General features: G+C 65.4%; 50 protein-coding genes (2 of these 50 only partly in view). 31 read left to right on the plus strand and 19 right to left on the minus strand.

The window, feature by feature from the left end; genetic code table 11:
- The 7 genes from BHE01S_RS21095 to BHE01S_RS21125 form a co-directional block, all read right to left on the minus strand.
- On the minus strand, positions 1-614 hold the 5' portion of the coding sequence (locus BHE01S_RS21095) for a hypothetical protein (protein ID WP_157025549.1). It extends 319 nt beyond the left edge of the window; only the first 614 of its 933 coding nucleotides appear in the window; the start codon lies at positions 612-614; its stop codon lies off the left edge, out of view.
- Between the two features lie 135 nt (positions 615-749).
- Positions 750-1,130, minus strand: coding sequence for a potassium channel family protein (locus tag BHE01S_RS21100; protein WP_042267351.1), 381 nt, complete (start codon positions 1,128-1,130; stop codon positions 750-752).
- Positions 1,127-2,173 (minus strand): DUF2955 domain-containing protein, encoded by a 1,047-nt coding sequence (locus tag BHE01S_RS21105; RefSeq protein WP_042267353.1) that lies wholly within the window; start codon positions 2,171-2,173, stop codon positions 1,127-1,129. Before BHE01S_RS21105 ends, BHE01S_RS21100 begins: the two co-directional genes overlap by 4 nt.
- Positions 2,174-2,182: 9 nt before the next feature.
- Positions 2,183-3,301, minus strand: a complete 1,119-nt coding sequence (locus BHE01S_RS21110; RefSeq protein WP_042267354.1) for an HlyD family secretion protein — start codon at positions 3,299-3,301, stop codon at positions 2,183-2,185.
- Positions 3,298-4,875 (minus strand): TolC family protein, encoded by a 1,578-nt coding sequence (locus tag BHE01S_RS21115; protein ID WP_084069079.1) that lies wholly within the window; start codon positions 4,873-4,875, stop codon positions 3,298-3,300. Before BHE01S_RS21115 ends, BHE01S_RS21110 begins: the two co-directional genes overlap by 4 nt.
- Positions 4,876-4,891: 16 nt before the next feature.
- Complete coding sequence (locus BHE01S_RS21120; RefSeq protein WP_042267356.1) at positions 4,892-5,998, minus strand: AI-2E family transporter; 1,107 nt, start codon at positions 5,996-5,998, stop codon at positions 4,892-4,894.
- Between the two features lie 351 nt (positions 5,999-6,349).
- Positions 6,350-6,718 (minus strand): hypothetical protein, encoded by a 369-nt coding sequence (locus tag BHE01S_RS21125; protein WP_042267357.1) that lies wholly within the window; start codon positions 6,716-6,718, stop codon positions 6,350-6,352.
- A gap of 502 nt (positions 6,719-7,220) precedes the next feature.
- On the opposite strand from BHE01S_RS21125, the gene BHE01S_RS21130 reads away from it, so the two are divergent.
- The gene (locus BHE01S_RS21130; protein WP_245639811.1) at positions 7,221-7,949 is read left to right on the plus strand and encodes a type IV pili methyl-accepting chemotaxis transducer N-terminal domain-containing protein; all 729 of its coding nucleotides are present in this window, start codon (positions 7,221-7,223) and stop codon (positions 7,947-7,949) included.
- A 23-nt stretch (positions 7,950-7,972) separates the two neighbouring features.
- Entirely contained in the window at positions 7,973-9,370 is a 1,398-nt protein-coding gene (locus tag BHE01S_RS21135; RefSeq protein ID WP_042267360.1) for an MFS transporter, read from the plus strand.
- A gap of 65 nt (positions 9,371-9,435) precedes the next feature.
- Here BHE01S_RS21135 and cobA read toward each other — a convergent pair whose 3' ends face one another.
- Complete coding sequence (gene cobA / locus BHE01S_RS21140) at positions 9,436-10,245, minus strand: uroporphyrinogen-III C-methyltransferase (RefSeq protein WP_042267485.1); 810 nt, start codon at positions 10,243-10,245, stop codon at positions 9,436-9,438.
- A 677-nt stretch (positions 10,246-10,922) separates the two neighbouring features.
- Between cobA and nirB the strand changes: the two genes are divergently transcribed.
- The 3 genes from nirB (at position 10,923) to BHE01S_RS21155 (ending at position 18,185) form a co-directional block, all read left to right on the plus strand.
- Positions 10,923-13,514: a nitrite reductase large subunit NirB gene (gene nirB / locus BHE01S_RS21145; protein WP_042267486.1), complete on the plus strand. Its 2,592-nt coding sequence runs from the start codon at positions 10,923-10,925 to the stop codon at positions 13,512-13,514.
- Positions 13,515-13,544: 30 nt separating this feature from the next.
- Positions 13,545-13,904 (plus strand): nitrite reductase small subunit NirD, encoded by a 360-nt coding sequence (gene nirD / locus BHE01S_RS21150; RefSeq protein ID WP_042267361.1) that lies wholly within the window; start codon positions 13,545-13,547, stop codon positions 13,902-13,904.
- 84 nt (positions 13,905-13,988) lie between these two features.
- On the plus strand, positions 13,989-18,185 hold the full coding sequence (locus BHE01S_RS21155) for a bifunctional nitrate reductase/sulfite reductase flavoprotein subunit alpha (RefSeq protein WP_042267489.1): 4,197 nt from the start codon (positions 13,989-13,991) through the stop codon (positions 18,183-18,185).
- Here the strand turns inward: BHE01S_RS21155 and BHE01S_RS21160 are convergent.
- Positions 18,139-18,438, minus strand: a complete 300-nt coding sequence (locus BHE01S_RS21160) for a hypothetical protein (RefSeq protein WP_042267363.1) — start codon at positions 18,436-18,438, stop codon at positions 18,139-18,141. The genes BHE01S_RS21155 and BHE01S_RS21160 overlap by 47 nt on opposite strands.
- Positions 18,439-18,622: 184 nt before the next feature.
- Here BHE01S_RS21160 and cynR point away from each other — a divergent pair, with 184 nt between their 5' ends.
- On the plus strand, positions 18,623-19,519 hold the full coding sequence (gene cynR, locus BHE01S_RS21165; RefSeq protein WP_245639812.1) for a transcriptional regulator CynR: 897 nt from the start codon (positions 18,623-18,625) through the stop codon (positions 19,517-19,519).
- Positions 19,520-19,555: 36 nt separating this feature from the next.
- Here the strand turns inward: cynR and BHE01S_RS21170 are convergent, their stop codons facing one another.
- Positions 19,556-20,944: an alkaline phosphatase family protein gene (locus tag BHE01S_RS21170; RefSeq protein WP_042267364.1), complete on the minus strand. Its 1,389-nt coding sequence runs from the start codon at positions 20,942-20,944 to the stop codon at positions 19,556-19,558.
- Positions 20,945-21,223: 279 nt separating this feature from the next.
- Between BHE01S_RS21170 and ilvD the strand changes: the two genes are divergently transcribed.
- Positions 21,224-23,083, plus strand: coding sequence for a dihydroxy-acid dehydratase (gene ilvD / locus BHE01S_RS21175; protein WP_042267366.1), 1,860 nt, complete (start codon positions 21,224-21,226; stop codon positions 23,081-23,083).
- Between the two features lie 148 nt (positions 23,084-23,231).
- On the opposite strand, the gene BHE01S_RS21180 is transcribed toward ilvD, so the two are convergent.
- Positions 23,232-25,475, minus strand: coding sequence for an NADP-dependent isocitrate dehydrogenase (locus BHE01S_RS21180; protein ID WP_042267368.1), 2,244 nt, complete (start codon positions 25,473-25,475; stop codon positions 23,232-23,234).
- A 433-nt stretch (positions 25,476-25,908) separates the two neighbouring features.
- On the opposite strand from BHE01S_RS21180, the gene BHE01S_RS21185 reads away from it, so the two are divergent.
- A complete protein-coding gene (locus BHE01S_RS21185; protein ID WP_042267492.1) occupies positions 25,909-26,325 on the plus strand; it encodes a MarR family winged helix-turn-helix transcriptional regulator in 417 nt (138 codons plus the stop codon).
- A gap of 61 nt (positions 26,326-26,386) precedes the next feature.
- Positions 26,387-26,635 carry a hypothetical protein gene (locus BHE01S_RS21190; RefSeq protein WP_042267369.1) on the plus strand — a complete coding sequence of 83 codons (249 nt, stop codon included), beginning with the start codon at positions 26,387-26,389 and terminating at the stop codon, positions 26,633-26,635.
- A 24-nt stretch (positions 26,636-26,659) separates the two neighbouring features.
- Here the strand turns inward: BHE01S_RS21190 and BHE01S_RS21195 are convergent, their stop codons facing one another.
- Positions 26,660-27,484, minus strand: a complete 825-nt coding sequence (locus BHE01S_RS21195; protein ID WP_042267371.1) for an alpha/beta fold hydrolase — start codon at positions 27,482-27,484, stop codon at positions 26,660-26,662.
- Between the two features lie 355 nt (positions 27,485-27,839).
- On the opposite strand from BHE01S_RS21195, the gene BHE01S_RS21200 reads away from it, so the two are divergent.
- Positions 27,840-29,030 (plus strand): sugar transporter, encoded by a 1,191-nt coding sequence (locus BHE01S_RS21200; protein ID WP_042267373.1) that lies wholly within the window; start codon positions 27,840-27,842, stop codon positions 29,028-29,030.
- 49 nt (positions 29,031-29,079) lie between these two features.
- Here the strand turns inward: BHE01S_RS21200 and BHE01S_RS21205 are convergent, their stop codons facing one another.
- Both BHE01S_RS21205 and BHE01S_RS21210 read right to left on the minus strand, forming a co-directional pair.
- Entirely contained in the window at positions 29,080-30,507 is a 1,428-nt protein-coding gene (locus BHE01S_RS21205) for a sensor histidine kinase (protein ID WP_042267374.1), read from the minus strand.
- Positions 30,494-31,159 (minus strand): response regulator transcription factor, encoded by a 666-nt coding sequence (locus BHE01S_RS21210; RefSeq protein ID WP_042267376.1) that lies wholly within the window; start codon positions 31,157-31,159, stop codon positions 30,494-30,496. The genes BHE01S_RS21205 and BHE01S_RS21210 overlap by 14 nt, the downstream gene beginning before the upstream one ends.
- A gap of 159 nt (positions 31,160-31,318) precedes the next feature.
- Here BHE01S_RS21210 and BHE01S_RS21215 point away from each other — a divergent pair, with 159 nt between their 5' ends.
- Positions 31,319-32,362, plus strand: a complete 1,044-nt coding sequence (locus BHE01S_RS21215; RefSeq protein ID WP_042267378.1) for an ABC transporter substrate-binding protein — start codon at positions 31,319-31,321, stop codon at positions 32,360-32,362.
- A 106-nt stretch (positions 32,363-32,468) separates the two neighbouring features.
- Complete coding sequence (locus tag BHE01S_RS21220; protein ID WP_407669540.1) at positions 32,469-33,728, plus strand: MFS transporter; 1,260 nt, start codon at positions 32,469-32,471, stop codon at positions 33,726-33,728.
- Between the two features lie 100 nt (positions 33,729-33,828).
- On the opposite strand, the gene BHE01S_RS21225 is transcribed toward BHE01S_RS21220, so the two are convergent.
- Entirely contained in the window at positions 33,829-34,926 is a 1,098-nt protein-coding gene (locus BHE01S_RS21225; protein WP_157025539.1) for an NHL repeat-containing protein, read from the minus strand.
- 591 nt (positions 34,927-35,517) lie between these two features.
- Positions 35,518-36,216 (minus strand): glycine zipper 2TM domain-containing protein, encoded by a 699-nt coding sequence (locus tag BHE01S_RS37000; protein ID WP_084069081.1) that lies wholly within the window; start codon positions 36,214-36,216, stop codon positions 35,518-35,520.
- 410 nt (positions 36,217-36,626) lie between these two features.
- Here BHE01S_RS37000 and BHE01S_RS36125 point away from each other — a divergent pair, with 410 nt between their 5' ends.
- The 3 genes from BHE01S_RS36125 (at position 36,627) to BHE01S_RS21240 (ending at position 38,088) form a co-directional block, all read left to right on the plus strand.
- Positions 36,627-37,070 (plus strand): hypothetical protein, encoded by a 444-nt coding sequence (locus BHE01S_RS36125; protein ID WP_157025540.1) that lies wholly within the window; start codon positions 36,627-36,629, stop codon positions 37,068-37,070.
- A gap of 341 nt (positions 37,071-37,411) precedes the next feature.
- Positions 37,412-37,744: a superinfection immunity protein gene (locus BHE01S_RS21235; RefSeq protein WP_042267383.1), complete on the plus strand. Its 333-nt coding sequence runs from the start codon at positions 37,412-37,414 to the stop codon at positions 37,742-37,744.
- On the plus strand, positions 37,741-38,088 hold the full coding sequence (locus BHE01S_RS21240; protein ID WP_245639816.1) for a hypothetical protein: 348 nt from the start codon (positions 37,741-37,743) through the stop codon (positions 38,086-38,088). Before BHE01S_RS21235 ends, BHE01S_RS21240 begins: the two co-directional genes overlap by 4 nt.
- Positions 38,089-38,099: 11 nt before the next feature.
- Here BHE01S_RS21240 and BHE01S_RS21245 read toward each other — a convergent pair whose 3' ends face one another.
- Positions 38,100-38,474 carry a hypothetical protein gene (locus BHE01S_RS21245; RefSeq protein WP_245639813.1) on the minus strand — a complete coding sequence of 125 codons (375 nt, stop codon included), beginning with the start codon at positions 38,472-38,474 and terminating at the stop codon, positions 38,100-38,102.
- 131 nt (positions 38,475-38,605) lie between these two features.
- Here BHE01S_RS21245 and BHE01S_RS21250 point away from each other — a divergent pair, with 131 nt between their 5' ends.
- Positions 38,606-39,571 carry an IclR family transcriptional regulator gene (locus BHE01S_RS21250; protein ID WP_042267386.1) on the plus strand — a complete coding sequence of 322 codons (966 nt, stop codon included), beginning with the start codon at positions 38,606-38,608 and terminating at the stop codon, positions 39,569-39,571.
- A gap of 23 nt (positions 39,572-39,594) precedes the next feature.
- Here BHE01S_RS21250 and BHE01S_RS21255 read toward each other — a convergent pair whose 3' ends face one another.
- The gene (locus tag BHE01S_RS21255) at positions 39,595-40,668 is read right to left on the minus strand and encodes a porin (RefSeq protein WP_042267388.1); all 1,074 of its coding nucleotides are present in this window, start codon (positions 40,666-40,668) and stop codon (positions 39,595-39,597) included.
- Between the two features lie 462 nt (positions 40,669-41,130).
- Between BHE01S_RS21255 and BHE01S_RS21260 the strand changes: the two genes are divergently transcribed.
- From BHE01S_RS21260 to BHE01S_RS21325, 14 genes are all read left to right on the plus strand, one after another.
- Complete coding sequence (locus BHE01S_RS21260) at positions 41,131-41,445, plus strand: non-heme iron oxygenase ferredoxin subunit (protein ID WP_042267389.1); 315 nt, start codon at positions 41,131-41,133, stop codon at positions 41,443-41,445.
- A gap of 1 nt (position 41,446) precedes the next feature.
- Positions 41,447-41,758 carry a recombinase-like helix-turn-helix domain-containing protein gene (locus BHE01S_RS21265; protein ID WP_042267391.1) on the plus strand — a complete coding sequence of 104 codons (312 nt, stop codon included), beginning with the start codon at positions 41,447-41,449 and terminating at the stop codon, positions 41,756-41,758.
- Positions 41,759-41,793: 35 nt separating this feature from the next.
- A complete protein-coding gene (locus tag BHE01S_RS21270) occupies positions 41,794-42,879 on the plus strand; it encodes an aromatic ring-hydroxylating dioxygenase subunit alpha (RefSeq protein WP_042267393.1) in 1,086 nt (361 codons plus the stop codon).
- The gene (locus BHE01S_RS21275; RefSeq protein WP_042267500.1) at positions 42,872-43,648 is read left to right on the plus strand and encodes an SDR family oxidoreductase; all 777 of its coding nucleotides are present in this window, start codon (positions 42,872-42,874) and stop codon (positions 43,646-43,648) included. Before BHE01S_RS21270 ends, BHE01S_RS21275 begins: the two co-directional genes overlap by 8 nt.
- A gap of 45 nt (positions 43,649-43,693) precedes the next feature.
- Positions 43,694-44,230, plus strand: a complete 537-nt coding sequence (locus tag BHE01S_RS21280; protein WP_042267501.1) for a cupin domain-containing protein — start codon at positions 43,694-43,696, stop codon at positions 44,228-44,230.
- A gap of 30 nt (positions 44,231-44,260) precedes the next feature.
- Positions 44,261-45,163 (plus strand): alpha/beta fold hydrolase, encoded by a 903-nt coding sequence (locus tag BHE01S_RS21285; RefSeq protein WP_042267394.1) that lies wholly within the window; start codon positions 44,261-44,263, stop codon positions 45,161-45,163.
- Entirely contained in the window at positions 45,160-46,026 is an 867-nt protein-coding gene (locus BHE01S_RS21290; RefSeq protein ID WP_042267395.1) for an IclR family transcriptional regulator, read from the plus strand. The genes BHE01S_RS21285 and BHE01S_RS21290 overlap by 4 nt, the downstream gene beginning before the upstream one ends.
- Positions 46,023-46,838 (plus strand): SDR family oxidoreductase, encoded by an 816-nt coding sequence (locus BHE01S_RS21295; RefSeq protein WP_042267397.1) that lies wholly within the window; start codon positions 46,023-46,025, stop codon positions 46,836-46,838. Before BHE01S_RS21290 ends, BHE01S_RS21295 begins: the two co-directional genes overlap by 4 nt.
- Positions 46,831-48,489 (plus strand): thiamine pyrophosphate-binding protein, encoded by a 1,659-nt coding sequence (locus BHE01S_RS21300; protein ID WP_042267399.1) that lies wholly within the window; start codon positions 46,831-46,833, stop codon positions 48,487-48,489. Before BHE01S_RS21295 ends, BHE01S_RS21300 begins: the two co-directional genes overlap by 8 nt.
- Positions 48,482-49,318, plus strand: coding sequence for an aspartate dehydrogenase (locus tag BHE01S_RS21305; RefSeq protein WP_042267401.1), 837 nt, complete (start codon positions 48,482-48,484; stop codon positions 49,316-49,318). The genes BHE01S_RS21300 and BHE01S_RS21305 overlap by 8 nt, the downstream gene beginning before the upstream one ends.
- A 23-nt stretch (positions 49,319-49,341) precedes the next feature.
- On the plus strand, positions 49,342-50,835 hold the full coding sequence (locus BHE01S_RS21310; protein ID WP_042267403.1) for an aldehyde dehydrogenase: 1,494 nt from the start codon (positions 49,342-49,344) through the stop codon (positions 50,833-50,835).
- A 75-nt stretch (positions 50,836-50,910) separates the two neighbouring features.
- Positions 50,911-51,873: a VOC family protein gene (locus BHE01S_RS21315; protein WP_042267405.1), complete on the plus strand. Its 963-nt coding sequence runs from the start codon at positions 50,911-50,913 to the stop codon at positions 51,871-51,873.
- Positions 51,870-53,111 (plus strand): NAD(P)/FAD-dependent oxidoreductase, encoded by a 1,242-nt coding sequence (locus BHE01S_RS21320; RefSeq protein ID WP_042267406.1) that lies wholly within the window; start codon positions 51,870-51,872, stop codon positions 53,109-53,111. The genes BHE01S_RS21315 and BHE01S_RS21320 overlap by 4 nt, the downstream gene beginning before the upstream one ends.
- A gap of 38 nt (positions 53,112-53,149) precedes the next feature.
- Positions 53,150-54,577, plus strand: a complete 1,428-nt coding sequence (locus BHE01S_RS21325) for an MFS transporter (RefSeq protein ID WP_042267408.1) — start codon at positions 53,150-53,152, stop codon at positions 54,575-54,577.
- Positions 54,578-54,802: 225 nt separating this feature from the next.
- Here BHE01S_RS21325 and BHE01S_RS21330 read toward each other — a convergent pair whose 3' ends face one another.
- Positions 54,803-55,693 carry a LysR family transcriptional regulator gene (locus BHE01S_RS21330; protein ID WP_174479523.1) on the minus strand — a complete coding sequence of 297 codons (891 nt, stop codon included), beginning with the start codon at positions 55,691-55,693 and terminating at the stop codon, positions 54,803-54,805.
- 77 nt (positions 55,694-55,770) lie between these two features.
- Between BHE01S_RS21330 and BHE01S_RS21335 the strand changes: the two genes are divergently transcribed.
- Positions 55,771-56,925, plus strand: the 5' portion of a protein-coding gene (locus BHE01S_RS21335; protein ID WP_042267411.1) for an aspartate aminotransferase family protein. It continues 147 nt past the right edge of the window; 1,155 of the gene's 1,302 nt are visible here — the first part of the coding sequence; it begins with the start codon at positions 55,771-55,773; its stop codon lies off the right edge, out of view.

A 56,925-nucleotide genomic window follows, 5' to 3' on the forward strand; every position in this document is an offset into this window, starting at 1 on the left:
CGCAGGTAGATATCGGTCGCGCGCAGTTCCGCATCGATTTCGTAGTTCTCGCGGTAGTGCTCATAGTCGAGCATGAGCGATCCGCCGTAGCCATACGCGTCCAGATAGCCGTTATTGAGGAACTGGAGATTGCTGTCCGTGACATGGTTGAACAACGTTTGTCCGATACGCAGATCGCTGGAAACACGTCCGATGGTGCCGTTTATGATCGGGCGAAACACGAGTTCGTTGGTGATGCGAAAATCCCAGCCAAGTCCCACAGTGCCGCTGAAGGTATTCCACCTCGTGGGCACCGCCCGCGTCTGTGCGCCGTCGGTCGCGATGAAGGTTGGGTCGTAGCGGCTGTACGCGATCGTGCCTTCCATGTACAGCGGAAACGTCCGGCTCAGCGTGAAGCCGCCACCTAGCTGCGTCTGCCCGAAGCCTGGGTTGCCGGTGGTGCCGTTGTTGATCGAAAGCGAGCTGGTGGTGACGTCCGGCACCGTGGTGTAGGTCATGATGGACAGCACGGCGTCTGCATGCTGCTTGATGTTGCCGCCTATCACGGTCTGGTTCGACAGTTGTCCCGGTACGTTCTGCGCGTGCGCTTGCCACGGCAGCACGGCTGCGAGCATCGCCGCGCCAGCCCTCACTAGCGCGATGCGAAGTTGCAGCCAACGGACGGTGATGGTGTTCGTCATGTTCGATCCTGCCGGGTCCCGATGCCCGATGGGGTCCGATTACACCTGCTTGTGTTCGCTTAGGCCTGCTCACGCCCGATTGCGCGCATGGCGTGAGGCCTCCTGCACGCCGCGCACGGCCGCTGCAACGATCAATCCGGTCAACACGACGCCGATGAGTCCGAGCAGCACCGCGTCGATGCGGCCGAACGCGGTGGTTGGCACCACATCGCCGTAGCCGATGGTCAGCGCCGTAATTGCGCAGAAGTACAAGGTCTCGCCCATCGGCGATGGGGTGCGGTTCAGCGTCTCCACGGCGCCGCCGAAATAGAACATGCCAATTGTCAGGATAACGAATATCAGTAGCAGGCCGCCCAGGAGCAGGCGCATATACCAGATGGTCCGGCCCGATTCCAGCAGGATTTCGCGTGCCTTCGGGGCAAGGTCCGCGCTGGTTGGTGCATTGTTCATGGCGTATCCCTCTCGAGCGCGGCCGCGCCGCGCCGCGCGAAGCGCTCGACTATCTGCAGCATCAGGCACGCGTAAGCGGTGACAGCGAGAAAGAGCGCCATGCGCACGGCGAACGCACGGTAGACGTCCTTGCCCGCCACGCTGTCCTGGACCGACTGACCCAGCAGGATGATCATGGTGACGAGACTGTTCAGCCAGAAGCCGGGCGAGTAACGCGTGGGGCGGATGCGATAAAGCTTGCGCGCCACGAGCAGGCCGAACAGCAGCATCCAGAGATAGAACATCCAGAGGTTCACAAAGAGCCTGAGCGCAAACCAGCACGCGACGGCGAGCAAGCCGCCGAGCGCTGTGGAGCCGAGCAGTTCTTGCGCCGCGCCGCGTGCCGACGTGGTGCAGCTTTGTCTGCCGAGGCTGACGGATTTCATGATGATCGGCATGTAGCTCGCGGGGTCGTTCATCGCCAGCAGCCAGGCGGGCATGACCACGAGCGCGGCCTGCAAGGCGATGCGCGACGCCGTCTCCTGCGGCACGACGCGCGCGGCGGGTTTGGCGCCTGCCGCCGCGGCGGGGGGCTCGGGAAACAGCGCGTGACTCAAAACCGAGACGAGCACGGCGAGCAGCAGTCCCTTGACGAGCGCACCGACCACGGTGGCGGCGAGTTGCTGATCGGCCACGCCTGCCGCGCTAATCATCGTGAGGCCCGCTGCGAGGAACGTCGACACCAGATTGTTGCCGCCGCGCAGGCCGGCGCGAAACGTGAGGAAGAGACAAAGGCCGACGAGCAGCACGCCCGCGAACGGGTAATAGCGCAGCACGGGGACCAGCAGCAGGCCGCTGCCCGTCGTGAGCGCAACGACCAGCGCGAGCGCGAGCGCCGCCTTGAGCGAAAGCGGCCGGGTTTGCGTCGCCAGCAGAAAGACGGCGAGTACCGGCGCGATCACGGGAATCGGAAAGTCGAGCGCAAAGCTGATGGCAAGCGTGAGCGCCGTGCCGGTGGCCACGCGTAGCGCTCGGCGGCCGGGAAGCGATGGACTCGTTTGCATGGGCGCCCCTCAGTAGAGGAAGGAGAGCCAGCTCATCGCGCGCAGGAACACGCGGCCGAGCGGATTGAGCGGGTTTCCTGCGCTCGGGAACGCCATCACTTCGGCCTGGCCGCCCACGCGCACGTTGCGCAGCCGTGCGCGCTCGTCGCTGTCGAACTCGACGATCACGGGAAAGCGCTGTGCGGGACGCAGCCAGTCGCGGCTATTCTGCACGGTGGGCAGGGTGCCGGGCGGCGTGCTCTGTCCCACGCTCACGCCATAGCCGATGCTGCGGATGCGTCCGGCGAACACTTCGCCCGGCAGCGCGTCCAGCGCGATGGCGACGGGCGTGCCGGCATGGAGGCGGCCCAGATTGTTCTCTGTCATGTCCGCGCTGACCCAGACGTCGTGAATGGCGATGAGCGTCATGACCGGGTTGCCCGCCGCCGCGAACTGGCCAACTTCGGTGCGCAGGTCGGTGATGACGCCGGCCGAGCGCGCGCGAATATGCGTGTTGGCGAGATCGAGTTCGGCCTTTTCGAGCGCGCCTGCCGCGCTGCGCAACTGCGCGTTCTCCGCTTCGTTGCCGCCTTGCTGTTCGCGCGCGCGTTCGACTTCGGCCCGGGCGGCTTCGACCTGGCTTTGCGCCTGCTCGTGCGTGGCGCGCGCCACTTCGAGCCGCCGCAGCGAGACCGTGCCTTCGTCTTCACGGTACAGCCGTTCGAGCCGGTCGCTGTCCTGGCGCGCCTTGACCTCGTTGGCGAGCGCCGCGCGCAACGAGGCTTGCGCCGAATCGATCCCGGCGGTGCTCGCGCCGATCTGCCGGCGCGTCGACTCGAGGTCGGCGCGCGCGCGGTCGGCGGCAATGCGGTATTGCTCGCTGTCGATTTCGAACAGCACGTCGCCGGCGTTGACCTCCTGGTTGTTGTGCACGAGCACGCGCGTCACGCGTCCCGACACTTCCGCCGCAACGGGGACGACGTAGGCCGCAATGCGCGCCTGCTGCGTATAAGGTGTGAAGCGATCGGCAAGCAGGTACCAGATCAGGCTGATGACGATCAGGATGACGATCCACTTGAGCGCCCTGCCGGAAGAGTCGGAAGCCGGCGGCGCCTGGGGCGGGCTCGAAGGTTCGGACGCGCTGCTCATCGTGTCGGCCCTTCCGGTTGATAGCCGGGACCCTGCGCGGCAGAGGGCGATGCCGGTTCGTCGAGCAGGTCGCCCCAGTCAGTGCGTCGCTGCATCTGGGCGCGGGTAGCGGGGTCGATGAGCGGCTGATCCAGATTCCAGCCCCCGTCCACGGCCTTGTACAGCGCAATCAGGCTGCTCACGGCATTGCCGCGATTGACGACGAAAGCGTCCTGCTGAGCGGAGAGTGCGCGCTGCGCGTCGAGCACGCGCTGAAAGTCCGAGTACCCCTCGCGGTAGATCGTATTGGCGAGCGTGAGCGAGCGCTGCGCCGCGCCTTGCGCGTCGTGCAGGATCGTGTCGCGCTGCAGCGCCGCGTTCAGCGCCGTTGCGGCGTCGTCGGCCTCGCGCGCCGCGTCGCGCACGGTGTTCTGATACGCAACGATCAACTGCTGCAGGCGCGCGTCCTGCACGCGCACGTTGTTCGTGATGCGGCCGTGATCGAACAGGTTCCATGTGATGCTCGGGCCGCCTACCACGGCGAGCGTGCTCGGCGCGCCGGTGAGCGAGCTGGCGCTCCAGACGAGCGAGCCGACCAGCGAAACGGATGGGTACAGATCGGCCTTCGCCACCCCGATCAGCGCCGACTGCGCGGCCATCTGCTGCTCCGCGGCGCGTACGTCTGGCCGGCGCAGCAACAGCTTCGCGGGCACATCCTGAAGCACGGCGCGGTCGATGAGCGGGACGACGCCTGCCTTGGCCGGCTGCACGTCGAGCTCCGGCAGCGGGCCGGGCGGGCGCCCAAGCAGCACGCCAAGCGCGTGACGCGCTACTGCGATCTGGCTTTCGAACATGGGAATGCTGCTCAGCGTGCCGAGATACTGTGTTTTCGCTTGCTGGAGATCGAGCTCGTCGGTTTCGCCGCTTTTGAAGAGCTTTTGCGTGATCTCGTAGCTGCGCTTTTGCAGCTGCGCGTTTTCGCGCGCAATGCGCAGGCGCGCTTCGGTCGTGCGTAGCGTGAAGTAGGTGTCGGCGACCTGCGCGTGAACGAGCACGAGCGCGTCCTCGCGGTTGGCCTGGGCGGCGAAGAACGAGGCGTCGGCCGATTCGATTGCGCGGCTGAAGCGTCCCCAGAAGTCCAGTTCCCAGCCGATGCTCAAGCCAAGACCATACTGAACGTACGCGCCCGAACGCGGGTCGAAACCGTCGTGGCGCTTGCGCGCCGAGGCCAGCACGTCGGCGTTGGCCTGCTGCACCTGCGGGTAACGCCCAGCGAGCGCGATGCCGAGCTGGGCGCGCGCCTCGATCACGCGCAATGCGGCAATCTTCAGGTCGCCGTTGTTCGTGTCGGCCGCGGCAATCAGCTGTTCGAGATTTTCGTCTCCGAATACGCGCCACCATTGGCGCGCGTCGGCTTGCTCGTTGGCCTGCGCCGCGATCGACGTGACCTGCTCGATCGACGCGCTGCTCCAGTGCTCGCTCCAGCTTTCGCGTTGCGGCTGAAAGTCGGGGCCCACGCGCATGCAGGCGCCCAGCAGCGTGCTCAGGCAGCAGGCGCCGAGCGGGAGCCAGTATGGGCGCTCGCAGAGGATCACTGGGCAGCCTCGCGGCTCAAGCCTGCTGTTCCTCTCGTGCGCGTTCCGGTTGCGGCTGGTCTTTCACCCAGCGCCAGAATAGTTGATAGCCGACGGCGAGCATCACCGGGCCGATGAAAAGGCCGATCACGCCGCCCGTGACCATACCGCCGATCGCGCCGATCAGCACGACGGGCATGGGCACCGCGACGCCGCGGCCAAGCAGCAGCGGCTTGAGTACGTTGTCGGCGAGACCGGCAACGAACTCGTAGACGGAGAAGACGATGGTCGCCGTGCTCACGCCCTGCGTCATGATCACGAAGATGATGACGGGCACGGTGATGAGCGTGGCGGGCAGCTGCATGATGCCGATCAGCAGCACGGCCAGCGCGAGCAGGCCTGCGCCGGGAATGCCCATCACGATGAAGCCCACGCCGATCAACACCATCTGGATGAACGCGATGCCCACCACGCCCTGGGCGACGGCGCGAATCGTGGCGGTGCAAAGGTCGGCGATTTGCGGGCCGTTTTCCGGGCCGGAAACGCGCGAAGCGATCTGCACCGCGCTGCGATGGCCCGTCTCGCCGTGCGCCATGAGAATGCCCGCAACAATCAGGGATACGAAGAAAATCAGCAGTGCGGCGCCGAGTCCGGTGATCGTGCCGAGCAGCGCGAGGCCGGCCGCCTTCAGTTGCGGCGCGAAGCGCTGCACGAGGCCGGTGATGTCGGTCGACGCCTGCATCCAGAAGTCGTACACGCGCTGACCGACGACTGGCCAGTGAGCGATCGAGTCGGCGGGAGGCGGGATATGAAACGTGCCGCCCTTCGCGACGCTCATGGCATGCTCGATCGAATCGGCCACGGCTACACCAAGCAGCCAGGTGGGCGCGAGGATCACGCCGAACGCCGCGAGAATGATGAGCGTGGCGATGAGCCCATCCTTGTGAGGGAAGCGGCGCTGCAGTTTCATTTGCAGCGGATAAAGCGTGACTGCGAGAATCACGGACCAGACCATGAGGTCGAGGAACGGGGCGAAGATGCGAAAGCAAAACATCGCCAGGACGGCAATGAGCGCGGCGCGGATCAGGACATCCAGCAAATCCCGGGACTGCGCCTTCGGCGTTGATGTAGTGGGCAGCAGCATCGTCTGTGTCTCCTCGCTGACCGGCGCGCGCAACTCAGCCGCGCCCCGGCTCCTATCGCGTTCTGACGAGGACCGCCAGAACCCCAGGTAGTACGAGAAACTGTCCGCCGACGCTACGCTCCTTCCTGGCAAGACCCCGTGACAGGGAGCAGGACGCTACGATGTTTGCAGTCGCCTGCGAGTTGTGCGGAGCGCATCGTCGAATTGAGTCTATTACACGTGCTGAAAAGGGACAACGAACGTGCGGCCCGTTTTGGGTCCGCGCGGAATCGGGTTAACCATGCGCTGAAAATGGCGTCGTGCGCGGGCTGCAAGTTCGATTCTGATTCTTGTTTGCAGGCCTCAATGCCCTCAATGCCCCGGACCACTCGAAGGCTCGCAGCTGAGAATGAGTCGATCGCCGTTGCCCGCACCGGGAGCCAGTGCAGCATTGTGGAATTCATGGCCGCCGCAGCGCCACTCGGCGAGATAGTCGTTGCGGCAGCCGCCCGACTGCGCGGCGATCATCGAAACCGGATAGCTGCAGGTTAGCAAACCGTCACAGTGCGCGGCGAGATCGCGTGTGACATTGCCGTGCGGTGCGCCGCAGTTGCTGCCGTAGGTGCCGGAGACGATAGCGATCGTCGCCTCATTCGCGGCGCTCGCCGTAGACGCGATGGCGAGGCCGCCAGGGCCGAAGGCGGCCCACGCGAGCGTGAGCGCGATTGTGGTTGGCTTCATGACACACCTCCCAGGCCGGCGTTGCAAGGTGCGCTGGCGCGGCCCACCCATCCATGTTTACAGCGTAGTGCGGCCGCGCCGAAGGGCAAGACGGTGCCCGGCGATGGTGCGGGGCTTCGCTGCAGTGCACCAGCAGCACACACCTGAGGCACACGATTGGTGGTGCACAGCCGGTCCAGGCCGCTTGGGCCGCGCGCGCTGCTCGACCCGCGAGACCCGCGCCGGCCGGGCGTTGCAAGGGGAGCGCGGCCCGCCCGCGGCCCGGGTGGCATACCTATTGCTTTGTCGCTACCGGGGCCAATGAAGGCTCCAACGAATGGCATCATCGTCCCGCCGTGCGCGGGATCAGTCGATCGTGCGGGGCAACGGCGTCCCGAAGTGGCACTCCACGGCACAGCGTGCGTGGGGGGTGCGCTTCGGGACGCTTTTTTTTTTGCGCGTCGCGCAAGCACCGTGGTTTGACCCACCTTTGGCGACGCGATTTGTACTACTAAAGATGAACATGCGGGAAACGATACCTGACATCTCTGCGGAAATCGTCGGCGAACTGATCAATCTGGCCGGGCGCCAGCGCATGCTCTCGCAGCGTGTGGTCCTGCATGCGCTGCTCGGCTTGCGCGGCGATGCGGCCGCCCTCGTCATCGCGCGCGATTGCCTCGACACGTTTGCGGCTTCGCACGCGCGGCTGGTCGAGGGGGACGATCATTTTCCCGGCGTGTTCTCGGCGGCGTTGCGCGAACTCTACTTCGGCGCACGCAAGGCCGACGAGCGCATTCGTGCGTTCATGAAGCTCGCCGCGCACGCGTGCGCGTGTCTCGAGCGCTCAGCCCATGCAGCGGCGGCCGATAGCGGTTGCGAGGCAGCGGTGACGGAACTCACCGCTGCCGCCACGCCGCTGCTCGAACTGCTGCAGGCGCTGACCCAGGCGTACCAGGACGAGCTGCGCAGCGTGGAAGCCGCGGCGGCGAAGCGCCAGGCCGGCATCGTCGACGAACTCGCCGCGATTACCCTGCGCGCGAACATCGTCGCGCTCAATGCACGGGTGGCTGCCGCCCGCGCCGGCCAGTTCGGCCGCGAGTTCGCCGTGATCACGGCGGAACTGGCGCACGTGATAGGCGAAATGGACAGGCTCGTGCAGGGCGTAGTCGGCAAGCCCGAAGCGCGCAGCAGCGCGCCCGAAAGACATTCTGGATTCCGAAACCAACGGATGCATGCCCGCGTGGCGGGTTGAGATCCACTACTGGAGAGCACCTCGTGAAAGACCTGGTAAGTTCGCTCAAGAGCGGTAACTGGCGCGCGCTGATCGCGTGTTTCCTGTATTTCGACACCGGCTTTACGGTGTGGGTGATGTTCGGCCCGCTCGCGCCGTTCATCCAGAAGGACATTGCGATGACGCCGGGCGAGCTGGGGCTGCTCGTGGCCGTGCCCGTGCTCGGCGCGGCGATTCTGCGCGTGACGCTCGGTAATCTCTATCAGGCCTACGACGGCCGCCGCGTCGCGCTGATGGGCATCGCACTTTCCGCCATTCCCGCCGCCGTGCTGTTGATGATGCCGGGCACGCCGTCCTATACATTGCTGCTCGTACTCGGCGTGCTGCTCGGCGTGGGCGGCGCGAGCTTCGCCGTGGCGCTGCCCATGGCGGGCAGCAACTATCCGCCGAAGGTGCAGGGCCTCGTGCTCGGCCTCGCCGCGGCCGGCAATATCGGCGCCGTGCTCGACGGCTTCCTCTTTCCGGGCCTCGCCAGCCACTATGGATGGGCGCGCGCCACGGGCGCGGCGCTGCCGCTGCTCGCGCTTACCGCAACGGCCGTGACCTTCTGGGCCCGCGATCTCGGCCAGAAGTCCGGGAGCGCGCCGCGGGCATTGCGGTCGTTCGGCATCACGCTTGCCGGCTTGATCGCGCTGGTGCTTGCCGTGCATGCAGGCGTGTTCGGCGCAGGCAAGACCGGCGTGCTGCTGCTGCCGGTGCTGGGCGCGCTGCTCGCCATTGCCGTGTTGCCGCGCCACTATCGCGCGGTGCTCACCGAAGGCGACACGTGGGTCGTGATGCTCGTGTACAGCATCACGTTTGGCGGCTTCGTGGGCATGTCGTCCTATATCTCGACGCTGCTTATTTCGCTCTACCAGGTGCCGAAGCTCGAAGCCGGCGTGGTGATGTCGCTGCTCGCGCTGACCGGCGCGATGCTGCGCCCGCTTGGCGGCCTGATTGCGGATCGCATTTCGGGCGTACGCGCACTCGTGGTGCTGCTTGCCGCGATCTCGGTATGTGATTTCGCGTTCGCGCTGTGGATGCCGCCATTCGCCGCCGGCATCGCGCTGCTCGCGTTCACCTATGTGTGCTTCGGTCTCGGCAACGGCGCGACGTTCCAGCTCGTCCCGCGCCGCTGGCAAGGCCGCACCGGGCTGATGTCGGGCATTATCGGCGCGGCGGGGGGGATCGGCGGCTTTTATCTGCCGGTCATCATGGGGATTGCCAAGGAGAGCACCGGCAGCTACCAGATGGGTTTCGCGACGTTCGGCGTGATCGCGGCGGCGGCATTCGGACTCGTGGTGCTGCATCGCGCACGCTGGCTCGAATGGGCGCTGCCCCACGAGCAGCCGGCGATGGCCCCGGCTGTCGTGCAGGGCGCTCAGGCGAGCGCAAGCAACTGAGACCGGCTAGCTAGCAGGACGCGGCCCGCGCGCGAGAGCGACGGGCCGCTCGGGCGTTCACGCGCTTACGCGCGGCGACGCAGGTCCTCGATACTCGCTTCGCCCGAATGCACGCCGAACGAGGCAGGCGAAATAGCGAATGAAGCCGTGGCGAACGAAGCCGCCTCGCCGATCGCGTTACCCACGAGAATGATGGCGGGGCTGCCAAGGCCCGCCGCGCGAGCGTGATCCGCGATCGTGTCGAGCGTGCCCGCGACGCGCCGCTCGTTCGCGCTGCCGGCCCACTGCACGACGGCGGCGGGCGTCGCCGTGGGGAGCGCGCCCACGAGCGTTGCGCACAGCGATTCGATCCGGCTCATGCCCATATAGATGGCAAGCGTCATGCCGGTTGCGGCGAGCGCCTGCCAGTCCGGTTCACTATGGTCGCGCAGATGCGCGGTCACGAAGATCACACCCTGGCAATGGTCGCGATGCGTGAGCGACACGCCGAGCCCCGCCGCCGCCGCGAACGCCGACGACACGCCGTTCACGATATCTACGCTCACGCCCGCATTGCGCAGGGCCGCGAGTTCTTCCCCTGCGCGGCCGAACAGCAGTGCGTCGCCGCCTTTCACACGCACCACGTGCAGGCCGCGGCGCGCGTAGCGCTGCATCAGTCGCTCGATGAAGGCCTGCGGCGTGGAGCGGCAGCCGCCTCGCTTGCCCACGCGGATCACCCGGGCCTGCGGCGCGAGCGTGACGATTTCCGGGTTCACGAGATCGTCGAGCAGCACGACGTCGGCGCTTGCGAGCACCTTCGCCGCCTTCAGGGTAAGCAAGTCGAGATCGCCCGGACCTGCGCTCACCAGCGTGACCTTGCCTTCGTTGCCCGTCATCATCGTCGTCTTCCTTTGGATTGCGCGCACCCGCGGAGGGAGCGCCATAAAACAAATGGCGTCCGCTCGCCGCTTGCGACGAGGGGACGCCATTGTCCGGTGTGCTTGAGTCGAGGTGCGCGAAGCGCGGCCCCAGGGTTGCATGCCCGGCAACGCTGCCGGGTACTCACGCTTATGCAAGTTCCAGACCAACGTGCGCGCGCTCGCGCCGCCCGCTGGCGGGCCACTCCCAGGCCAGGCGCCGCCCCTGGCCTGGCGCCCCTGGCCGGGCGCCCCTAGCCGGGCGCCCCCAATTTGACAGCCCCCGCAACGTGCACGCCCAAGGCGCACAGCGAAAGTGCTGCACGGCACCAATCTTGTGCTGGCCTGCATCACGATGCGCGCGCCTGCGAACTGCCGCGTGCACCGCTCGCCGGCCGCCGAAGTCCGCCCGGCGGGGCGTTGCATGGGTTCCACGCAGATTGGCACAGTGTTTGCGTAATGCTTCGCAGCAAGTGCCACGCGAATCAATGGGGATTCGGCCGCAAGCAGTAGCGCGGCGCACAAGGGTTTCGTATTCAGGGCAACGGCGTCCCCCGAATCTGGCTTCGCAAGAAGCTGGAATCGCGGGACGCCTTTTTTATTGGCAGGGGCTCAGCATGGTGCAAGCAACGAACGAAGTGAACAGCTCGGCAGCGATGGAGATCGTCGTCGTCGGCCATGGCATGGTGGGCCACAAATTTATCGAGTGCATCCTTGCGGACGGCGCGCCCAACGTGCGTGTGACGGTGCTCTGCGAGGAGCCGCGTGCCGCCTACGACCGCGTGCACCTCTCCGAATTCTTCGCGGGCAAGTCGGCGGACGATCTCTCGCTCGTGGCGCCCGGCTTCTTCGATCGCGAGAACGTGCGTCTCGTGCTGAACGCCAGGGCAGTGTCGATCGATCGCGAAGCGCGCACCGTTCAGGTGTCCAACGGCGAGACCCTTGCGTATGACAAGCTCGTGCTGGCCACCGGCTCCTCGGCGTTCGTGCCGCCCATCGCGGGCAACGATCGCGCCGATTGCTTCGTGTACCGAACCATTGACGATCTCGAGGCAATGCAGGCGCGCGGCGCGCACGCGAAGTCGGGCGTGGTGGTGGGCGGCGGCCTGCTCGGTCTCGAATGCGCGAAAGCCTTGCGCGACCTCGGCCTCGAAACGCACGTGGTGGAGTTCGCGCCGCGCCTCATGGCCGTGCAGGTGGACGACGACGGCGGCCGCATGCTGCGCGGCAAGATCGAAGAGCTCGGTGTGAGCGTGCACACGCACAAGAACACACTGGCTATCGTGGACGGCAAAACGGTGGAAGGCGCGACGGCCGCCAACCGCATGCAGTTCGCCGACGGCACGCACCTCGACGCCGACATGATCGTGTTTTCCGCCGGCATTCGCCCGCGCGACGAAATCGCCCGCGCCTGCGGCCTCGAGATCGGCGCGCGCGGCGGCATCGTGATCGACGACCAGTGCCGCACGAGCGACGCGAACATCTACGCCATCGGCGAATGCGCGCTGTGGCAAGGGCAGATATTCGGCCTCGTCGCGCCCGGTTACGACATGGCGCGCATTGTGGCCAGGGGGCTGGCGGGCGAGGCGTCGAGCTTCGCGGGCGCCGACATGAGCACCAAGCTCAAGCTGATGGGCGTGGACGTGGCGAGCATCGGCGACGCACACGGCAAGACGCCCGGCAGCCGTTCCTACCGCTACGCCGACGAGCGCCGCCAGGTCTACAAGAAGATCGTGGTGTCCGATTGCGGCAAGAAGCTGCTCGGCGCGGTGATGGTGGGCGACGCGAGCGAATACGGCACGCTGCTGCAGATGATGCTCAACGGCATCGAGCTGCCCGAGTCGCCCGAATTCATGATCCTGCCGCAGGCCGACGGCAAGGCCAGGCCCGCGCTCGGCGTGCAGGCGCTGCCCGACGCCGCACAGATCTGCTCGTGCAACAACGTTTCGAAGGCGCAAATCTGCGCTGCGGTCCAGCAAGGCGCGACGACCATCGCCGCGGTGAAGGGGGCCTGCAACGCCGGCACGTCGTGCGGCGGCTGCGTGCCGCTCGTCACGCAGATCATGAAGTCGGAGATGAAGCGCCAGGGGCTCGCCGTCAATAATCACCTTTGCGAGCACTTCCATTATTCGCGCCAGGAGCTTTATCACATCGTGCGCGTGGAGGGCATCAAGACATTCGGTGAACTGCTCGCGAAGCATGGCAAAGGACTGGGCTGCGATATCTGCAAGCCGGCCGTGGGCGGAATTCTGGCGTCCTGCTGGAACGAATTCGTGCTGAAGAAGGAGCACGCGAGCCTGCAGGATTCGAACGACTACTACCTCGCCAACATTCAGCGCGACGGCACGTATTCGGTGGTGCCGCGCATGCCGGGCGGCGAGGTCACGCCGGAAGGCCTCATCGCCGTTGGTCAGGTGGCGAAGAAGTACGGCCTGTACACGAAGATCACGGGTGGTCAGCGCGTGGACCTCTTTGGTGCGCGCGTCGAACAGTTGCCTTTCGTCTGGGAGGAACTGATCGCCGCGGGCTTCGAATCGGGGCACGCATACGGCAAGGCCCTGCGCACCGTGAAGTCGTGCGTGGGCTCGACGTGGTGCCGCTACGGCGTGGGCGACTCGGTGGGCTTCGCGATCGAACTCGAGAACCGCTACAAGGGTCTGCGCGCGCCGCACAAGATCAAGTTCGGCGTCTCTGGCTGCACGCGCGAATGCGCGGAAGCGCAAGGCAAGGACGTCGGCATCATCGCCACCGAGAAGGGCTGGAACCTCTACGTGTGCGGCAACGGCGGCATGAAGCCGCGCCATGCGGAACTGCTCGCCGCCGATCTCGATCAGGCCACGCTGGTGCGGTACGTCGATCGCTTCCTCATGTTCTACGTGCGCACGGCCGACCGTCTGCAGCGCACGAGCGTGTGGCGCGACAACCTCGAAGGCGGCCTCGACTATCTGATCGACGTGGTCGTGCACGACAAGCTGGGCCTTGGCGCCGAACTCGAAGCCGAAATGCAGCTCGTGGTGGATACCTACGAATGCGAGTGGAAGAAGGCCGTGACCGATCCCGAAACGCGCCGCCGTTTCCGCCACTTCGTCAATAGCGATGCGGGCGACCAGCACGTCACCTTCGTTGAAGAGCGCGGCCAGATCCGCCCGGCTACGCCCGAGGAGCGCACGCAGGTCCCGCAAGCGGCACCGCATTTCAGGCGGCATGAAGCGCTGTCCGACATTCCCGTAGTCGTCGAAACCGTCTGATTCCCCTTTCATCGAACCGAGGAGTACGAAATGAATAGCGAAGCAAAAAGCGAACAGCTCGAAGGCAACTGGGTTCCCGTCTGCACGCTCAACGACATCGTGCCGAACACGGGCGTGTGCGCGCTCGTGAAGGGCGAACAGGTCGCCGTGTTCCACGTCGACGACGGCGACGCGCGCGTGTACGCCATCGGCAACTACGATCCGAACTCGCACGCCGCGGTGCTCTCGCGCGGGCTCGTGGGCAGCTTCGGCGAGCGCATCGTGGTGGCCTCGCCGATCTACAAGCATCACTTCGATCTGTCCACCGGCGAGTGCATCGAAGCGCCGCAGCATTCGGTCAACGCGTTCCCCGCGCGCGTGGAAAACGGTCAGGTGTGGATTGCCGCCTGAACTGACCACTGAAGCGACAAAGGCACGGCGCGCCGGATGCGCCGCGCGCCCAGAATCTGTTTCAAGCTGATATCGATCGAGCGCATGAGCAGCGAAAGCGTAAAGAGCGTTTGCCCGTACTGCGGCGTAGGCTGCGGGATGATCCTGCACGTCGAGGACGGCCAGGTCGCGAAGATCTCCGGCGATGCCGAGCATCCGACCAATTTCGGCCGCCTCTGCACGAAGGGCTCGTCGGCGCACGTGGCGCTGCGCAAGTCGGGGCGCCTCGAGCGCGCCTTCGTGCGCCACGCCCGCGACGAGGACCCGGTGCCGCTGCCGCTCGCGCAGGCCATCGCCGATACGGCGCGCCGCCTGCGCTCGACGCTCGACGCGCACGGCCCCGACGCGCTCTCGTTCTACGTTTCCGGGCAGATGTCGGTCGAGGCGCAGTACCTCGTGAACAAGCTCGCCAAGGGCTTCGTGCGCACCAGCAACATCGAGTCGAACTCGCGCCTGTGCATGGCGAGCGCGGGCAGCGGCTACAAGCTTTCGCTCGGCGCGGACGGCCCGCCGGGTTCCTATCAGGACTTCGACCGCGCCGACCTCTTCTTCGTGATCGGCGCAAACATGGCGGACTGCCATCCGATCCTGTTCCTGCGCATGATGGACCGCGTGAAGGCGGGCGCAAAGCTCATCGTCGTGGACCCGCGCCGCACGGCGACCGCCGCGAAGGCGTCGCTGTTCCTGCAGATCGCGCCGGGCACCGATCTGGCGCTGCTCAATGGCCTGCTGCACCTGCTGCACAAGAACGGCCATACCGACGCGGACTTCATTGCACAGTACACCGAAGGATGGGACGCGATGCCCGCGTTCCTCGCAGACTACACGCCGGAAAAGGTCGCTGAAATCACGGGTCTGTCCGTCGACTACATTTGCCGCGCCGCGCAAATGATAGGCGAGGCGCCCGAGTGGATGAGCTGCTGGACCATGGGGCTGAACCAGAGCACCCACGGCACGTGGAGCACGAACGCGATCTGCAACCTGCATCTCGCGACGGGCAAGATTTGCCGTCCCGGCAGCGGGCCGTTCTCGCTCACCGGGCAGCCCAACGCAATGGGCGGGCGCGAGGTGGGCTACATGGGACCGGGCCTGCCCGGGCAGCGCACGGTGCTCGCGGAAGACGACCGCGCGTTCGTCGAAGCGGCGTGGGGCGTGGCGCCCGGCACGCTGCCCGTAAAAGCGGGCGGCGGCACCGTCGACATGTTCTCGCGCATGGCTGCGGGCGAGATCAAGGCGTGCTGGATCATCTGCACGAACCCGGTGGCGAGCGTGGCGAACCGGCAGACTGTGGTCGCGGGCCTGAGGGCCGCCGAGCTGGTGATCGCCCAGGACGCTTTTCTGGACACCGAAACGAATCAGTACGCCGACGTGCTGCTGCCCGGCGCGCTCTGGGCCGAGGCCGATGGCGTGATGATCAACTCCGAGCGCAACATGACGCTCATGCAGCAGGCCGTCGAGCCACCGGGCGAGGCGCTGCCCGACTGGCAGATCATCGCGCGCGTGGCCTGCGAAATGGGTTTTGCCCAGGCGTTCAGCTACGCGAGCGCCGCCGAGGTGTTCGACGAAATCACGCGCTTTTCGAACCCGAAGACGGGCTACGACCTGCGCGGGGCGAGCCACGCGAAGCTGCGCGAAACGCCGCTGCAATGGCCCGTCGCGCCGGATGCCGCGAGCGATCGCAACCCGCTGCGCTATCTGAACGACGGCGTGAGCCAGACGCTCAAGGTCAACGCCGACGGCACGCGCCCTCGTATCGCTTTCGCCACGGCGCACGGCAAGGGCGTGTTCTTCGCGCGTCCTCATGTTGCGCCTGCCGAACTGCCCGACGGCACGTATCCGGTGGTGTTCAACACGGGGCGCCTGCAGCATCAGTGGCACACCATGACGAAGACCGGCAAGGTGCCGATGCTCAACAAGCTCAACCCGGGTCCCTTCGTCGAGATTCATCCCGAGGATGCTGCCGCGCTCGGCATTGCCGCGAGGGATCGCGTGGAAGTGCGCTCGCGCCGCGGCCGCGTGGTGCTGCCCGCCGTGGTGACCGAGCGCGTGCGTCCCGGCAACTGCTTCGCGCCCATGCACTGGAACGACGTGTACGGCGAGGAGCTTTGTGTGAACGCGGTCACGAGCGATGCGATCGACCCGATTTCCCAGCAGCCCGAACTGAAATTCTGCGCGGTCGCGCTCTCGCGCGTCGGCCCGCCATCCGCGCCGCGCGAGACCACGCGCATGCCGGATGCGGCCGATGCCGCCGTTGCGTCAGCCGCGTTCGACGCCAGCGCGCCGCAAGCCGCCAACCCGTCTCAGGAACTCGACATGTCCCGCATCGATGCCTTTTCGACGCTACTCGGTCTCGACGACGTCGCCGCGCCGCAACTGGGCGACGCAGAGCGCCGGTACCTGGCGGGCTTCGTCGGCGGCCTGCGCTCGTTGCGGGCGGCAGAGCCCGTCGGCGTGCCCATGCTGCCCGTGCACGCGCCGTTTCCCGCCGACACGCGCGTCTGGCTGGACGGCCTGCTGGCGGGTCTGTTCAGCCGCGCCGAGCCCGCCGCGCGCGCGGATGCGCTCGCCGTGCCGGGTGCGCCCGAAGAAAAGCCGCATGGCGTGCGCATCGCCCATACGCGCCCGAAGGTCTTGCTGCTGTGGGCCTCGCAGACGGGCAACGTCGAATCGCTCGTGGAGCAATACGCGACGCAACTGATGGAATCGGGCTTCGAGATTCGCACGGCCTGCATGGCCGACTACCCGCTGGCGAACCTCGCCAAGGCACAATACGTCCTCCTGATGACGAGCACGTTCGGTGACGGCGATGCGCCCGACAACGGCGCGGCCTTCTGGAGCGCACTCGCGGCAGAAAACGCGCCTCGTCTCGCTTCGCTGCGCTTCTGCGTGCTGGCCTTCGGCGATCGCAACTACGACGCGTTCTGCGGCCACGGGCGCAAGCTCGACGCGCGCCTCGAAGCGCTGGGCGCCACGCGTCTCATGGAGCGCGTGGATTGCGACAGCGAATACCAGCGTGCCGCCGACGCCTGGCTCGATCGCATCGTCGTGCGCATCAAGCAGGAGGACGCGGCGCTGCACGCGGTGCCCGCCGACGGTTCGATTCCCGAGGTGCTGCCCGGCTGCGCGGCGACGAAGGCGCGCCCGGCTGCCTCGAAGCTGCTGAGGAACGTGCGCCTGAACATGAAGGGCGCGACGAAGGACACGCGCTACTTCTCGCTCGCAACGGGCGAGGCGGGCCTCGACTACGAAGCGGGCGACGCGCTCGGCGTGTGGCCCACCAACTGTCCCGCGCTCGTCGAGGAGTTGCTGGGCCTCACTCGCCTCGCCGCCGACACGCCGGTCGCCGTGAGCGGCCACGGCGAGATGCGCCTTGGCGAGGCGCTCGGCAAGCACTACGAGATCGCGCGCCCGAGCCCCGATGCGCTCGCGTTCATTGCGTCGCGCACGCGCTCCCGGAGCCTCGCCGAGATGCTCGACGAATCGCGCAAGGGCGATCTGCGCAACTGGCTCTGGGGCCAGCAGCTCGCCGACGTGCTCCACGAATATCCCGTCGACCTGAGCGCGCCTGAGCTGCTCGCCATGCTCAAGCGCCTGCAGCCGCGGCTCTATTCGATTTCGTCGAGCCCGAAGGCCCATGCGGGCGAAGTGCACCTGACCGTTTCGGCCGTGCGCTACAACAACGGCCGCCGCGAGCGCAAGGGCGTGGCCTCGACCTTCCTCGCCGACCGCGCGCAGGAGGGCAGCGTCCCGGTGTTCGTGCAGAAGAGCACGCATTTCCGGCCGCCGCGTAATGGCGACGCGCCGATGATCATGGTCGGTCCCGGCACGGGCGTCGCACCCTTCCGCGCCTTCCTGCACGAGCGGCAGGCGCGCGGCGACACGGGCCGCAACTGGCTCTTCTTCGGCGAGCAGCACGCGGCCACCGACTTCTACTACCGCGACGAACTGGAGCAAATGCGCAAGGACGGCCATCTCGAGCGGCTCGACCTCGCGTTTTCGCGCGACCAGAGCGAAAAGGTCTATGTGCAGGACCGCATGCGCGAGCAGGGCGCGCAGCTCTGGGCGTGGTTGCAGGAAGGGGCGCACCTCTATGTGTGCGGCGATGCGAGCCGCATGGCGAAGGACGTGGATGCCGCGCTCAGGGAGGTCGTGGCGGGCCATGGCGGCATGAGCGCCGAGGCCGCGCACGACTATGTCAGTGCGCTCGGGCGGGACAAGCGCTACCTGCGCGACGTCTATTGAAAGCGCGCGGCGCGGCTTCGGTGCGGCCCGGCGAGGACCGGCCGCCCGCGCGCCACGTCTGCAGCGCGCGAAAGCGGCGCGTGCGCGCCTGGTCCGTGCGCGCGAAGCTTGCGCCGTCTCTGCCGAGCCCGGCATAAAGGCCGCCGCGCTCGCCTTTGGCCACGACGGGTTCGGGCAGCAGGATGGCGATGAGAAACGTCAGGCACGAGCCCGCGAACACCGCCACCACGCTCATCGAGATCGACTCGAACATCCGTTTGTCCCCCGGTAGAATGGTGTCCGGCGGCTGATGCCGTGCGTCCCGCGCACCGCATCGCCGTCGTCGTCGCAAACCATTTTGCGCAGGGCGCGCGTTCACGTCCAAGACGATATTCGGATCGTCACGATAAGCGTGCCTTATGAAAAAAACCGGAGACACTCGGGAGGCAGCCATCTTGATGCTTCGCTCGATACGCTACGTGCTCACCGTGGCGGAGTTGAAGAATTTCACGCGCGCAGCCGAGGTGCTGCACGTTTCGCAGCCGGCGCTCTCACAGCAGATCCGCCAACTGGAAAACGATCTTGGCGGCGCGCTGTTCGACCGCAGCGGCCGCGCCATCAGCCTGACTGAATTCGGCCGCGTGTACATCGAACACGCGCGCCAGGCGCTCGCGCATCTCGATGCCGGCAAGCGCGCGCTGAACGAAGTGCGCGACCTCACGCGCGGTCTGCTGCGGCTCGCCTATACCCCGACCTTCGCGGAATATCTGATCGGCCCGGCGCTGCGCGGCTTTCGCGAAGCGCACCCCGCTATCGCGCTCGACGTGAGCGAGCGGCCGCTCGAAGATATCGAAGGCGGACTCGAGCGTGACGAACTCGATCTCGGCATTGGCTTCACGGATGTGCGCTCCGACGAAATTGAAGTGAGCCCGCTCTTTGCCGAGCACATGGCGCTGCTCGTGGCCACGCGCCATCCGCTGGCGCGCCGCCGCGCGGAGGTGACGGCCGGGCAGCTCGCGACGATGCCGCTCGCGCTATTGAGTCCCGACTTCGTGGTGCGGCGCTTCGCCGATGCCTATTTCCGCGCGCACCAGTTGATCCCGCGCGTGATGCTGCAGGCCAATTCGGTGGGCACGGTGCTCAAGCTCGTGAAGGACGGAACGCTCGCCACGCTGCTGCCTTCGGCGGTGCTGCGCGAGCATCGCGGACTCGTCACGCTGCCCGTCACGCCGGCGTTGCCACAGCGCACCGTCGCGCTGCTCAGGCGGCGGCGCGCATCGAGTACGCTCGCTGCCAACGCGTTTTCGGAGGTGCTGCTCGCGCTGATTACGCAGGAAGGGCTGGGCGAGGCCTGAGGCGGTCTCGCCCAGCCCTTTGGTCTCTTCGTCACCTCAGGGTTGACCGGACGAAAGCAGGTTGTGGAAGAAGTCCACCGCGTGCTGACGGGTTGCCATGCCCCCGAGCGTGGCGGTCGGGTCGAGCCCCGAGCGCCGCGCCGTGCCGCTCACGAGACTCTTTTGCAGGTCGTTGAGCGGGCGCGCGAGATTGGTGGCGATGAATCCGGAAGCGGGCGGCGCGGCGATCGCCGGCAGGTCGGTGCGCGGTGTGTCCAACGTGAGCAGCGCAGCGAGCGTGGGTGCGGCCGCCACGCGCCGGCTCGCGAGCATGTCGGCGGGCGCGATGCCGAGCCAGTCGCGCAGGGTGGCGAGAATCGACGTGTGGTCGTAGGGTGTGGCGCCCGGTGAGCGGAACACGGTGCCCGGCGCGATATACGGCGACACCACGACCGCCGGTACGCGCACGCCAAAGCTGTCGAAGGCGAAGTTCTGGTCGCCGGGGTTGCTCGCGGCATCGGGCGCCACGGCGTTGGCGGGCGGCAATACGTGGTCGTAGGTGCCGCCGTGCTCGTCGTAGGTGATCACGAGCAGCGTTTCGGGCCATGCGGGCGATGTGCTCAACGCGTGCCAGATGTCGTAGAGAAAGCTCTCGCCCGCATAGACATCGTGTGGCGGGTGCTGGTCGTTCGGGTCGAGCAGAAAGCGCGGCTCGATGAACGAATACTGCGGCAGCGTGTTGTTCCGGCAAGCGGAGATGAAATTGCTGAAGCGCTGGAAGTTTGCCTTATATTTCGGATCCCATAACGTCGGGAACATGGTGAGCGTGAGCGAGGGGGCGATGAGCGCCGCGCTGTACACGGCCCAGCTCGCGCCCATGTCGCCCAGCACGTTGAAGATGGTGCGCACTTGCCACTCGAAGGGGTCGGGCGGCGAGCCGTTGTCGACGTGGCCGTTCGACGTGCCCGCGTGGGCGAAGGCGCGGTTCGGCCAGGTCTGGCTCGGCACGGGCGCGAACCAGGCGTCGCAGACGGCGTATTCGCGCGCGAGCGTCGAGAGTACCTTCAGCTGATCGGGGCTGTGGCACTGCATGACCTGGCTTGCGTCTGTCGTCGCGGTCGTTTCGTAGTCTTGCACGAAGCCGGACATGGGCATCGCACCTGTCCCGTTGCCGAGCAGTTGCACGCGCACGTTTGCGAACGTCTCCTGCGGATCGGGGTCGGGCAGCGTGGCAGTGGAGGCCGGTGTGGTCGCGGCGATGGTGCCGCCTGCCTTCGTCGGGTTGCTCAGGCCCGCCTTGAGCCCGTCGAACGGCCGTTCCGCGCTGGCGGCGGGCAGGAAATGCGTGGGGCTGCTGCCGTTCGTGTACAAGCCGCCGAGCATCGTATCGAACGAGCGGTTTTCGAACATCACGACAACGACGTGCTTGATGTTCTGCAGGGACATGGGGGCTCTCCGTCACACGGGTCTGACGCAGAATAGTGGTGCAGGCGTGCGGATTCGGCAAGGTTCGGCAACCCTGAGCCCTGAGAAAACGGCCGCTGCTGCGGGCGTACCAGCTGTACGCCACGACCGCCGCCGGCCGATCCAGCGGGGCGCCCATGCGTGTGGGATAATCACAAGGTTTGCCCAGAGCGCAGCTCAAGAGGTTGTTCGCAAGGGCGTGCGTGGGGCCTTTATTCCCGTGGCCCGCTTCCTTTCTGCGATTTTTCTCCTACAGCCACAATGCCCGCATACCGTTCCAAAACTTCCACCGCCGGCCGCAACATGGCAGGTGCGCGCTCCCTGTGGCGCGCCACCGGCATGAAAGACGAAGACTTCGCCAAGCCGATCATTGCGGTCGTCAACTCGTTCACCCAGTTCGTTCCCGGCCACGTGCACCTGAAAGACCTCGGCCAGCTCGTTGCGCGCGAAATCGAAGCCGCGGGCGGCGTGGCCAAGGAATTCAACACGATCGCCGTCGACGACGGCATCGCCATGGGCCACGACGGCATGCTGTATTCGCTGCCGAGCCGCGACATCATCGCGGATTCGGTCGAATACATGGTCAACGCGCACTGCGCCGACGCCATGGTCTGCATCTCGAACTGCGACAAGATCACCCCGGGCATGCTCATGGCCGCCATGCGCCTGAACATTCCCGTGATCTTCGTCTCGGGCGGCCCGATGGAAGCGGGCAAGACGCGCCTTGCGAACCCCGTCACGAAGGCCATCGAGGTCAAGAAGCTCGACCTGATCGACGCGATGGTGATCGCGGCCGACACCAAGTACTCCGACGCCGAAGTGGCCGAAGTCGAGCGCTCTGCCTGCCCGACCTGCGGTTCGTGCTCGGGCATGTTCACGGCCAACTCCATGAACTGCCTGACCGAGGCGCTGGGCCTCTCGCTGCCGGGCAACGGCACCGTGGTCGCCACGCACGCGGACCGCGAACAGCTCTTCAAGCGCGCCGGCCGCCGTATCGTCGAACTCGCGCGCCAGTACTACGAGCAGGAAGACGAGCGCGTGCTGCCGCGTTCGGTGGGCGTCAAGGCGTTTGAAAACGCCATGACGCTCGATATCGCCATGGGCGGCTCGACCAACACCATCCTCCACTTGCTGGCGGTTGCGCAGGAAGCGGGCATCGAGTTCGGCATGGCCGACATCGACCGCCTTTCGCGCGTCGTGCCGCAGTTGTGCAAGGTCGCGCCGAATACGAATAAGTACCATATCGAAGACGTGCACCGCGCTGGCGGCATCATGGCGATCCTGGGCGAACTGGAGCGCGCCGGCAGGCTGCACACCGACGTGCCGACCGTGCACGCGCCGACGCTCGGCGACGCGCTCGCGCAGTGGGACATCAGCCGCACCCAGGACGAAGCGGTCAAGACGTTCTACATGGCCGGCCCCGCGGGCGTTCCGACGCAGGTCGCGTTCAGCCAGAACACGCGCTGGCCGAGCCTCGACACGGACCGCGCCGAAGGCTGCATCCGCTCGTACGAGCATGCGTTCTCGAAGGAAGGCGGCCTCGCCGTGCTGACCGGCAACATCGCGCTCGACGGCTGCGTGGTGAAGACCGCGGGCGTGGACGACAGCATCCTCGTGTTCGAAGGCACGGCGCACGTGACCGAATCGCAGGACGAAGCGGTGGAAAACATCCTCGCGGACAAGGTCAAGGCCGGCGACGTGGTGATCGTGCGCTATGAAGGCCCGAAGGGCGGCCCCGGCATGCAGGAAATGCTCTACCCGACGAGCTACATCAAGTCGAAGGGCCTCGGCAAGGCGTGCGCGCTCCTGACCGACGGCCGCTTCTCGGGCGGCACCTCGGGCCTCTCGATCGGCCACTGCTCGCCGGAAGCGGCGGCGGGCGGCGCCATCGGACTCGTGCGCGACGGCGACAAGATCCGCATCGACATTCCGAACCGCACGATCGACGTGCTGGTTTCGGACGAGGAACTCGCGCGCCGCCGCGAAGAGCAGAACGCCCGTGGCTGGAAGCCGGCGAAGGCGCGTCCGCGCAAGGTGTCGGCGGCGTTGAAGGCCTACGCCAGGCTCGTGATGTCGGCCGACAAGGGCGCTGTGCGCGATCTCTCGCTACTGGACGACTAAGCCTTTCAAGGACGAGGCGGGCCGCGCGGCTCGCCTCAAACACAACAGGCAGGGCAAAAAAAATCGAGCCTCCCACGGTGACGTGGGAGGCTCGATTCGTTGGGTGGAACGTCCCCCGCGCGAGCGCACGGGGGGCGGGCTCCAGCCCTTACTTCGCAGCGGCTGCGAGTGCGGCGTTGAACGTCGGGCTCGGGCGCATGACTTCAGCGAGCTTCGCGAAGTCCGGCTTGTAGTAGCCGCCGATGTCGACCGGCTTGCCCTGGACCGCGGCCAGCTCGCTCACGATCTTCTGCTCGTTCTCGGCCAGCGACTTCGCGAGCGGCGCGAAGTGAGCGGCGAGTTCCGCGTCTTCCTTCTGCTCGGCCAGTTCCTGCGCCCAGTACATCGAGAGGTAGAACTGGCTGCCGCGGTTGTCCAGCTCGCCGGTCTTCGGCGACGGACCCTTGGCGTTGTCGAGCAGCTTGCCCGTGGCGGCGTCGAGCGTCTTCGCGAGCAGCTTGGCGCGCGCGTTGTTCGTCTTGATGCCGAGGTCTTCGAGCGAAACGGCCAGGGCGAGGAATTCGCCGAGCGAGTCCCAGCGCAGGTGGTCTTCCTGCACCAGCTGCTGCACGTGCTTCGGCGCCGAACCGCCTGCGCCCGTTTCGTACATGCCGCCGCCGGCCATCAGCGGAACGATCGACAGCATCTTCGCCGAGGTGCCCAGTTCCATGATCGGGAACAGGTCGGTGAGGTAGTCGCGCAGGATGTTGCCCGTGACCGAGATCGTGTCCAGACCGCGGATCACGCGCTCGAGCGTGTAACGCATCGCGCGCACCTGCGACATGATCTGGATGTCGAGGCCGGTCAGGTCGTAGTCCTTGAGGTAGGCTTCGACCTTCTTGATCAGCTCGTTTTCGTGCGGACGGTACGGGTCGAGCCAGAACACGGCCGGCGTGCCCGAGTTCTTCGCGCGTGCGACGGCGAGCTTGACCCAGTCGCGGATCGGCTCGTCCTTCACGAGGCACATACGCCAGATGTCGCCTTGCTCGACCGGCTGCGTGAGCGCGTCGAGCACTTCGCCCGTGGCGTTGTCGACGATGCGCGCCGTGCCGTCCTGCGCGATTTCGTACGTCTTGTCGTGCGAACCGTACTCTTCAGCCTTCTGCGCCATCAGGCCGACGTTCGGCACCGTGCCCATCGTGCGCGGGTCGAATGCGCCATTGGTCTTGCAGAAGTTGATGATTTCCTGGTAGATGCGCGCGAACGTGCTTTCCGGAATCAGGCACTTCGTGTCGGCCGGGCGGCCGTCGGCGCCCCACATCTTGCCGCCTGCGCGGATCATGGCCGGCATCGAGGCGTCGACGATCACGTCGTTCGGTGCGTGCAGGTTCGAGATGCCCTTGGCCGAGTCGACCATGGCGAGCGCCGGACGGTGCTCGTGGCACGCGTGCATGTCGCGGATGACTTCTTCGCGCTGCGATTCCGGCAGCTTTTCGATCTTCGTGTACAGGTCGACGAGGCCGTTGTTCACGTTCACGCCGAGTTCTTCGAAAAGCTTGGCGTGCTTGGCGAACGCGTCCTTGTAGAACACGCGCACGGCGTGGCCGAACACGATGGGGTGCGAAACCTTCATCATGGTCGCCTTCACGTGCAGCGAGAGCATGATGCCGGTCTTGCGCGCGTCTTCCATCTGGTCTTCGTAGAAGGCCAGCAGCGCCTTCTTGCTCATGAACATGCTGTCGACGATCTCGCCGGCCAGCAGCTTGACCTTCGGCTTGAGGACGATGGTTTCGCCGGCCTTCGTCACGAGCTCCATGCGGACTTCGCGGTCCTTGTCGTTCGTGATCGACTTTTCGCCGTGGTAGAAGTCGCCGTGCTTCATGTGCGCGACGTGAGTGCGCGAAGCCATGCTCCACTCGCCCATGCTGTGCGGGTGCTTCTTCGCAAAGTTCTTGACCGCGAGCGGTGCGCGGCGGTCCGAGTTGCCTTCGCGCAGCACCGGGTTCACGGCGGAACCGAGGCACTTCGAATAGCGCTTCTGGATCGCCTTTTCCTCGTCGGTCTTCGGATCTTCGGGGAAGTCAGGGACCTTGTAGCCCTTGCCCTGGAGCTCCTTGATCGCGGCGACGAGCTGCGGTACCGATGCGCTGATGTTCGGCAGCTTGATGATGTTCGTTTCCGGCAGCTGCGTGAGACGGCCCAGTTCGGCCAGATTGTCCGGCACGCGCTGTTCTTCCGTGAGGAATTCCGGGAACTCGCCGAGGATACGGGCCGCAACGGAGATATCGCTGGTCTCGACGTTCACGCCGGCCGGCGCAGCGAAGGTGCGGATGATCGGCAGAAACGCGCTGGTGGCGAGCAGCGGCGCTTCATCGGTCAGGGTGTAGATGATGGTGGGTTGCTGGGTACTCATCGGCTTCTTGGCGGGGTTCAAAAACGGGGTGATAACACCACCGGCTGCGCGCAGTCGGCGAAACACCTGAATTTTGCCTCAATTTGCAGCGCGCAGGGGCGCAACCGCGCAGGTATTTCATATCGTGGGAAGCGCTTGCGCAATGTTAATTGACGAGAAAGTCGGCGCGTTTGCCTTGATCCGCGGGCCGCGCGCTGAAAACGTTTCCGGGCCGGAGCCCCGTCCCATAAGGCTTTTCAGGGCGATGCCGGTAATGCGGCCACGGTTCATGGGGTTTGTGGATCGCACCCCGGATAGGGTGTCAAGCTGGTAAAGACCCTTGTGAAAACGGAAGTGAATCGGGGAGTCTTATATAAGAATTTTGTCTCGCAAGGCTCATCGAAGACCCTCAAAACAGTTGCCTTGCTAATCAATTCGTGGTCTCATGGACTTCATGTTCGATCACTGCCTTTACTTCAACTCGTCGGCACTCGCGCGGCTCGTCGAGCGCGAGTGGAGCGCCGCCTATGCGCCGTTCGGCCTCACGCCCGCGCAAGGCTTCGTGCTGCGCGTGGTGCTCGCGAAGCCCGGGTGCCTGGCGAGCGATGTCGCGCAAACGCTCGGCATCGCGCGGCCCACGGCGACGCGTCTCGTCGACAACCTCTGCGACAAGGATTTGCTCGAACGCCGCCAGGGCGAGGCCGATGGCCGCGAATGGGGGCTTTTCCCCACGGCGGGCGGCACCGCGCTCGACGCCCCGATCAACGGCGCGAGCGCCGAAGTCGCGCGGCGCCTGCGTACGCAAGTGGGCCCGGACCTGTTCGAGTCGACGGTCACCGGCATGCGCAAGATACGCAAGGGGCTCGCGTAAGGCGCTTGCCCTTTTTTTAAAAGCAGAATGATTGTCTTGCTAATCAATAAGGAGAAGAGCGATGAACGAAGCGGCGCTAAAGGGGGCGGGGGAGGAATCCTGGCGGTGGGCGACCGGCGTGGCGGTCGTCGCGCTGGCGGTGGGCGGCGTGGTCGCGGCAATCCTCGTGATGCCGCGCGCCGTCGAAGCGAACAACCGCGCGTGCATGGCGGCCTACGCCAGCGATCTGCACGCGGAGCTCGCCGCGTTCGCGCAAGACCCGGTGTGGCAGGCGCAATACGTCGAAGCGATCGCGGCGTGCGCGCGTTGAACGCTCACGCCGCGCGCAACTTCGTTACTTCCGGTTCAGGAACGCGAGCAGGTCGGCGTTGACCTGCCCGGCCATCGTCGTGCACATGCCGTGCGGGCCGCCCGGGTAGATCTTGAGCGTCGCGTCCTTGACGATCTTCGCGGAGAGCTTGCCGGCGTCGTCGATCGGCACGATCTGGTCGTCGTCGCCGTGCAGGATCAGCGTGGGCACGTCGATCTTCCTGAGGTCTTCCGTGTAGTCGACTTCGGAGAACTCGTGCACGCAGTCATGCAGCGCGAGGATGCCGCCCCACATGCCCTGCTGCCAGAACGAGTCGATCACGCCCTGTGAGACCTTCGCGCCGCTGCGGTTGTAACCGTAGAACGGCACGGCCAGGTCCTTGAAGAACTGTGAGCGGTCGTCGATCACGCCCTTGCGGATGCCGTCGAACACATCCTTGGGCAGGCCGCCCGGATTCTTCTCGCTCTTGATCATGATGGGCGGCACCGCGCCGATCAGCACCGCGCCCGAGACGCGCTGCGTGCCGTGGCGGCCGATGTAGCGCGCGACTTCGCCGCCGCCCGTGGAGTGGCCAACGAGCGTGGCGTCCTGCACGTCGAGCTTGTCGAGCAGGTCGGCGAGGTCGTCGGCCCAGGTGTCCATGTCGTTGCCCTTGGCGGGCTGATCGGAGCGGCCGTGGCCGCGGCGGTCGTGCGCGATCGTGCGAAAGCCGTTTTGCACGAGAAAGAGCATTTGGGCGTCCCAGGCGTCGGCCGTGAGCGGCCAGCCGTGGGAGAAAACGACGGGCTTGCCGCTGCCCCAGTCCTTGTAATAGATCGACGTGCCATCGCGGGTGGTGAAGGTGCTCATGGAAACTCTCCAGTTTCTTTTACAGCATCACAAGGCAGGCAGACGCCGGCGCACCGGCGCGCACGGTCGTGCTTCGCGCGGCGCTGTGTGGCGGCGTCCAGGGATGGGCGATGCGGGTGGAACATGCCGGCAGCTGCGCGTCACGGAAAGTGGCAGGAGGCACGCGGCTCAGTATAGAGAGAACGCCTGGGCGATGACGCGAAGGTGCGCGGCCTGAGCGGCGGCTATTCGCGGGGCTCTATTTCGTCAGCGCCACGCTGCTCGCGGCGGGGCCCAGAAGCGGCACTGCACGGTTCGGGCATCGCATACGGCGCGATACGCGATAATCGCCCTTTGTCGATTCCGCATCTCTCGTATGTCGATGCCTGAACCGGACTCTTCCGGGCACGCCTGGTGGGGTGTGCTCGTATTGGCGCTCTCGGCCTTCATCTTCAACACGACCGAATTCGTGCCCGTTGCGCTGCTGAGCGCCATTGGCGACAGCCTGCACATGAAGCCGACCGACGTCGGCCTCATGCTGACGATCTACGCGTGGACGGTGGCCGTGGCGTCGCTGCCCCTGATGCTGCTGACGCGCAACGTCGAACGCCGCACGCTGCTGACCTGGATATTCGCGCTCTTCGTCGCCAGCCATATCGTGACCGGCGTGGCGTGGAACTTTACGGTGCTGATGGTGGGCCGGATCGGCATTGCCTTCGCCCATGCCATCTTCTGGTCGATTTCCGTCTCTCTGGCGGTGAGGCTCGCGCCGCCCGGCAACAAGAGCCGGGCGCTCGCCATGCTCGGCATGGGCACCTCGATCGCCATGGTGGCGGGCATTCCGCTTGGGCGCGTGATTGGCGAGACGCTCGGCTGGCGGCAGACTTTCTTCGTCATTGCGGGCGCGGCGGCGTTTGCGCTGCTCATGCTGCGCGTGATGCTGCCCGTATTGCCGAGCCATCAGACGGGCTCGTTCAGCAGCGTGCCCGTGCTGTTCAGAAAGCCGATGCTGGCCTCGCTCTATCTGCTCACGATACTCGTCGTAACGGCGCACTTCACGTCGTACACGTATATCGAACCCTTCATTCACACCGTGGGCCACGAAAGCAGTCAACGCATCACCTATATCCTGATCCTGTTCGGCAGTGCCGGCATCCCCGCGGCCGTATTCTTCAATCGTCTTTATCCGCGCGATCCGGCGCAGTTCCTGCAAGCGGCTGTGGTCGCCGTGTGCGTGTGCCTGCTCGTGCTGTTTCCCGCCGCGCTCTCCATCGTCACGTTGTCGGTTCACACGCTGGTGTGGGGCGGCGCGATCGTTTCCTTCGGACTGGCCATGCAGGCATGGGTGCTCAAGCTCGCGCCCGAAGCCGCGGACCTCGCGGTGTCGATCTACTCCGGCCTCTATAACGTGGGGATCGGCGCGGGCGCGCTGCTTGGCAACCATATTGCCAACGGCTTCGGCGTGTCGTGGGTCGGCAGCTTTGGCGGCGTGGTGGGCGGCATTGGGGCTGGAGTGTGCTGGCTCGCGTTGCGCATGTATGCGCGGGCGCATACTGCAGGGCATTGATGGACCGCAGGATGCGCCGGACTCGCGTTTCGGCCCTTTCGCGTAGCGTTCACATTGGCGTAGCGGGAGACGTTCCGGCTTCAGGGGAAGGAAACGTCAGCACCACGGCAAACCCGCCGCCGGCGGGAAACGCAAAGTTCACGCACCCGCCGTGCGCCTTCATCACCGCCTGCACGATGGCGAGCCCAAGGCCCGAGCCCGTCGTGCGCTCCGCGCCTTGCTGGCCGATGCGCTCGAACGGACGCAACGCGGCGTCCCAGTGTTCGCGCGCGATGCCTGGTCCGTTGTCGGTCACGGTTAGCGTGACGGCCTCCCGCGAGGCGTTCACGGTGACGACGATATCGTCCGCCTTGCCGTGCAGCAGCGCGTTGTGCAGCACGTTCGACAGCGCTTCCTGCAGGCTCACGGGGTCGCCCGCGATCCAGGCTTGCGGCGCGCTGCTTTCGAACGCCACTTTCACGTCGCGTTCGTCGGCGAGCGGAATGGTGCGGCCGAGCACTTCTCTCGCGAGCTTCGCGAGTTCCACGCGCTGCAGCGGCACCACTTCGGTGCGATGGATCACCATCGCGTGATTGAGCAACTGGCCGGTGAGCCGGCCCACGTCCGAGCAGGTGGCCCGCAACGCTTCGAGCCGAGCGGCGTGACGCACGGGATCGGACTCGGTGCTGAGCAACTCGATCTGCGCGTCGAGCCGCGCAATCGGCGTGCGCATCTGATGCGCGGCGTCGGCGATGAAACGCTGCATGGCCGTCATGCGTTCGGCGAGGCGCCCGATCAGCCCGTTGATGGCGCCGATCAGCGCATTGATTTCGCTCGGCGTGTCGTGCGCTACGGGCCGCAGGTCGGCCGGGTCGCGCGCGGCGATGATTCTCTCGATCTGCGCGAGCGGACGCAGGCCGCGCCGGATGGCAAGTCCGCTCGCGCCGATGGCGAGCACGCTCATCAGCAGAATGAGCGTCCAGACCTTGAAGCTCATGTCGTTCGTGAGCTGCTGGCGCGCGTGCGTGGTCTGCGCGACCGTGACGAGGGCCCAGCCGGGCGGCCGCGCGTCCGGCATGTAGCGCCCGATGGTCGCCGTGCGCACGCGCTCGCCCTGGTAGCGGGCGTTCGCGAATGTCGGACCCTGGCGCGCGCGCATCGCGCTCGCCGTATTGGCCGGACCGGGAAGGTCGCCATAGCCCGCGACGACGAGGCCGCGCGCGTCGACCACCTTGTAGTAGACGACGTCATACCGCGAGAGCGTGGAGAGCGCGGCCACCGGCGGATTGAGCGCGAGCACGCCGCCCTGCACATAGAGGTTTTCGGCGACCTGGATGGTTGCGCCCGCAAGCAGCTGATCGTAGGCGCGCTCGGACGCGACACCCGCGTAATAGCGCGCGATGCCTGCGAGCGCCGCCGCGCCCGACGCCACGACGAGCGCAATGAAGAGCAGCGTGCGGCCGAGCAGCGTTTTCGGGAACCAGTCAAAGCGCGGCAATTTGATATCCCATGCCGCGCGCCGTGCGGATTTCGACTGAACTGCCCTGCAGCTTTTTGCGCACGCGCGTGACGTATTGTTCGACGGCGTTCGCGCTCGGCTCGTTGCCGTAGCTGAACAATTGATTCAGCAGTTCTTCCTTCGGGAAGATACGCTGGGGACGGCTGGCGAGGATTTCGAGCAGCGCGAATTCCTGGCGCGAGAGCGAAAGCGGTTTGCCGTCGAGTTCGGCGAGCCGGCTGCTGCGGTCGATGGCGAGACCGCCGAGCCTCACCACATCGTTCGCATGCCCGCTGTTGCGGCGCAGGAGCGCCTGCACGCGCGCTTCGAGTTCGCGGTAGTCGAACGGCTTGACGAGGTAGTCGTCGGCGCCGAGGCCGAGGCCGCTCACGCGGTCGTCGATGGCCGAGCGTGCGGTGAGGAGCAGCACCGGCGTGGTCGAGCCCGCCGCGCGCAGATGGCGCAGTATCTCGAAGCCGTCCATGGCGGGCAGCATCACGTCGAGCACGACCAGATCGAAGCGCTCCACGCCTAGCAGGCTGTTCGCCGTGGCGCCGTTCGCTTCGAGGTCCACCGCGTGACCGAGGCGCGTGAGGCGGCTGCGCACAGCCGCGCCGATTTCCGCGTCGTCCTCTACCACCAGAATGCGCATGGTGCGGTTCCTGCCAAAATCTTCATGGGTGCGATTGCGGGTTTTCCCCGAGGTTGACGCTGCGTGTTTCTCAGCATTTTCTCAGACTCGCCCGGTAATCTCGCGAACCATGGAAGGTGCAGAGACGTGATTACGACACGAACCAACGGAGACGGCAAGATGCGCGTGAAGTCGCCGCGGCCCTCGTCGCGGCGCCGCGCGCTCGTTGCGGCGGGCCTGGGCGCGGCCGCCCTTGCCGCGGCGCTCGCGCCTGCGTGGGTCCGGGCCACGCCGCGCACGGTGCGCATTTCGAAGGGCTATGGCCTGCTGTATCTGCCGCTGCTCGTGATGGAAAAGGCGCGGCTCTTCGAGCGCCATGCGGCCCGCCATGGGCTCGCGGACGTGAGCGTGGAGTGGGTGAGGCTCGATGGCGGCAATTCGGTCGACGACGCCATGATGGCCGGTACGCTCGACTTCGCCGCGGTGGGCGCGCCCGGCTTCATCGAACTGTGGGCGCGGGCGCGCGGCATACCGAACGTCGAGGTAATCGGCATCAGCGGTCTTTCGGCCACGGCGCTCTCGCTCAACACGAACCGGCCGGAGATTGCGACGCTGCGCGATTTCACGAGCGCCGACAGGATTGCGGTGCCGGGCATTCGCACCTCGCTTTCGGCCGTGGTGCTGCAGATGGTGGCGAGCAAGCTGCTCGGAGCGCAGCACTTCGCGCAGCTCGATTCGATCACCGTCGGCCTGCCGCATCCACAGGCCATGCAGTCGCTGATACGGCGCGAGGGCGGCATCACCGCGCATTTCGCCTCGCCGCCATTTTCGACGCTCGAATTGCAGCAGCCGGGCATTCACCGCGTGGTCAATTCGGTCGACGTGCTCGGGCCGCTCACGCTCGACGTGGTGTTCGCACCCAGGCGCCTCGTCGACACCGAGCCGGCGCTGGCAAAAGCGTTTCTCCTCGCGCTCGACGAGGCGAACCGGATGATCGCTCGGGACAAAGCGGCCGCGGCGCAGATCTATGTCGATTCGTCGGGCTTCGGCGTGTCGCGCGAGCACGTGGTGCAGACGCTCCGCGCGCCGGAGTCGCGCTTTTCGGTCCGGCCCGAGCAGCTGATGGAGTACGTGGACTTTCTGTACATGGTGGGCACGATCAAGGCGAAGCCGCGCACGTGGAACGACATGTTCGTGGCGATGCTCGGCGATTTCCGTCCATAGCGCGTGCAGGAAGGCGCGTGCAAGGACAACATACAAATAAACGTAGGAGAACCTGGTGAATACAAACGCAACCGTCGATCAACGGTCCGCTGAAGAGCGGATTGTCATGGCGAAGATCGCGCGCCGCCTCATGCCGATCCTCGTCGTGATGTTTCTGATCTCGTTCATCGATCGGCAGAACGTCGGCTTCGCGAAGCTGCAGATGGTGCACAGCCTCAACATGACCGAAACGGCGTTCGGCCTGGCTTCCTCGCTGTTCTTCATCGGCTATCTGCTGTTCGAAGTGCCTAGCACGCTCGCGCTGCATCGCTTCGGCGCGCGCGTGTGGCTCGCGCGCATCATGCTTACCTGGGGCGTGATTACGGTGCTGATGGGCTTCACCACGTCGATGCAGGTGTTCTGCGGCCTGCGCCTCGCGCTGGGCGTGGCCGAAGCCGGCTTCTATCCGGGCGTGATCTACTACCTCACGCTGTGGTTTCCGCAAAGCTACCGCGCGCGCGTGCTCGGCATCTTCACGCTGGGCAGCGCGCTCGCGAACATGCTGGGTTCGCTCGTGGGCGGCTGGCTGCTGAGCCTCAATGGCGTATGGGGCCTCGCCGGCTGGCAGTGGGTGTTCATCGCCACGGGCCTGCCCGCCGTGCTGGTCGGCATCGCCGTGTTCAGGCTGCTGCCGGCGTCGTACCAGGAAGCGCGCTTTCTGAACCCGAGCGAAAAGCAGATCGTGGCCGCCGCGCACGAGCGCGAGAAGCCCGAGCACGCCGAACACGCGCAGCCCTGGAAGGCGCTGCTCGATCCGCGCGTGATGCTGTTCGCGGCGACCTATATGCTGATGTCGACGTCGCTCTACGGCGTGACCTACTGGCTGCCCACGCTCGTCAAGTCGTTTGGCGTGTCCAGCAGCGTGAACGGGCTGCTGAGCATGCTGCCGTGGGCGCTGGCGGTGTTGCTGCTGCTGTGGCTGCCTTCGAAGCTGCGCCAAGCGAAAAGTATTCTGCGCGCGATGGCCATCGTCGCGGCGCTCGGCACGCTGGGTTTCCTGCTGAGTCTGCTGCTGCCTTCCACGCCGCTGCGTTTTGTTGCGCTCGTGTTCGGCGGCGCGTGCATCCCGCTGCTTTACCCGTGCTTCTGGTCGATGCCGCCGCGCTACTTCACCGGCGCGCGGGCGGCGGCGAGCGTCGCGGCGATCAACTCGATCGGCAATCTCGGCGGCTTCTTCGGCCAGAACCTCATGCCGCTCGCGGGCAAGCTTACGGGCACCGCGTTCGGGCCGATGATCGTGCCGATCGTGTGTCTCGCGGTGCTCGGTCTCGGCGTGGTAGTGGCGTGGGGACGTTCCGGGCGCGTTATGGAGGGCGTGCCGGCCTGAGGCTGGGTTTACGCAATCGGGCAGTCATCCTCGGACTTTTCGCTGGAACTTTTGGTGGCCCGCACACGATTCCTGTCCTGCGCTCCATAGTGTCATGGCGCTAGTCACTCCCTCCATAGCCAAGCATTGCGGGATTGGAATTCTTGAAGATCAAGTAGAAGGGACGCTGAAGCGGATTACCAGCCGGCGCCACAACGTCACAGACTTTTGTCTTGACGTTGCAGCGGCGCAGTTCCCCTGCTGTCGTTGCGTCTCCACCCATAATCGGGATGTACAGCCTGTTCCCGGGCCCGAAGATGATCGCCTGCGCATAGGCTCGCGGTGCGGGCGGTGTGGACAGCACGAGTTCATCGAGAAGAGCGCCGGTTTTGCCGTCAAGTTTCAGAACCTTGTCGCTGTCGCTGGCCGTCGCGCGGAAGCCCGTAACCCAAAGATTGCCTTCCTTGTCAAAGACCAGTCCTTCTGGACGGTGCAAGTCAGGAATGGATTGATTGGATGCGAACACATCAACGAAAGTTTTCGTAGTTGCATTGAATCGCAAAACGTAGCCGACAAGTGTATTCGGGCTGTCCGAGTAGGGGCATCCAAATACGGAAACGTACAGAAGACCGTCTGGTCCGAACACCAGGCCACGTGGGAAAAACCCGCCAGTAAATTTGGACCGGTCGAGATTGCCGAGAAATGCTCCTGCATCGTTGTATAGCTTGATGGCACCCTGGCTCGAGCAATCGCTACCGACATCGGCGACATAGAAGACGTTGTCCGGCCCTCCACGCACGATGCCGCGAGGCGCGTAAGGGGCGTTGATGTCACTTGCTGAGACGAGTTTTCCAAGAAACATTCCGGTTTTTCCGTCGAACCGGAAAATCTCACCAGAAAGCGGAAGGTTCACGTTCTGGTTGACGACCACGAGTTCGCCGTCCGTATAAATCATGCCGGCGGGTCCGGTAAGCCCTGCGCTTCCTGACGTCACAAAGGCGCCACGGTATGCGCCACTCGAACCATTGAACGCCTGGATGGTGTTGTTGCCGGCATCTCCGATAAATAACTCTTGGGCGCGCGCGGACAGGTTGACCGAAATCGCCGCCACGCCGAACAGTATTGAAACCAGGATAGAGCGAAAGTGGTGGAGAGATATTGGCGAGGGCTTTCGGCAAGGCAAGCTCCAACGCGTGAAGATGGAAGTTGGCGTAACCATGTGACTTCTCCGTTTTCAAGTTTTACTGAGAATCTACGTGGTGCTGCGTACGCGCGTACCGTAAGTGCGGTACGGCCTAAGCGAAGAGACCGGACGACAGATAGGCTGCAGCTCGCCGATGGATGCGGGCGGCTGTTCAGGTAGACGCTGAAATCAGTGTGTTTCTTATTATTAAGCCGATTCGTGGTCGGTGGCGTGGCGAGCCACCGCGTGAAGCAGGCCAGGTTATCGTTTTGCCAGAATCAATTGATGTATGGGTACCGGCGAGAGGGTTTCCGGCTACCGCAAAGGAGGGGCGGCAGTCATCGCCGCCGCACGTCAACTATATTGTGCCGGGTTGCGATTTGCCTCCATCAAATGATGGAGAGCGGATACGAATGCGCTTTTAAAGGCACCACGTCTACCGCTTGCATCTTCGAAGCGTGCGCAACGTTGTAGGTCTGTTCGGTTCCCGCCATGCGTGGCACTTGAAGAAGATCTCTCCACGAACATGGAAACGCCCCAGTCAAAGACCGGGGCGTGCGATCCGTTAGCCGCGGCTTAGTGCCTCTTTAACAGAACGGCTAAAGGCCCACCTGCTTTGGAGGCTGATTACGACGCGCTCAGGGAGTCTCCCGATACATGAACACGCTCGCCGACCTGGACCGGTGGCTGTGACGAATAGTTGAAGTTTCGGTAGCTACCGTCCTGCATCCTGACCTGCACCTGGTAACTTGTCGCCTTGCGTACAGCATGCTCAATGCCGTTGCCCGCAAGGCCACCACCAACGGCGCCGGCAATCGTCGCCAGAACGCGACCGCGTCCGCCGCCGACCTGATTTCCCAACAGCCCACCTGCGACTGCCCCGCCTACGGCCCCGAGACCCGTTGTCGGCTCGGCTTCCTGGACCGTATTGACGGCAACGACTTCGCCGGCGTTCGGGTCAACGGCGACTTGTCCTGGAGCGGGTTGTGCCGACGATTGATATGCGTAGCCGCTGTTCGCATACCTTGGGGGCTGCTCGGCAGACACGCTATGGTGATGACGGACGCGCGGCTGGGCGGGTGCTTCCTCCCGCGTCGCGCGCTGCTCCGCGTTCGGTTGCGGCGAGGCGACCGGAGCACTGGAGATTTGTGCGGCGACTGGTGCAGCTTGCGTCGGGGGAGCTGTCACGGCTCGGGACGTCGGAAGAATGCCTGTCATTGCCGCGATGCCCGTAGCGCTCGCGAGGATGACCGCTACGGCTGCGCCCGCCACCAGAGGGTGAATGCGACTACGCGGGGATGAACTGGAAGTCAGGTTGGTGCTCATGTCGCGCTCCGTTGATGTGTGTCAGCAAGAACGCCGCAATCGGCATAGCGGTGCACCAGAGGATTGTGAGTTTTGTAAGCAGTTGTAGTGCGCTACGGAGACGCGAAGGGAAAGGGTCTTCGAGGAGGGACCGTTAAAGAGTCAAGGACGCCGCGGGTCAGACTGAGTATTAAGGTTGCGTTCCGGCGCCGGAACGTTGGTTTACGTTCAACGTGGAAGCGTGAATGCATTCCAATGGCGCTAGTTGAATGTGCGGTACCGAACGGTTTCCGGTTATTCAGCCGATTCAAATAGCCGAGCCTGCAGCAGGCGTGAAAACCTGCCTCTGCCTCTTGTGGTTCCTCACGGGCCGAGGACCACGTCGGCTCTCAAGCACGCTTGTTCGGTCCTGCAACGACCCAGGAGGTTTTATGACTGCAATGAAGCCGGAGAACGGAGCCGCCTGGCCTATGTTTTTCCTTGTCTGGATGAAGGAGGTTGCTGACTCCTTTTGCTACGCGCCCAAGCACCTCCAGCAGTCTATCAATCCCTGGACGTTTAACGGGTTTGTCATCAATGAGAAGAATTCCAGGAATCCGTCGGCCGAGCGGGCGATTGTGAGCGAAGTCAGCTATGGGCAGCAGTTGGGTCGCATCGGGGACGTTGTTGATGCAATCATCAAGAGGGCTCCTCCAGAGGACGAAGCGTTCAAGGAGTTCTCGAAGATGCGTGAGAAAATCGCCGGCATCAAGAGGGACAGTCGGAAAGAACGATTCGAGGCAGTTTTGGCGGACCTCAAGCAGATGAAGCTGGACGATAACCGCGGGTTCCAGGCCTGCATGGAGAGCATTCAAGCGTTAGGGCGCGAGGAGTGAAATGCGTTTGCCCTGACCACAAAAGGGGCGTGTTCGCCGGCAACCTGCAGTGCGCGATGCAAATTTTTGCGACAGGACAGGAATCGTTTGCGACCCACCAACGCGCGCGATTGTTAAGGCAGCCGCAACACTGAATTCGTTCTATCAGCATGGACTTACGATAGAACGATCCTATACTGCTACCTCATGTCACGGCGGCCTCGACGGCCGCGGTGCAGGCAAAGCGAAACAGCTTTTGAAACTGGCGGACACGGACAATCCGGCGCGCGATCGCGCCCGATCCTGCCCCTGCGACGCACAGGCGTTTCGCCAGTTTCGACGCACGAACATGAGGTGGTGCGATGTTGCAAATTCTCGAAGGTGTCTCGGTCATTGCGGCCGTGAGCCTGTATCTGATTCCGTCCATTGAAGCCGACGCACGTGGGCACAAGGATGCGTTTGCGATCACGATCGTCAATATCCTGCTCGGCTGGACGATCGTTGGCTGGTTCGCGGCGCGCGCCTGGGCGCACAGCCGCAGTGTCGAGCGTCGTCTGCCGCGCGCGGCGAAGCGGGTGCTTCGCTCTGCCGGGCGCGTGACGACGCAGAAGCTCGTGCAGCATGCGAAGTTGCGTACAGCGATGGAGTCCCGCAAGACGGCGGCGCAGCGCGGCGCGACGGCCCTGTGTTCATGAGCGCGTCGAAACGGTCTCGCGGCCTCATGAAGTTACCGGGCATCCGCCATTCGTTGTCCAGCGCGTTCGTTTCTCTTGCCGCCACCTGCACGGTGCTGGCCGGATGCGCGTCGGCCGGCAATGTCACTGCGGCGGACCGGCAGGATACGTTCGTCGTCTCGGCCTCCGCATCCGGTGGACGCCTCGCCTGGGCGCGCGCCCACAAGCGTGCCGTGTCCGCGGCATCGGACTATTGCGAGAGCCGCGGCATGCAGGCGAGCCTCGGCATCGAACAAATGGATGGTATCGAGGCGCTTCAGCAGCAAGGTTCCACGATCCGCTTCGAGTGCCATCCGAAGCTTTGAGGCGCTCGCCTTCAGCGAATCACAAATGTCTCCCTGCGCGGTCCATACCATTTCGTGACTTCGGAATGGGCGGTCAGCCGGGACGACTTCAGGATAGGGCTCGTGACGCGATACAGCCGGTCCGGGTCGGGCCCGTACAGGTATAGGTAGCCGTCGTTACCGTCGATGTGAAGTTCGGTTTCGCCGAGCTCGCCGGCGTTCGCGCGCTTGATGGCGCTGGCCAGCCGCTGTTCGAGCGCATGAATCTGCGGGCGCTCGTTCGGGTAGTAATCGAAATGGACCATCATGGCCGGCCCAGGCGGCTTCTGCGCCGGTTGTGCTGCGGCGCTGCCTGCGGCGAGTGCGATGCATAACAACGTGGCGAGTGTTTTTCGGCTCTTCGGCATGGGTGGATGGTGTGCGCGAGACAAGCTGCGATGTTCGCACATCGAAGGGGCGGCCTGGGGCGGCGGCGCTTCGCGTTATGATTGACCCCATCAAAGAAAGGTCCAACCCGGTCCACCCATTCAAGCCGCCAATGGTCACTAAACAAACCACAGGCCCCGCGCGTCGCAGCGCCGGGCCGGGCAAGCGCGCAGCGCTGCCTCCCGGGGAGACCCCAGCCGACGTGGATGCCGCGCATTCGAATCCCGAAGCGGACGACGAGGGCGCGGGCGCGTCGACCTATCTCGTGCCGGGCCTCGAGCGCGGCCTGCGCATCCTTGCCGAATTCTCAGCGCGCGAGCCCGTGCTGGGCGCGCCCGAACTTTCGCGGCGCATCGGCATTCCGCGCACAACCACGTTTCGCCTCCTGCAGACCCTCGAAGCGCTCGGCTTCATCGAGCGCGCCAACGGTGACCGGCAATACCGCCTGAGTGTGGCGGTGCTGCGCCTCGGCTTCGAATATCTCAGTTCGCTCGAACTCACCGACTTCGGCACGCCGCTGCTAGAACGCCTGCGCGACGCGACGGGCCTCAGCACCCATCTGTTGATTCGCGACGGCCGCGACGTGGTGTTCGTGGCGAAGGCGCAAACGCGTGAGCCGATGTTCAGTTCCGTAAAGGTTCACGTGGGCACGCGCTTGCCCGCGCACGCCACCGTGCATGGCCAGGTGCTGATGGGCGACCTCACGCTCGCCGAACTGCGCACGCTCTACCCGGAGAAGCAGCTCGAACGTTACACGGAGCGCACGCCCGCGACCGTCGCCGATCTCCATGCGCGCATACGCGAGTTCGCGCAGCAGGGGTATGCAGTGAGCGAGGCGTCGTTCGAAACCGGCATCTCGGTAGTGAGCGCGCCCGTGCGGGATCAGTCGGGCCGTATCGTGGCGGCGCTCACGGCAACGGTGCCGCGTTCGGACATCGGCGAGGCCGAGCGCGCGCCGCTCGTCGCCGCCGTGTGCGCCGCGGCGATCGACCTCTCGGCGCGGCTCAATTACCGGCCCGCGCCGGGCGACCCCACCGCGGCACAGGCCGCGCGTACCCGCAATACGCACGCCATCTGATACGGCGCCCGCAGGCGCCGCGATCAGAACGAGTGGTGAATGCCCGCGAGCACGATCGCCTGATTGCGCCCGCTCGACACGCCCGCGGTGAAAAAGGCCGCCTGCGCTTCGGAATTGGCGTGCTGGTAAAGCGCGTTCACATAAAGCTGCGTGCTCTTCGAAAGCGAATACACGTCGCCGATCATTGCCTGGGTCCAGCGGCGGCCGGAAAGCGTCGACGTCGCCGCGCCGCCTACGACGGCGTTGGCTGTCGTGAACTGATAGTTCGCGCCGGCGTCGTAGCTCTGGAACGTGTCGGAATAGCCGTTGGACTGCAGCTTCGTGCGCGTATAGAGGGCGTGCACGAGCAGCTTGCCGAATGAGTACGACGCGCCCACGCCCATGTTCTCGACCTTGTCGGCCATATACGTGGCCGCCGGTTGACCCTGGAACTCCATGATGCCGGTGGTCGCGATCGACACCGAGCGGTCATGTTCGTTCGACCATGTCGCGCCTGCCTTGAACGGTCCGTTAGCATAACTGAGCGAAAAGCCCATCGTTCTGCCGGTCGAGAAGTTCGTGGTATTGCCGAAGCCGAACATTGCGCCCGCCGTGAAGCCGTAAAAGCTCGGCGAACGATATTTGACGGAGTTGTTGTAAGGCACGACGCCCGTATCCGCCAACTGGTCGATGTTGCCCGGGTGGAACGCGTACCAGCTCGCCGCGAGATACGCCGTGCTGAACGGACCGAGTACGTCGAATGAGAACGGCGTTTGATTGCCCAGCGTGAGCGTGCCGAACTGCTCCGAGCTCAGGCCCACGTACGCCTGGCGATTGAACAGCGTGTTGGCCTTCGCCATGGCGCCAGTGTTGGTGTAGAAGCCGTTTTCCAGCTGGAAGATCGCCTTGAGGCCTCCGCCCAGATCTTCCTGGCCGCGCAGGCCCCAGCGGTCGGGCTGGGTGTTGCCCTGCTCCATCAGCCACTTCGAGTGCCCCCCTACGTTGCTGACGTAGGCCACGCCTGCATCCAGACTGCCATAAAGCGTGACGCTGCTTTGCGCCCATGCAGACGAGACGGCGCAAATGCCCGTCAACCCCGCGGCAATGAAATGCTTCAACTTTGGACTCCTGATCGTATGACGAAAAGCCGGGCTGTTGATCCGGCATACCCAACCTGCAAAGCCAATCCGCATGGTCACCCATAGGCAGTGCGCGGCGTGCTTCTGTCGGCAAGCGCTTTCGCGAGACACCTTTTGTTCCATATATGGATAGATGTACTGCCTATGGAAAGTATAGAGACTCTTGGAGACGTCAAAATACTTTTTTGAGACGGTGATTCCCCCAGGTGCCGCTCACCGCCCTGGATGCGCCATATACGTGCAAGTGCACGTGTCGTAAGCGTTTTGGCAATCAGGAGGTCACGCGCAGCGACCTTGAAGGTGTCATCTCGCAAGCTGCGCTCAGTGTTTTCCCCAGGCACGCGGGATTTCTATTTTTTTCTTCCCAAGACCGTTTCATAATTGACCATACACGAACTACTGTTCCGTATATGGAACATAGTTGAACGGAAAGGATGACAAATGGCTGAAGAATGGCGCTGCGCCGGGCATGCCGGCGATCTGTCCGAAGACGGGCCGCTCGAATACAAGCTGGACGGCACGGAGATCGGCATCTACAAGGTGGGCGACGAGATCTACGCGCTCGAAAACGTCTGTCCACACGCCTACGCGTTGCTGACGCAAGGCTTTGTCGATGGCGACACCGTCGAATGTCCGCTGCACGAAGCCGTGTTCCATATCCCGACCGGCAAGTGCCTCAAGGAGCCCGGCGGCCGCGATCTGAAGATGTACTCAGTGCGGCTTGCCGGCGAAGAAATCCAGATCAAGGTGGAATGACATGCGAGAAGTCCCCGTGAATTTCAATCCGTGGCTCAAGCCCTGGCTCGCGCCGCAACCGAACAACGTCGCCGGCAAAGGCGTGATCGAGCAGCCTGGCGAAGCGCAGAACATGGTGTGGCAAACGCGTAAGGCGGAACCCACGCAATACGAAAACGACTTCGGCGACGCGCTCGAACAGGTATTCGAAGCGGGCGCTGCTGAACTCGAGGAAGTCGTGGCTGGCCTGAACCGCATGGGCTTTCGCACGCCCGAAGGCGCATCCTGGAATGCCGAGCGCCTCGCCGCCGAATTCCGTCTGCTCGCCGAGTGAGCCGGCGCGGCCCACACTGAATACGGAGACCCCACATGACGTCCCCCACGATTGAAGTTGCAGGCGGCGCCGATCCCATCCGCGCCTATCTCGACCGCGGCATCAAGAACTACTGGTATCCCGTTGCTCCGAGCTGGCAGGTGGGCAACGCACCGATCGGCATCACGCGCCTCGGCGAACAGATCGTGCTGTGGCGCGATCAGGACGGCCAGGTCCATGCGCTCGAAGACCGTTGCCCGCACCGCGGCGCCCGCCTGTCCCTCGGCTGGAACCTCGGCAACCGCGTGGCGTGCTGGTATCACGGCATCGAAGTCGATGGCGGCGGCACCGTGCAGAACGTGCCGGCCGTTTCGGCCTGCCCGCTCGAAGGACAGAAGTGCGTGAAGTCGTATCCGGCCCAGGAGCATGCCGGCGCGGTGTTCCTGTGGTTCGGCGACGAAGCCCACAAGGAGGCCGCCCCGCTGCAGTTGCCCGAGGAACTCGTTGGTGAGGAGTACGCAAGCTTTCTGTGCATGTCGAACTGGAAGTGCAATTACCAGTACGCCATCGACAACGTGATGGACCCGATGCACGGCGCGTATCTGCACGCCACCTCGCATTCGATGGCCGATGGCGACAAGCAGGCCGAGATGCGCGTGCGCAAGACTCAATCCGGCCTCATGTTCGAAAAGATCGGCCAGCGCGACGTCAACTTCGACTGGGTCGAACTGGGCGAAACCGGCTGCCTCTGGATGCGCCTCGCGATTCCGTACAAGAAGAAGTTCGGCCCGGGCGGCAACTTCGGCATCATCGGATTCGCCGTGCCGGTGGACGAAAACAACTGCCAGGTTTACTTCTGGCGCACGCGCAAGGTGCAGGGCTGGCAGCGCGACGCGTGGCGCTTCATGTATCGCAATCGTCTGGAAGGTCTGCATTGGGCCGTGCTGGAGCAAGACCGCTACGTGCTGGAAAGCATGGCGCCAAACGCACGCGATCACGAATTCCTCTATCAGCACGACGTCGGCATGACGCGTGTGCGCCGCATGCTGCGCCAGCGTGCCCAGCAGCATTTCGCCGAACTCGATGCGTTGCGCGCCGGGCAGGGCGCCAACGCACCAACCGCCGGGAACGGCCATGCATGACGCCACGTTCGCGGCGCAGGTCGCGCTCGCCGGGCGGCGGGTGCTCGTCACAGGCGGCGCACGCGGTCTGGGCGCCGCGTTCGTGCAGGCGCTCGCAGCGGCCGGCGCGCGCGTGACCTTCGGCGACGTGCTGGTCGAGGCGGGCGAGGCGCTCGCTCAGCAACTCGCTGCAGCCGGGCACGAGGTTGCCTTCGCGCCACTCGATCTCGCGCAGCCGGCAAGCATTGCCGCATTCGTCGATGCCGCCGCGCAGCGCATGGGCGGCGTGGACGCGCTCATCAACAACGCGGCGATCACGAACTCGGGCGGCAAACTCGCGCACGAAGTGAGCGTCGAGACGTGGGACGCGGTGATGGACGTGAACGTACGCGGCACCTGGCTCATGTGCGCAGCCGCGCAGCGCTGGTTGCGCGAGTCGGGCCGCGGCGCGATCGTCAACATCGCTTCCGATACGGCACTGTGGGGCGCGCCCAAACTGCTCGCCTACGTGGCGAGCAAGGGCGCCGTGATCGCAATGACCCATTCGCTCGCGCGCGAGTTCGGCGCCGATGGCATCACCGTCAACGCCGTTGCGCCCGGCCTGACCGAAGTGGAGGCAACGGCTTACGTACCGGCCGAGCGCCACGCGTATTACCTGGAAGGGCGGGCGCTGCGGCGCGCGCAGGTGCCCGGGGACGTGACGGGCCCGGTGTTGTTCCTCTTGTCCGACGCCGCGCGTTTCGTGACCGGGCAGCTGCTGCCGGTCAACGGCGGCTTCGTGATGAACTGATTTCGTAGAACTGAAGACATGTTCGAAAGAACCCAAGGAGAAAACATGGCCGATGCCGATATCGAGCGCAAGTCGTGGGACCGCCCCGCCGACGCGAGCTTTGACGACTGGATGAACACGCGCGTGGCGCGCTTTGAAACGCGCCGCTACGACTGGGACGCCCTGAAGTTCCAGGCCGACTACGACCCGAAGTACCGCCGCGCGCAAATGCGCTATGTGGGCACGGGCGGCACGGGCGTCGCGAAGGACGTCAACACCGTGCCCGCTGGCGGCTTCACGTTCTCGACCATGGTGATTCCGGCCGGCAACATCGGCCCGAGCCATATCCATACCGACGTCGAAGAAATTTTCTTCGTGCTGCGCGGCAAGATGAAGGTCGTCTGCGAGAAGGACGGCGAGATGTGGGAAGCCGTGCTGGGCGAACGCGACCTGATTTCGGTGCCGCCGGGCGTGTACCGCACGGAAATCAACGTGGGCGAGGAGGACGCGCTGATGTGCGTGATGCTCGGCTCGCCGAAGCCCATCACGCCGACGTATCCGCCCGACTCGCCGCTCGCGAAAATCAAGCGCGAGATGAAGTAAGCGACATAGCCGCAACCCGAAACCGAAGCCATGAACGACACGATCCACACTGCAGCCTCTTCAGCCGGCACGTTCGAAACGCGGCTCGCGCGCTTCGCACTGCGTAGCGCGCGGGCAGGCGCGGCCAGCGTGAGTTATCGCGAAGCAGCGGGGGACGGCGGTAACGAGGCGCTGCCGCTCGTGCTTCTGCATGGCATCGGCTCCGGCGCGGCTTCATGGGTGCAGCAGCTCGAAGCGCTCGGCGGCGCGCGCCGCGTGCTCGCGTGGGACGCACCGGGTTACGGCGCTTCCACGCCGGTCGCGAGCGCGTCGCCGGTCGCGGCGGACTATGCACGCGTGCTGGCGGACTGGCTCGACGCGCTGCGAATCGCGCGTTGCGCACTCGTGGGCCATTCGCTCGGCGCGATCATGGCAGGCGCGTTTGCCGCCGCGCACCCCGAACGCGTGGCCGGCTTGCTGCTGATTTCACCTGCGGCTGGCTATGGCGCGGCCGATGAAAGCGTACGCGCCGAAAAACGAGACGCGCGCCTTGCCATGCTGGCCGAACTCGGTGCGCAGGGGCTTGCGCAACAGCGCAGCGCGAACATGCTTTCGCCCCACGCCGACCCCGCCTCGCGCGCCTGGGTGCGCTGGAACATGGCGCGCATCGTGCCGCACGGCTACGCCCAGGCCACGCATCTGCTCGCGAACGCGGACCTCGCCGCCGACCTCGCGCGTTGCGTGGGCAAGTTGCCGATGACCGTCGCGGTGGGCGCGCAAGACACGATTACGCCGCCCGAGGCCTGCGAGGGGCTCGCGCAGGTCGCCCACGCGACGTTTCATACGGTACCGAACGCGGGCCACGCGGGCTACATCGAACAACCGCAGGCTTATCGCACGCTGATCGAATCCACGCTGACTCATCTACTCAGTACTACGGAGCTCAAGGCATGACACCCGACGTCGACGAAGACCGCAACGACGCCAGCTACCGCGTGCCGGGTCTGGAGCGCGGCCTGCGCATCCTGACCGAATTCTCGCCGCGCGAGCCGGTGCTCGACGCGCCGGAACTCTCGCGCCGCCTGGGCATTCCGCGCACCACGGTGTTTCGTCTCCTGCAAACGCTCGAATCGCTGGGCTTTCTCGAGCGCGCGGACCGCGACCGCAATTATCGCCTCGGCGTGGCCGTGCTGCGCCTCGGCTTCGAATACCTCAGCTCGCTCGAACTCACCGACCTCGGCCTGCCGTTGATCGAGGCGCTGCGCGACGCGACGGGACTCACCGCGCACATTGTGATTCGCGACGGACGCGACATCGTATTCGTCGCCAAGGCGCAGAGCCACGCGCCCATATTCAGTTCCGTGAAGGTGAACGTCGGCACGCGTCTGCCGGCGCACGCCACGACCCACGGCCAGGTGCTGATGGGCGATCTCACGCTTGCCGAACTGCGCGCGCTTTATCCGGAACCGCGGCTGGAACGCTTCACGCCGTCCACGCCGGAGACGGTCGAGGCGCTCTTCGAGCGCATTCGCCAAGACGCCGGTCGCGGCTACGCCGTGAGCGAATCGTCGTTCGAGCGCGGTATTTCCGTGGTGTCGGCGCCCGTGCGCAACGACACGGGCCGCATTGCCGCTGTGGTGACGACGACCATTCCGCGCCCCGGCATCGACGCGCAGCTGCTCGACGGCGGTTTGATCGAGAAGGTGCGCCGCGCGGCCGACGAACTCTCGAAGCGCCTGAACTATCGGCCTCAAAACAGGCCCCAGGCATCCACCGGCAAGGGCGTGCCCTATATGAAAGCATTGGGGATCAAATGATTCAACTCGATTTGACCGGTCAGGTCGCCGTTGTAACGGGCGGTTCGTCCGGCATTGGCCTCGCCACCGCCGAACTCTTCTTGCGTGCGGGCGCGGCGGTTGCAATCTGCGGCCGCGACAGCGAGCGCCTCGCGCGCGCCGAACGCGCCCTGGGCGAGCGTTATCCGCAGGGGCAACTGCTCGCTTCGCGCTGCGATGTGCTCGACGCTGGCGAAGTCGCCGCCTTCGCGGCAGCGGTCGAACAGCGCTTCGGCCGCGCCGACATGCTCGTGAACAACGCGGGACAAGGCCGCGTTTCCACCTTTGCCGATACGTCGGACGACGCGTGGCGCGAGGAACTCGACCTCAAGTATTTCAGCATCATCCGTCCCACGCGCGCGTTTTTGCCCTTGCTGCGCAAGGCCGCAAGAGCTGGCAACGCCGCGATCGTCTGCGTGAACTCGCTGCTCGCGCTGCGGCCCGAGCCGCATATGGTCGCGACCTCGTCCGCACGTGCCGGTGTGCTCAGCCTCATCAAGTCGCTCGCCGTCGAATTCGCGCCCGAGCAGATCCGCGTGAATTCGATCCTGATCGGCATCGTGGAGTCGGGGCAGTGGCGCCGGCGCTATGAAAACGACCAGGAGGCGCAGTCCGCGGGCCAGAGCTGGGAAGACTGGACGCAAGCGCTCGCGCGCAAGAAGCACATTCCGCTTGGCCGCTTCGGCCGCCCCGAAGAAGCCGCCCAGGCGCTGTTTTATCTGGCCACGTCCCTGTCGTCCTATACGACGGGCAGTCATATCGATGTATCTGGAGGCGTTGCACGTCATGTCTAACCAAACCACCGTCGGCGAACTGATCGCCGCCTTCCTCGAACAATGTGGAGTCCGAACCGCTTTCGGCGTAATCTCGATCCACAACATGCCGATTCTCGACGCCATCGGGACGCGCGGCAACATCCGCTACGTCGGCGCGCGCGGCGAAGCGGGCGCGGTCAACATGGCGGACGGCCTCGCGCGTGTCTCGGGCGGCCTTGGCGTGGCGTTCACCAGCACGGGCACGGCGGCGGGCAACGCGGCAGGCGCGATGGTCGAGGCGCTCACGGCAGGCACGGCGCTGCTCCATATCACCGGCCAGATCGAAACCGAATACCTCGATCAGGACCTCGCGTACATTCACGAGGCGCCCGATCAGCTGACCATGCTCTCGTCGATTTCGAAGGCCGCGTTCCGCGTGCGTTCGGTCGAGACCGCGCTGCCCACCATCCGCGAAGCGGTGCGCGTGGCGCAGACGGCGCCGAGCGGCCCGGTGAGCGTGGAGATTCCCATCGACATTCAGGCCGCGCTCACCGACTGGCCCGCCGATCTCACCGCGCCGCACCTCACGACGCTCACGCACGACGAAGCGCGCGTGGAACAACTCGCAAACGAACTCGCGAAGGCGAAGCGCCCGCTGCTGTGGCTGGGTGGCGGCACACGCCATGCGCGCGCCGCCGTGGAGCGCCTCGTGGCACTCGGCTTTGGCGTGGTGACGAGCGTGCAGGGCCGCGGCGTGCTGCCCGAAGATCACCCGGCCACGCTCGGCGCGTTCAACGTGAGCCCTTCGGTCGAACGTCTGTACAAGACCTGCGACGCGATGCTGGTGGTGGGCTCGCGCCTGCGCGGCAACGAAACGCTCAAATACAAGCTCGCGCTGCCGCAACCGCTCTATCGTATCGACGCCGACGCGCTTGCCGACAATCGCGGCTACCGTAACGCGCTGTTCGTGCATGGCGACGCCGCGCGCGTGCTCGACGCGCTTGCCACGCGCCTCGAAAGCCGCATCAAGGTCGATCCGCAATTCGCCGCCGAGATCGGCGAGGCGCGCGAAATCGCCGTGGCGGAAACGGGCAAGGGTCTCGGTCCATACCGCCGTCTCGTGGAAGCGCTGCAGCGCGCCGTGGGCCGCGACTACAACTGGGTGCGCGACGTCACGATCTCGAACAGCACGTGGGGCAACCGCCTCCTCAAGATTTTCACGCCGCGCGCGGGCGTGCATGCGCTCGGCGGCGGCATCGGCCAGGGCATGCAGATGGCGATCGGCGCGGCGCTCGCGAACGCCGCCGCGAAGACCGTGTGCCTCGTGGGCGACGGCGGGCTGATGGTGAACGTCGGCGAACTCGCGACGGCCGTGCAGGAAAAGGCCAACGTGATGATCGTGCTGATGAACGACCAGTGCTACGGCGTGATCCGCAACATCCAGGACGCGCAGTACGGCGGCCGCCGCATGTACGTCGATCTGCACCAGCCGGAGTTTTCGCAGTTCTGCGCGAGCCTTGGCCTCAGGCACTACCGCCTCTCGTCGCTCGACGACGCCGATAGCGTGATTCGCGAAGGCATGGCGTTCGAAGGCCCCGTGCTGCTCGAAGTGGACATGAAGGCCGTGGGCAGCTTCGAGACGGCGTTCGCGGGCCCGCCGGTGCGCAAGGAGGAGCCCCAACATGCATAACGGCCATGCCGTGCCGCACGCACCGAATGCACCCATCGACATCGCGATGATCGGCTTCGGTGCGATCGGGCAGACCGTGTATCGCGCGGTCGCCGCCGATCCGCTCGTGCACGTCTCGCACGTGATCGTGCCCGAACACCACGCCGCCGCCGTGCGCGAGCAGGTGGACGGCGCGGTGGAAGTCGTGTCGTCGGTGCGCGCGCTTTCCACGCGGCCGCAGTTCGCGCTCGAATGTGCGGGTCACGCGGCGCTCGTCGATCACGTCGTACCGCTGCTGCAAAGCGGCACCGATTGCGCGGTGGCCTCGATCGGCGCGCTTTCCGATGTCGAGCTGCTCGAACGTCTCTCGCATGCCGCCGACGAAGGCGACGCCACGCTCACGCTGCTTTCGGGCGCGATAGGCGGCATCGATGCGCTTTCCGCGGCGAAGCTGGGCGGCCTCGACGAAGTGCTGTACACGGGGCGCAAGCCGCCGCTCGGCTGGCTCGACACGCCTGCGGAAAATGTCTGCGACCTGCGTGCGCTCACGCGGGAGCAGGTGATTTTCGAAGGCAGCGCGCGCGAAGCGGCGCGGCTCTTTCCGAAGAACGCGAACGTGGCCGCGACCATCGCGCTCGCGGGCCTGGGCCTCGACCAGACGACAGTGCGCCTGATCGCCGATCCGGCCGTGGAGCGCAACGTGCACCGCATCGTGGCGCGGGGTGTGTTCGGCGAAATGTCGCTGGAAATGTGCGGCAAGCCGCTGCCCGACAATCCGAAGACCTCCGCGCTCACCGCGTATAGCGCGATTCGCGCACTGCGCAACCGCGCCGCGCGCTGCGTGATTTGATGCGAACAAGTGAGACCCTGAAGATGACTTCATTCGATACGAGCCTCATCCCGAACGGCGATATCCTGGTCGGCGGCGAGTGGCGCCAGGGGCGCGCCGCGCCTTTTGCGAGCCTTTACCCGGCGGACCAGTCGCTGAACATGGAGGTCTCGACGGCGAGCGCCGAAGACGCGAGCGACGCGGTCGAGAAGGCGCATGCCGCATGGAAGCAGGGCGAATGGGCCGGCATGAAGCCGCATCTGCGCGCGCTCGTGCTCTATCGCATTGCCGACCTGATCATGCGGCGCCACGAAGCACTCGCGCAGCTGCAGCGCCGCGACAACGGCAAGCCGATCGGCGAAACGCGCGTGCTGGTGGCGAGCGCGGCGAACACGTTCCGCTATTTCGCCGCGTGCCTGGAAACGCTCGACGACGACCTCACGCCCTCGCGCGGCGATTACCTGACGATGAGCGTGCACGAGCCGGTTGGCGTCGTGGCCGCGATCACGCCGTGGAATTCGCCGATCGCCTCCGACGCGCAAAAACTCGCGCCCGCGCTCGCGGCCGGCAACGCGGTGGTGCTCAAGCCCGCCGAAGTCACGCCGCTCGTTTCGCTCGCGCTCGCACGCATCTGCGAGGAAGCGGGCGTGCCCAAGGGCATCCTGAGCGTGCTGCCCGGCAAGGGCTCGGTGATCGGCGACGTGCTGGTGCGTCATCCGCTCGTCAAGAAGGTGTCGTTCACGGGTGGCACCGAAGTGGGCCGCGGGATCGCGCGCCTCGCAGCGGAAAAGCTCATGCCGGTGTCGCTGGAGCTGGGTGGCAAGTCGCCGACCATCGTGTTCGAAGACGCCGATCTCGACCATGCCGTGAACGGCGTGCTGTACGGCATCTTCAGTTCGTCGGGCGAGGCGTGCATCGCCGGATCTCGCCTGTTCGTGCAGCGCACGATCTACGAAGCGTTCATGAAGCGCCTCGTGGAGGGCGCACGCAAGCTGCGCGTGGGCGACCCGTCGCGCGAGAACACGCAGATGGGCCCGCTCATCACCGCAAAGCACCGCGAGTCGGTGGAGCGCTATGTGGCGCTCGGTCTGGAAGAGGGCGGGCGGCTTCTGTGCGGCGGCGAGCGGCCGGTGGGCGATGGGCGCGAGAAAGGCTTTTTCTATCAGCCGACCATTCTGGAAGGACTCCGGAATACTGCACGGATCTGCCAGGAAGAGATTTTCGGACCGGTGCTCGTGGCGATGCCTTTCGACGACGAAGCGGCGCTGATCGAAGAAGCGAACGACAGCGTGTTTGGTCTCGCAGCCGGCATCTGGACGCGCGACTACAAACGCGCGTGGCGCGTCGCGCGCAAGCTCGAAGCGGGCACGGTATGGATCAACACGTACAAGCTGTTCTCGATCTCCACGCCGTTCTCGGGCTGGAAGGAAAGCGGCATGGGCCGCGAGAAAGGGCGGCTCGGCATTCGTGAATACATGCAGCAGAAGAGCCTCTACTGGGGCTTGAACGACGCGCCGCTGCCCTGGGCCAACGCCTGAGGGCGCGGGACTCGCTATGCATGTGGCGGCACCCGGCGCGAAAGCGCAAAGCCCGGTCGAAAGGAGACAGGCAACATGACGATACTCGGTATCGAACAGATTACTTACGGCGTGACGGATCTCGAGACCTGCCGCCGCTTTTTCGCGGATTGGGGCTTGAAGGAAACCGCGCACGACGAAACGCACGCGCGCTTCGAAACGCTCAACGGCTGCACCGTGCTCGTGGTCGACGCGAACGATGCTTCCTTGCCCGCCGCGTTCGAAGCGGGCCCGACGCTGCGCGAAGTGACGTGGGGCGTGGCCACCCGCGCGGAACTCGACGCGCTGCGCGAACGCCTGAAGGACCAGCCCGGTTACTACAGCGAAGCCGACGCGGCGGGCTGCTTCGACCCGGCCGGCATGGCAATACGCGTGGAAGTCACGCGCCGGCGCGAGATCGACGTGAAGGGCTCGCCTTCGAACGTGTGGGGGCAGACGCTGCGCGTGGATCAGCCTTCGCCTGTCTATGAGCGCGCGGAGCCCGTGGAAGTGGGCCACGTGGTGTTCTTTACGAACTGCCTCGCCGAGCAGGAAACGTTCTATCACGAACGGCTCGGCTTCGAGACCTCGGACCGTTATCCGAACCGCGGCGCGTTCATGCGCTGCGCGCCGCACGGCGGCCACCACGACCTGTTCCTGCTCGCGCTGCCGGACGGCAAGAAAGGCCTGAATCACGTGGCGTTCACGGTGCGCGATATCCACGAGGTGTTCGGCGGCGGCCTGCATATCAGCCGCTGCGGCTGGACCACGCAGCTCGGTCCAGGCCGGCATCCGGTTTCGTCCGCTTATTTCTGGTACTTCAGGAACCCGGCGGGCGGCCTGATCGAATATTACGCCGACGAAGACGTGCTCACGCCCGAATGGCAGCCGCGCGATTTCGAACCGGGCCCGACCGTGTTCGCGGAATGGGCCGTGGACGGCGGCCTCGACGGCAATACGCGCCGCCAGAAGCACGCCGAGGCGCCGCAAGGCAAGTTCATGACGGAGCGTAAGCCATGAGCGCTACACCTGAAAATGCGGCCGCAGAGGCACCGCGTACCGTCGTCGTGATCGGCGGCGGCCAGGCCGCGGGCTGGGTCGTGAAGACGCTGCGCAAGGAGGGCTACGCCGGCCGCCTCGTGATGATCGCCGACGAAGTGCATCTGCCGTACGAGCGTCCGCCGCTTTCCAAAGCGGTGCTCGCGGGCGAAGCCGATATCGAAACGGTGCGTATCGCGAAGCCCGACGAATTCGCCGCGCTCAATGTCGAAACATGGCAACCGGACTGTGCGACGTCCATCGACCGCACGGCGCGCATGGTGACTACGCGATCGGGCCGCGAAGTGCAGTACGACCGGCTCGTGATCGCCACGGGCGGCGCGGCGCGCAAGCTGCCCGCGAGCATCGTGAAGAGCGCGCATGTGACGTACCTGCGCACGCTGGACGAAGCGCTGGCGCTCGGCGAGCGTTTGCGCAGCAGCCGGCGTGTGCTGGTCGTCGGCGGTGGCTGGATCGGTCTCGAAGTCGCGGCGACGGCGCGCAAGCTAGGCGTGCAGGCGACCGTGGTGGAGGGCGCGCCGCGCCTGTGCGCCCGCTCGTTGCCGGAGAATGTATCGCGCTTCCTGCTCGATCTGCACCGTGCGAATGGCGTGGATGTGCGCCTGAATGCGATGCTGCTTACGCTCGAAGACCGGGCCGAAGGCGGCGTGCGCGCAACCTTCGCGGACGGCAGCACGCTCGACGCCGATTTCGCGGTTGCCGGCATCGGCCTCGTGCCGCACACGGCGCTTGCCGTCGCCGCGGGACTTTCGGTGGACGACGGCATCGTGGTGGACGAATTCGGAGAAACGTCGGATTCCTGCATATTTGCCTGCGGCGACGTGGCGAACCATCCAAACGCATGGCTCAAGCGCCGCGTGCGGCTCGAATCGTGGGCCAACGCGCAGAACCAGGCCATCGCTGCCGCAAAAGCCGTGCTTGGCGTGAAGACGCCGTATGCGGAGATTCCGTGGTTCTGGTCCGATCAGTACGACGTGAACCTGCAGATACTTGGCGACATTCCCGCTGGCGTCGCGCCGGTGCTGCGCGGCAGTCTCGAAGAGAAGCGCGCTTCGCTTTTCTTCGTGGCAGACGGCCATTTGCGCGGCGCCATTGCAATCAACGCGGCACGCGAACTCAAGCTCGCGCGCAAATGGATGGGCCAGGGGCGCGCGGTGGATCTTGCCGCCCTCGCCGACACCAGCAAGGCGCTCGCTTAACCCTCATACACGAGACAACACGGGACGGGATCACAGGCATGAGAACCCTCGACAACTCTATCGGCCATCGCGGCGGCGCCGCCATGTACGAGCCGCTCAGCGACGCAACCGGTGGGGCCCCCACGCGCGGATCGATCATCGCGCGGCTCGAACGGCTGCCGACCAACGCCATGCTGGTGCGCGCACGTATCCTCATCGGCCTTGCCACGTTCTTCGACGGCTTCGACGTGATCGCGATCGCCGCGACGCTGCCGATCCTGATCCAGAGGTGGCATCTCACGCCGTGGGAAATCGGCTTTCTGATCGCATCGGGCTCGGTCGGGCAGTTGTTCGGCGCATTTCTGTTCCCGTGGCTCGCGCAACGCCACGGCCGCGTGCGCGCGATTGCGTGGAGCTCGGGCATCATCGGCGTGACGAGCATTGCGTGCGGCTTTGCGCCGAGCTTCGCCGTGTTCGCAGCGCTGCGCGTGGTGCAGGGCCTGGGCCTCGGCGGCGAGTTGCCCGTGGCCGCGACGTATATCAACGAGGTCAGTCGCGCTCATGGCCGCGGACGTTTCGTTCTCCTTTACGAGATCGTATTCCCGGTCGGCCTGCTCGCTTCGAATGCGCTGGGCGCGTGGCTCGTGCCGCGCTTCGGCTGGCAGATCATGTACTTCATCGGTGGAATGCCGCTCGTGCTGTTCTTCGTGCTGCGCAAGCTCGTGCCCGAGTCGCCGCGCTGGCTGGCGGAATGCGCACGCGTGCAGGAAGCGGATCGCGCCGTGAGCGCGTTCGAGCGTACCGCGAAAGGTCCGCTCGCACCGCTCACGAACGTGGCTGAATTCGATGCGCTCGTTGCGCGCCACCCCAGGCGCAGCGTGAAGGATCTGTTCGGGCCCGCGTATCGCAAGCGCACGCTCGCCGTGGCGATGCTCTGGATTACCTGCGGTTTCATTCAGTACGGGCTGTCGACCTGGTTGCCCACGATCTATCGCAACGTCTATCACGCACCCCTGCAACTCGCGCTCAATCTCGCCGTCGCGGCCTCGGTGCTCGGCGTGCTCGGTTCTCTCGCCTGCGCACTGCTGGTCGACATGGTGGGCCGCAAACCCGTGATCAACGTCTCCTTCGTGCTGTGTGCGATTTCTCTCGCGCTGGCCGGCGTGTGCCACGCGATGTCGGTCTACGTGGTCGCGACGTTTTGCGCGCTGGCGCTCGGCCTGCTCGCCAGCGGTTTCATCACCGCTTATGTCTACACGCCCGAGTTGTACCCCACGAGCATCCGTGCGCTGGGCTGCGGTGTGGGCGGCGCGTGGCTTAAGGTGGCCGCTATCTTTGCACCGACGATAGTGTCGAAGACGATGATCGGCGGCAATCTCGACGTGGCGTTCTATATTCTCGCCGCCGTGCCATTCCTTGCGGCCGTGACGGTGCATTTTCTCGGTATCGAGACGAAGGGGAAGGTGCTCGAGCAGCTGGAGGCGTGAGCGGCAGGGCGTGCCTGCACGTCTTGCATGCCGCCCGAAATGGTTCAAGGGCCTCTCCTGTGGCGAGGTGAGCTGGGTCGAAAAGCACGGTGCGTATCCTTCCAGCACTTTCACGATAGCACCGAGGCGGTTTAATCATTTCCGGCCTGGATACCTCTTTTCCGATGTTATGAATCGCAAGATGCGACGTATTGGATTGAGCGCATCGATGCGCGTGCGACGCGTTCACAACAGCGGCAGCGTGAGCCGGATGTGCTCGGCAAAGGCCGCCGTGAGGAGCGAGGGCCGCTTGCGCCCGAACTTTATCGTGATCCCGACGGCGGGCAAGGGCGGCAGCGCGGGGTCGCCATTGAGAATGGCCAGATCCGGCGGAACGGCCGTTTGCGTCATGACGGCGAACGCCTGGCCCGAACGCACGAGCGCGGTCAGCCCGGCGAGGCTGCTGCTCGCATACGCGACGCGATAGGCCCTGCCCGTGCGCTCCAGCGCCTCGCAGGCCGCGATGTGGTCGAGCGTATCGGGATCGGAGAGCGCGAGGGGCAGCGGATCGAAGTGGGAGGCGTCGAGTTCGGGCGAGCCGATCCAGACCAGTTGCTCGCGCCGGATGATTTCGTCGTCCGTGCCGCGGGCGGTCAAAGGCAGCGACACCATGGCGAGGTCGACCGCGCGCTTGTCGAGTTGTTCGACAAGGCGCGGCGTGGGCACGCATACGACTTCCACGAGCGCATGGGGATGCTGGCTCGAAAACTGCCGCAGCAAAGAGGGGAGGAACACGGCGGCATAGTCGTCCGGGCAGCCGAAGCGGATGGTTCCCGACAGGCCCGTGCCGCACAGGTCGGCCATCGCTTCGTCGTGCAGGCGCAGCATGCGCTGGGCATGGACCAGCAGGCGCTCGCCGGGGTGGGTCAGCGCGACACCGCGGCCGGTGCGCTGAAACAGCGGCTGATCGACGATCTCCTCGAGCCGCTTGATCTGCTGGCTCAGCGCCGACTGGGTGCGGCCCACGCGTTCGGCTGCACGGCTGAGCGAGCGCACCTCTGCAATGACCGCGAACGAACGCAGCAGATCGATTTCCAGCGGACGGCTCACGATATTAGCCTCTCTTCTAGCTTGCATAAGAACTATTCGATTCTATAAAACCAGAGCGCCGACTAGACTGCAAGAAAAACCCGCCACCCGAAAAGGAGAAGCCCGTGTCCAGAAACGACGACGAACAGTTTTGGCGCAACGCGCGGCAGCACCTGATCCGCTATGGCGGCACGTTCGAGCCGATGATCATCGAGCGCGCCCAGGGCAGCTTCGTCTACGACGCCGACGGCCGCCCGATTCTCGACTTCACCTCGGGACAGATGAGCGCCGTGCTGGGCCATAGCCACCCCGAAATCGTCGCGGTCATCAACGAATACGCGGGCAAGCTGGACCACCTGTTCAGCGGCATGCTCTCGCGGCCCGTGGTCGAGCTGGCAACGCGCCTGGCCGACGTCACGCCTGCCGGGCTCGACCGGGCGCTGTTGTTGAGCACCGGCGCGGAGTCGAACGAGGCTGCCATCCGCATGGCGAAGCTCGTCACGGGCAAATTCGAGATCGTGGGCTTTGCGCAGTCGTGGCACGGCATGACGGGCGGCGCGGCTTCGGCAACCTATAGCGCGGGACGCAAGGGCGTGGGTCCCGCAGCGGTGGGATCGTATGCGATTCCCGCGCCGTTCACGTACCGGCCGCGCTTCGAGCGCAACGGGCGATACGATTACCTCGCGGAACTCGATTACGCATTCGATCTCATCGACCGCCAGTCCAGCGGCAATCTCGCGGCCTTCATCGCGGAGCCGATCCTGAGTTCGGGCGGCATCATCGAACTGCCGCCGGGGTATATGGCGGCGCTCAAGCGCAAATGCGAAGAGCGCAGCATGCTGCTGATTCTGGACGAGGCGCAAACGGGCGTTGGGCGCACCGGGATGATGTTTGCGTGCGAGCACGACGGCGTGACGCCCGACATTCTCACGCTCTCCAAGACGCTCGGCGCGGGCTTGCCGCTCGCGGCCGTGGTGACGTCCGCGCAGATCGAGGAGGCGGCGCACGAACGGGGCTTCCTGTTCTACACGACGCATGTGTCCGATCCGCTTCCCGCCGCAGTCGGCCTGCGCGTGCTGGACGTGGTGCAACGTGACGGACTCGTTGCGCGCGCAAACATCATGGGCGATCGATTGAGGCGCGGGCTGCTGGACCTGATGGAGCGCTTCGCATGCGTCGGCGACATTCGGGGGCGCGGCCTGCTGCTGGGTCTGGAGGTCGTCAAGGACCGCAGCACGAAGGAGCCCGCCGACGGGCTCGGCGCGAAGATCACGCGCGAA

The sequence above is a fragment of the Paraburkholderia heleia NBRC 101817 genome, assembly GCF_000739775.1.
GTDB classification, from domain to species: domain Bacteria; phylum Pseudomonadota; class Gammaproteobacteria; order Burkholderiales; family Burkholderiaceae; genus Paraburkholderia; species Paraburkholderia heleia.

Coding starts and splice junctions, on each gene's coding strand:
- BHE01S_RS21100 (WP_042267351.1), bottom strand. CDS start 1,130: ATGAACAATGCACCAACCAGCGCGGACCTTGCCCCGAAGGCACGCGAA.
- BHE01S_RS21105 (WP_042267353.1), bottom strand. CDS start 2,173: ATGCAAACGAGTCCATCGCTTCCCGGCCGCCGAGCGCTACGCGTGGCC.
- BHE01S_RS21110 (WP_042267354.1), bottom strand. CDS start 3,301: ATGAGCAGCGCGTCCGAACCTTCGAGCCCGCCCCAGGCGCCGCCGGCT.
- BHE01S_RS21120 (WP_042267356.1), bottom strand. CDS start 5,998: ATGCTGCTGCCCACTACATCAACGCCGAAGGCGCAGTCCCGGGATTTG.
- BHE01S_RS21125 (WP_042267357.1), bottom strand. CDS start 6,718: ATGAAGCCAACCACAATCGCGCTCACGCTCGCGTGGGCCGCCTTCGGC.
- BHE01S_RS21130 (WP_245639811.1), top strand. CDS start 7,221: ATGCGGGAAACGATACCTGACATCTCTGCGGAAATCGTCGGCGAACTG.
- cobA (WP_042267485.1), bottom strand. CDS start 10,245: ATGACGGGCAACGAAGGCAAGGTCACGCTGGTGAGCGCAGGTCCGGGC.
- nirB (WP_042267486.1), top strand. CDS start 10,923: ATGGAGATCGTCGTCGTCGGCCATGGCATGGTGGGCCACAAATTTATC.
- nirD (WP_042267361.1), top strand. CDS start 13,545: ATGAATAGCGAAGCAAAAAGCGAACAGCTCGAAGGCAACTGGGTTCCC.
- BHE01S_RS21155 (WP_042267489.1), top strand. CDS start 13,989: ATGAGCAGCGAAAGCGTAAAGAGCGTTTGCCCGTACTGCGGCGTAGGC.
- BHE01S_RS21160 (WP_042267363.1), bottom strand. CDS start 18,438: ATGTTCGAGTCGATCTCGATGAGCGTGGTGGCGGTGTTCGCGGGCTCG.
- cynR (WP_245639812.1), top strand. CDS start 18,623: ATGCTTCGCTCGATACGCTACGTGCTCACCGTGGCGGAGTTGAAGAAT.
- BHE01S_RS21170 (WP_042267364.1), bottom strand. CDS start 20,944: ATGTCCCTGCAGAACATCAAGCACGTCGTTGTCGTGATGTTCGAAAAC.
- ilvD (WP_042267366.1), top strand. CDS start 21,224: ATGCCCGCATACCGTTCCAAAACTTCCACCGCCGGCCGCAACATGGCA.
- BHE01S_RS21180 (WP_042267368.1), bottom strand. CDS start 25,475: ATGAGTACCCAGCAACCCACCATCATCTACACCCTGACCGATGAAGCG.
- BHE01S_RS21185 (WP_042267492.1), top strand. CDS start 25,909: ATGTTCGATCACTGCCTTTACTTCAACTCGTCGGCACTCGCGCGGCTC.
- BHE01S_RS21190 (WP_042267369.1), top strand. CDS start 26,387: ATGAACGAAGCGGCGCTAAAGGGGGCGGGGGAGGAATCCTGGCGGTGG.
- BHE01S_RS21195 (WP_042267371.1), bottom strand. CDS start 27,484: ATGAGCACCTTCACCACCCGCGATGGCACGTCGATCTATTACAAGGAC.
- BHE01S_RS21200 (WP_042267373.1), top strand. CDS start 27,840: ATGTCGATGCCTGAACCGGACTCTTCCGGGCACGCCTGGTGGGGTGTG.
- BHE01S_RS21210 (WP_042267376.1), bottom strand. CDS start 31,159: ATGCGCATTCTGGTGGTAGAGGACGACGCGGAAATCGGCGCGGCTGTG.
- BHE01S_RS21215 (WP_042267378.1), top strand. CDS start 31,319: ATGCGCGTGAAGTCGCCGCGGCCCTCGTCGCGGCGCCGCGCGCTCGTT.
- BHE01S_RS21220 (WP_407669540.1), top strand. CDS start 32,469: ATGGCGAAGATCGCGCGCCGCCTCATGCCGATCCTCGTCGTGATGTTT.
- BHE01S_RS21225 (WP_157025539.1), bottom strand. CDS start 34,926: ATGGTTACGCCAACTTCCATCTTCACGCGTTGGAGCTTGCCTTGCCGA.
- BHE01S_RS37000 (WP_084069081.1), bottom strand. CDS start 36,216: ATGAGCACCAACCTGACTTCCAGTTCATCCCCGCGTAGTCGCATTCAC.
- BHE01S_RS36125 (WP_157025540.1), top strand. CDS start 36,627: ATGACTGCAATGAAGCCGGAGAACGGAGCCGCCTGGCCTATGTTTTTC.
- BHE01S_RS21235 (WP_042267383.1), top strand. CDS start 37,412: ATGTTGCAAATTCTCGAAGGTGTCTCGGTCATTGCGGCCGTGAGCCTG.
- BHE01S_RS21240 (WP_245639816.1), top strand. CDS start 37,741: ATGAGCGCGTCGAAACGGTCTCGCGGCCTCATGAAGTTACCGGGCATC.
- BHE01S_RS21245 (WP_245639813.1), bottom strand. CDS start 38,474: ATGCCGAAGAGCCGAAAAACACTCGCCACGTTGTTATGCATCGCACTC.
- BHE01S_RS21250 (WP_042267386.1), top strand. CDS start 38,606: ATGGTCACTAAACAAACCACAGGCCCCGCGCGTCGCAGCGCCGGGCCG.
- BHE01S_RS21260 (WP_042267389.1), top strand. CDS start 41,131: ATGGCTGAAGAATGGCGCTGCGCCGGGCATGCCGGCGATCTGTCCGAA.
- BHE01S_RS21265 (WP_042267391.1), top strand. CDS start 41,447: ATGCGAGAAGTCCCCGTGAATTTCAATCCGTGGCTCAAGCCCTGGCTC.
- BHE01S_RS21270 (WP_042267393.1), top strand. CDS start 41,794: ATGACGTCCCCCACGATTGAAGTTGCAGGCGGCGCCGATCCCATCCGC.
- BHE01S_RS21275 (WP_042267500.1), top strand. CDS start 42,872: ATGCATGACGCCACGTTCGCGGCGCAGGTCGCGCTCGCCGGGCGGCGG.
- BHE01S_RS21280 (WP_042267501.1), top strand. CDS start 43,694: ATGGCCGATGCCGATATCGAGCGCAAGTCGTGGGACCGCCCCGCCGAC.
- BHE01S_RS21285 (WP_042267394.1), top strand. CDS start 44,261: ATGAACGACACGATCCACACTGCAGCCTCTTCAGCCGGCACGTTCGAA.
- BHE01S_RS21290 (WP_042267395.1), top strand. CDS start 45,160: ATGACACCCGACGTCGACGAAGACCGCAACGACGCCAGCTACCGCGTG.
- BHE01S_RS21295 (WP_042267397.1), top strand. CDS start 46,023: ATGATTCAACTCGATTTGACCGGTCAGGTCGCCGTTGTAACGGGCGGT.
- BHE01S_RS21300 (WP_042267399.1), top strand. CDS start 46,831: ATGTCTAACCAAACCACCGTCGGCGAACTGATCGCCGCCTTCCTCGAA.
- BHE01S_RS21305 (WP_042267401.1), top strand. CDS start 48,482: ATGCATAACGGCCATGCCGTGCCGCACGCACCGAATGCACCCATCGAC.
- BHE01S_RS21310 (WP_042267403.1), top strand. CDS start 49,342: ATGACTTCATTCGATACGAGCCTCATCCCGAACGGCGATATCCTGGTC.
- BHE01S_RS21315 (WP_042267405.1), top strand. CDS start 50,911: ATGACGATACTCGGTATCGAACAGATTACTTACGGCGTGACGGATCTC.
- BHE01S_RS21320 (WP_042267406.1), top strand. CDS start 51,870: ATGAGCGCTACACCTGAAAATGCGGCCGCAGAGGCACCGCGTACCGTC.
- BHE01S_RS21325 (WP_042267408.1), top strand. CDS start 53,150: ATGAGAACCCTCGACAACTCTATCGGCCATCGCGGCGGCGCCGCCATG.
- BHE01S_RS21330 (WP_174479523.1), bottom strand. CDS start 55,693: ATGCAAGCTAGAAGAGAGGCTAATATCGTGAGCCGTCCGCTGGAAATC.